The organism is Lysinibacillus sp. CTST325, assembly GCF_054665055.1.
This window is the reverse complement of the sequence record NZ_BAAFHO010000009.1, coordinates 1-56,357: the sequence shown is the minus strand read 5'-3', so window position 1 is coordinate 56,357 and position 56,357 is coordinate 1. Positions and strand designations below refer to the sequence as shown.

69 protein-coding genes, 1 pseudogene and 2 other annotated features (1 of these 72 running past the window's edge) are annotated in these 56,357 nt (G+C 39.2%); of the genes and pseudogenes, 67 read left to right on the top strand and 3 right to left on the bottom strand.

Going from position 1 to position 56,357, the window contains the following annotated elements; translation table 11 throughout:
* The 61 genes and pseudogenes from gltX to truA form a co-directional block, all read left to right on the top strand.
* Nucleotides 1-1,283, top strand: the 3' portion of a protein-coding gene (gene gltX / locus ACYQ73_RS18585) for a glutamate--tRNA ligase (RefSeq protein ID WP_460013817.1). It extends 178 nt beyond the left edge of the window; 1,283 of the gene's 1,461 nt are visible here — the last part of the coding sequence; its start codon lies off the left edge, out of view; its stop codon occupies nt 1,281-1,283.
* A gap of 50 nt (nt 1,284-1,333) precedes the next feature.
* Nucleotides 1,334-1,552: a binding site (T-box leader), on the top strand.
* A gap of 187 nt (nt 1,553-1,739) precedes the next feature.
* Nucleotides 1,740-2,390, top strand: coding sequence for a serine O-acetyltransferase EpsC (gene epsC, locus ACYQ73_RS18580; protein WP_460013816.1), 651 nt, complete (start codon nt 1,740-1,742; stop codon nt 2,388-2,390).
* The gene (gene cysS / locus ACYQ73_RS18575; protein ID WP_460013815.1) at nt 2,387-3,787 is read left to right on the top strand and encodes a cysteine--tRNA ligase; all 1,401 of its coding nucleotides are present in this window, start codon (nt 2,387-2,389) and stop codon (nt 3,785-3,787) included. Before epsC ends, cysS begins: the two co-directional genes overlap by 4 nt.
* A 5-nt stretch (nt 3,788-3,792) precedes the next feature.
* On the top strand, nt 3,793-4,212 hold the full coding sequence (locus ACYQ73_RS18570; RefSeq protein WP_053482829.1) for a Mini-ribonuclease 3: 420 nt from the start codon (nt 3,793-3,795) through the stop codon (nt 4,210-4,212).
* The gene (gene rlmB, locus ACYQ73_RS18565; RefSeq protein ID WP_460013814.1) at nt 4,212-4,964 is read left to right on the top strand and encodes a 23S rRNA (guanosine(2251)-2'-O)-methyltransferase RlmB; all 753 of its coding nucleotides are present in this window, start codon (nt 4,212-4,214) and stop codon (nt 4,962-4,964) included. Before ACYQ73_RS18570 ends, rlmB begins: the two co-directional genes overlap by 1 nt.
* A 2-nt stretch (nt 4,965-4,966) precedes the next feature.
* Nucleotides 4,967-5,479: an NYN domain-containing protein gene (locus tag ACYQ73_RS18560; protein WP_460013813.1), complete on the top strand. Its 513-nt coding sequence runs from the start codon at nt 4,967-4,969 to the stop codon at nt 5,477-5,479.
* A 68-nt stretch (nt 5,480-5,547) separates the two neighbouring features.
* Entirely contained in the window at nt 5,548-6,195 is a 648-nt protein-coding gene (gene sigH / locus ACYQ73_RS18555) for an RNA polymerase sporulation sigma factor SigH (protein ID WP_049662792.1), read from the top strand.
* A gap of 76 nt (nt 6,196-6,271) precedes the next feature.
* Entirely contained in the window at nt 6,272-6,418 is a 147-nt protein-coding gene (gene rpmG, locus ACYQ73_RS18550; protein ID WP_132362667.1) for a 50S ribosomal protein L33, read from the top strand.
* A gap of 48 nt (nt 6,419-6,466) precedes the next feature.
* Entirely contained in the window at nt 6,467-6,652 is a 186-nt protein-coding gene (secE, locus tag ACYQ73_RS18545; RefSeq protein WP_053596042.1) for a preprotein translocase subunit SecE, read from the top strand.
* A gap of 515 nt (nt 6,653-7,167) precedes the next feature.
* Nucleotides 7,168-7,701, top strand: a complete 534-nt coding sequence (nusG, locus tag ACYQ73_RS18540) for a transcription termination/antitermination protein NusG (RefSeq protein WP_049662801.1) — start codon at nt 7,168-7,170, stop codon at nt 7,699-7,701.
* 225 nt (nt 7,702-7,926) lie between these two features.
* Nucleotides 7,927-8,352: a 50S ribosomal protein L11 gene (gene rplK / locus ACYQ73_RS18535; protein WP_004233593.1), complete on the top strand. Its 426-nt coding sequence runs from the start codon at nt 7,927-7,929 to the stop codon at nt 8,350-8,352.
* 119 nt (nt 8,353-8,471) lie between these two features.
* On the top strand, nt 8,472-9,170 hold the full coding sequence (rplA, locus tag ACYQ73_RS18530) for a 50S ribosomal protein L1 (RefSeq protein WP_400726404.1): 699 nt from the start codon (nt 8,472-8,474) through the stop codon (nt 9,168-9,170).
* Between the two features lie 61 nt (nt 9,171-9,231).
* Nucleotides 9,232-9,378: a sequence feature (ribosomal protein L10 leader region), on the top strand.
* A 32-nt stretch (nt 9,379-9,410) separates the two neighbouring features.
* Nucleotides 9,411-9,911 carry a 50S ribosomal protein L10 gene (rplJ, locus tag ACYQ73_RS18525; protein ID WP_134022296.1) on the top strand — a complete coding sequence of 167 codons (501 nt, stop codon included), beginning with the start codon at nt 9,411-9,413 and terminating at the stop codon, nt 9,909-9,911.
* 68 nt (nt 9,912-9,979) lie between these two features.
* Complete coding sequence (rplL, locus tag ACYQ73_RS18520) at nt 9,980-10,339, top strand: 50S ribosomal protein L7/L12 (protein ID WP_132362671.1); 360 nt, start codon at nt 9,980-9,982, stop codon at nt 10,337-10,339.
* A 76-nt stretch (nt 10,340-10,415) separates the two neighbouring features.
* A complete protein-coding gene (locus ACYQ73_RS18515) occupies nt 10,416-11,018 on the top strand; it encodes a class I SAM-dependent methyltransferase (RefSeq protein WP_142509908.1) in 603 nt (200 codons plus the stop codon).
* Between the two features lie 242 nt (nt 11,019-11,260).
* Complete coding sequence (gene rpoB / locus ACYQ73_RS18510) at nt 11,261-14,836, top strand: DNA-directed RNA polymerase subunit beta (protein ID WP_460013812.1); 3,576 nt, start codon at nt 11,261-11,263, stop codon at nt 14,834-14,836.
* A 207-nt stretch (nt 14,837-15,043) separates the two neighbouring features.
* On the top strand, nt 15,044-18,730 hold the full coding sequence (gene rpoC / locus ACYQ73_RS18505; RefSeq protein ID WP_460013811.1) for a DNA-directed RNA polymerase subunit beta': 3,687 nt from the start codon (nt 15,044-15,046) through the stop codon (nt 18,728-18,730).
* A gap of 138 nt (nt 18,731-18,868) precedes the next feature.
* On the top strand, nt 18,869-19,117 hold the full coding sequence (locus ACYQ73_RS18500; protein WP_142509905.1) for a ribosomal L7Ae/L30e/S12e/Gadd45 family protein: 249 nt from the start codon (nt 18,869-18,871) through the stop codon (nt 19,115-19,117).
* Nucleotides 19,118-19,215: 98 nt separating this feature from the next.
* Nucleotides 19,216-19,635 carry a 30S ribosomal protein S12 gene (rpsL, locus tag ACYQ73_RS18495; protein WP_010860613.1) on the top strand — a complete coding sequence of 140 codons (420 nt, stop codon included), beginning with the start codon at nt 19,216-19,218 and terminating at the stop codon, nt 19,633-19,635.
* Nucleotides 19,636-19,783: 148 nt separating this feature from the next.
* Entirely contained in the window at nt 19,784-20,254 is a 471-nt protein-coding gene (gene rpsG / locus ACYQ73_RS18490) for a 30S ribosomal protein S7 (RefSeq protein ID WP_132362681.1), read from the top strand.
* Nucleotides 20,255-20,296: 42 nt separating this feature from the next.
* Nucleotides 20,297-22,375 carry an elongation factor G gene (gene fusA, locus ACYQ73_RS18485; RefSeq protein WP_460013810.1) on the top strand — a complete coding sequence of 693 codons (2,079 nt, stop codon included), beginning with the start codon at nt 20,297-20,299 and terminating at the stop codon, nt 22,373-22,375.
* 139 nt (nt 22,376-22,514) lie between these two features.
* Entirely contained in the window at nt 22,515-23,702 is a 1,188-nt protein-coding gene (gene tuf, locus ACYQ73_RS18480; protein WP_142509903.1) for an elongation factor Tu, read from the top strand.
* 648 nt (nt 23,703-24,350) lie between these two features.
* Nucleotides 24,351-25,034, top strand: a complete 684-nt coding sequence (locus ACYQ73_RS18475; RefSeq protein ID WP_460013929.1) for a response regulator — start codon at nt 24,351-24,353, stop codon at nt 25,032-25,034.
* 6 nt (nt 25,035-25,040) lie between these two features.
* Nucleotides 25,041-26,057 carry a sensor histidine kinase gene (locus ACYQ73_RS18470; RefSeq protein ID WP_460013928.1) on the top strand — a complete coding sequence of 339 codons (1,017 nt, stop codon included), beginning with the start codon at nt 25,041-25,043 and terminating at the stop codon, nt 26,055-26,057.
* Nucleotides 26,058-26,153: 96 nt separating this feature from the next.
* Nucleotides 26,154-26,915 (top strand): ABC transporter ATP-binding protein, encoded by a 762-nt coding sequence (locus ACYQ73_RS18465; RefSeq protein WP_460013809.1) that lies wholly within the window; start codon nt 26,154-26,156, stop codon nt 26,913-26,915.
* Nucleotides 26,905-28,863: an FtsX-like permease family protein gene (locus ACYQ73_RS18460; RefSeq protein WP_460013808.1), complete on the top strand. Its 1,959-nt coding sequence runs from the start codon at nt 26,905-26,907 to the stop codon at nt 28,861-28,863. Before ACYQ73_RS18465 ends, ACYQ73_RS18460 begins: the two co-directional genes overlap by 11 nt.
* A gap of 165 nt (nt 28,864-29,028) precedes the next feature.
* The gene (locus tag ACYQ73_RS18455) at nt 29,029-30,345 is read left to right on the top strand and encodes a Na+/H+ antiporter family protein (RefSeq protein ID WP_460013807.1); all 1,317 of its coding nucleotides are present in this window, start codon (nt 29,029-29,031) and stop codon (nt 30,343-30,345) included.
* Between the two features lie 369 nt (nt 30,346-30,714).
* On the top strand, nt 30,715-31,023 hold the full coding sequence (rpsJ, locus tag ACYQ73_RS18450) for a 30S ribosomal protein S10 (protein WP_004233624.1): 309 nt from the start codon (nt 30,715-30,717) through the stop codon (nt 31,021-31,023).
* Between the two features lie 45 nt (nt 31,024-31,068).
* Nucleotides 31,069-31,698: a 50S ribosomal protein L3 gene (rplC, locus tag ACYQ73_RS18445; protein ID WP_286925569.1), complete on the top strand. Its 630-nt coding sequence runs from the start codon at nt 31,069-31,071 to the stop codon at nt 31,696-31,698.
* A 26-nt stretch (nt 31,699-31,724) separates the two neighbouring features.
* Nucleotides 31,725-32,348, top strand: coding sequence for a 50S ribosomal protein L4 (gene rplD, locus ACYQ73_RS18440; protein WP_012296062.1), 624 nt, complete (start codon nt 31,725-31,727; stop codon nt 32,346-32,348).
* Nucleotides 32,348-32,632 carry a 50S ribosomal protein L23 gene (rplW, locus tag ACYQ73_RS18435; protein ID WP_053482811.1) on the top strand — a complete coding sequence of 95 codons (285 nt, stop codon included), beginning with the start codon at nt 32,348-32,350 and terminating at the stop codon, nt 32,630-32,632. Before rplD ends, rplW begins: the two co-directional genes overlap by 1 nt.
* A 47-nt stretch (nt 32,633-32,679) precedes the next feature.
* A complete protein-coding gene (gene rplB / locus ACYQ73_RS18430; RefSeq protein WP_036124661.1) occupies nt 32,680-33,510 on the top strand; it encodes a 50S ribosomal protein L2 in 831 nt (276 codons plus the stop codon).
* A gap of 60 nt (nt 33,511-33,570) precedes the next feature.
* Nucleotides 33,571-33,849: a 30S ribosomal protein S19 gene (gene rpsS, locus ACYQ73_RS18425; RefSeq protein ID WP_036151954.1), complete on the top strand. Its 279-nt coding sequence runs from the start codon at nt 33,571-33,573 to the stop codon at nt 33,847-33,849.
* A 22-nt stretch (nt 33,850-33,871) separates the two neighbouring features.
* Nucleotides 33,872-34,216, top strand: coding sequence for a 50S ribosomal protein L22 (gene rplV, locus ACYQ73_RS18420; RefSeq protein WP_004233639.1), 345 nt, complete (start codon nt 33,872-33,874; stop codon nt 34,214-34,216).
* Between the two features lie 3 nt (nt 34,217-34,219).
* Nucleotides 34,220-34,873 (top strand): 30S ribosomal protein S3, encoded by a 654-nt coding sequence (gene rpsC / locus ACYQ73_RS18415; RefSeq protein WP_049662850.1) that lies wholly within the window; start codon nt 34,220-34,222, stop codon nt 34,871-34,873.
* Nucleotide 34,874: 1 nt separating this feature from the next.
* Nucleotides 34,875-35,309 (top strand): 50S ribosomal protein L16, encoded by a 435-nt coding sequence (gene rplP / locus ACYQ73_RS18410; RefSeq protein ID WP_054767906.1) that lies wholly within the window; start codon nt 34,875-34,877, stop codon nt 35,307-35,309.
* Nucleotides 35,299-35,499, top strand: a complete 201-nt coding sequence (gene rpmC, locus ACYQ73_RS18405; RefSeq protein WP_049662852.1) for a 50S ribosomal protein L29 — start codon at nt 35,299-35,301, stop codon at nt 35,497-35,499. The genes rplP and rpmC overlap by 11 nt, the downstream gene beginning before the upstream one ends.
* Before the next feature lie 18 nt (nt 35,500-35,517).
* Nucleotides 35,518-35,781, top strand: coding sequence for a 30S ribosomal protein S17 (rpsQ, locus tag ACYQ73_RS18400; protein ID WP_053482810.1), 264 nt, complete (start codon nt 35,518-35,520; stop codon nt 35,779-35,781).
* A gap of 43 nt (nt 35,782-35,824) precedes the next feature.
* Nucleotides 35,825-36,193, top strand: a complete 369-nt coding sequence (gene rplN / locus ACYQ73_RS18395) for a 50S ribosomal protein L14 (protein ID WP_004233650.1) — start codon at nt 35,825-35,827, stop codon at nt 36,191-36,193.
* 35 nt (nt 36,194-36,228) lie between these two features.
* On the top strand, nt 36,229-36,537 hold the full coding sequence (gene rplX / locus ACYQ73_RS18390; RefSeq protein WP_053482809.1) for a 50S ribosomal protein L24: 309 nt from the start codon (nt 36,229-36,231) through the stop codon (nt 36,535-36,537).
* A 27-nt stretch (nt 36,538-36,564) separates the two neighbouring features.
* Complete coding sequence (rplE, locus tag ACYQ73_RS18385) at nt 36,565-37,104, top strand: 50S ribosomal protein L5 (protein ID WP_004233654.1); 540 nt, start codon at nt 36,565-36,567, stop codon at nt 37,102-37,104.
* Nucleotides 37,105-37,126: 22 nt separating this feature from the next.
* Nucleotides 37,127-37,312, top strand: a complete 186-nt coding sequence (locus tag ACYQ73_RS18380) for a type Z 30S ribosomal protein S14 (protein ID WP_004233656.1) — start codon at nt 37,127-37,129, stop codon at nt 37,310-37,312.
* A 29-nt stretch (nt 37,313-37,341) separates the two neighbouring features.
* Nucleotides 37,342-37,740: a 30S ribosomal protein S8 gene (gene rpsH, locus ACYQ73_RS18375; protein WP_008181717.1), complete on the top strand. Its 399-nt coding sequence runs from the start codon at nt 37,342-37,344 to the stop codon at nt 37,738-37,740.
* A 30-nt stretch (nt 37,741-37,770) separates the two neighbouring features.
* Nucleotides 37,771-38,310: a 50S ribosomal protein L6 gene (gene rplF / locus ACYQ73_RS18370; RefSeq protein ID WP_402931239.1), complete on the top strand. Its 540-nt coding sequence runs from the start codon at nt 37,771-37,773 to the stop codon at nt 38,308-38,310.
* A gap of 32 nt (nt 38,311-38,342) precedes the next feature.
* Nucleotides 38,343-38,702 (top strand): 50S ribosomal protein L18, encoded by a 360-nt coding sequence (gene rplR / locus ACYQ73_RS18365; RefSeq protein ID WP_460013806.1) that lies wholly within the window; start codon nt 38,343-38,345, stop codon nt 38,700-38,702.
* 21 nt (nt 38,703-38,723) lie between these two features.
* Entirely contained in the window at nt 38,724-39,227 is a 504-nt protein-coding gene (gene rpsE / locus ACYQ73_RS18360; RefSeq protein ID WP_053482806.1) for a 30S ribosomal protein S5, read from the top strand.
* Nucleotides 39,228-39,240: 13 nt separating this feature from the next.
* Nucleotides 39,241-39,423 carry a 50S ribosomal protein L30 gene (gene rpmD / locus ACYQ73_RS18355; protein ID WP_323654726.1) on the top strand — a complete coding sequence of 61 codons (183 nt, stop codon included), beginning with the start codon at nt 39,241-39,243 and terminating at the stop codon, nt 39,421-39,423.
* Nucleotides 39,424-39,457: 34 nt separating this feature from the next.
* Complete coding sequence (gene rplO, locus ACYQ73_RS18350; RefSeq protein ID WP_427425614.1) at nt 39,458-39,898, top strand: 50S ribosomal protein L15; 441 nt, start codon at nt 39,458-39,460, stop codon at nt 39,896-39,898.
* Nucleotides 39,898-41,193 (top strand): preprotein translocase subunit SecY, encoded by a 1,296-nt coding sequence (secY, locus tag ACYQ73_RS18345; protein ID WP_460013805.1) that lies wholly within the window; start codon nt 39,898-39,900, stop codon nt 41,191-41,193. Before rplO ends, secY begins: the two co-directional genes overlap by 1 nt.
* 70 nt (nt 41,194-41,263) lie before the next feature.
* Nucleotides 41,264-41,917: an adenylate kinase gene (locus ACYQ73_RS18340; protein WP_460013804.1), complete on the top strand. Its 654-nt coding sequence runs from the start codon at nt 41,264-41,266 to the stop codon at nt 41,915-41,917.
* A 248-nt stretch (nt 41,918-42,165) separates the two neighbouring features.
* A pseudogene (locus tag ACYQ73_RS18335) lies at nt 42,166-42,243 on the top strand (type I methionyl aminopeptidase); the annotation flags it as partial.
* An 86-nt stretch (nt 42,244-42,329) separates the two neighbouring features.
* A complete protein-coding gene (infA, locus tag ACYQ73_RS18330) occupies nt 42,330-42,548 on the top strand; it encodes a translation initiation factor IF-1 (protein WP_004233690.1) in 219 nt (72 codons plus the stop codon).
* Nucleotides 42,549-42,586: 38 nt separating this feature from the next.
* Entirely contained in the window at nt 42,587-42,700 is a 114-nt protein-coding gene (gene rpmJ, locus ACYQ73_RS18325; protein WP_000868344.1) for a 50S ribosomal protein L36, read from the top strand.
* Nucleotides 42,701-42,724: 24 nt separating this feature from the next.
* Complete coding sequence (gene rpsM, locus ACYQ73_RS18320; protein WP_053482802.1) at nt 42,725-43,090, top strand: 30S ribosomal protein S13; 366 nt, start codon at nt 42,725-42,727, stop codon at nt 43,088-43,090.
* A 25-nt stretch (nt 43,091-43,115) separates the two neighbouring features.
* The gene (gene rpsK / locus ACYQ73_RS18315) at nt 43,116-43,505 is read left to right on the top strand and encodes a 30S ribosomal protein S11 (protein WP_053482801.1); all 390 of its coding nucleotides are present in this window, start codon (nt 43,116-43,118) and stop codon (nt 43,503-43,505) included.
* Between the two features lie 139 nt (nt 43,506-43,644).
* Nucleotides 43,645-44,589 (top strand): DNA-directed RNA polymerase subunit alpha, encoded by a 945-nt coding sequence (locus tag ACYQ73_RS18310; protein WP_004233733.1) that lies wholly within the window; start codon nt 43,645-43,647, stop codon nt 44,587-44,589.
* A gap of 56 nt (nt 44,590-44,645) precedes the next feature.
* The gene (gene rplQ, locus ACYQ73_RS18305) at nt 44,646-45,026 is read left to right on the top strand and encodes a 50S ribosomal protein L17 (protein WP_012296051.1); all 381 of its coding nucleotides are present in this window, start codon (nt 44,646-44,648) and stop codon (nt 45,024-45,026) included.
* 486 nt (nt 45,027-45,512) lie between these two features.
* Nucleotides 45,513-46,358 carry an energy-coupling factor ABC transporter ATP-binding protein gene (locus tag ACYQ73_RS18300; RefSeq protein WP_460013803.1) on the top strand — a complete coding sequence of 282 codons (846 nt, stop codon included), beginning with the start codon at nt 45,513-45,515 and terminating at the stop codon, nt 46,356-46,358.
* A complete protein-coding gene (locus ACYQ73_RS18295) occupies nt 46,334-47,206 on the top strand; it encodes an energy-coupling factor ABC transporter ATP-binding protein (RefSeq protein ID WP_460013802.1) in 873 nt (290 codons plus the stop codon). The genes ACYQ73_RS18300 and ACYQ73_RS18295 overlap by 25 nt, the downstream gene beginning before the upstream one ends.
* Nucleotides 47,203-48,000 carry an energy-coupling factor transporter transmembrane component T family protein gene (locus tag ACYQ73_RS18290; protein WP_460013801.1) on the top strand — a complete coding sequence of 266 codons (798 nt, stop codon included), beginning with the start codon at nt 47,203-47,205 and terminating at the stop codon, nt 47,998-48,000. Before ACYQ73_RS18295 ends, ACYQ73_RS18290 begins: the two co-directional genes overlap by 4 nt.
* Before the next feature lie 14 nt (nt 48,001-48,014).
* Nucleotides 48,015-48,755: a tRNA pseudouridine(38-40) synthase TruA gene (truA, locus tag ACYQ73_RS18285; protein WP_460013800.1), complete on the top strand. Its 741-nt coding sequence runs from the start codon at nt 48,015-48,017 to the stop codon at nt 48,753-48,755.
* A gap of 9 nt (nt 48,756-48,764) precedes the next feature.
* Here the strand turns inward: truA and ACYQ73_RS18280 are convergent, their stop codons facing one another.
* A complete protein-coding gene (locus ACYQ73_RS18280) occupies nt 48,765-49,037 on the bottom strand; it encodes a hypothetical protein (RefSeq protein WP_460013799.1) in 273 nt (90 codons plus the stop codon).
* A 331-nt stretch (nt 49,038-49,368) separates the two neighbouring features.
* Here ACYQ73_RS18280 and rplM point away from each other — a divergent pair, with 331 nt between their 5' ends.
* The 5 genes from rplM to ACYQ73_RS18255 all read left to right on the top strand — a co-directional run bounded on the left by rplM (nt 49,369) and on the right by ACYQ73_RS18255 (nt 53,394).
* Entirely contained in the window at nt 49,369-49,806 is a 438-nt protein-coding gene (rplM, locus tag ACYQ73_RS18275; protein ID WP_004233742.1) for a 50S ribosomal protein L13, read from the top strand.
* Nucleotides 49,807-49,831: 25 nt separating this feature from the next.
* Entirely contained in the window at nt 49,832-50,224 is a 393-nt protein-coding gene (rpsI, locus tag ACYQ73_RS18270; RefSeq protein WP_004233744.1) for a 30S ribosomal protein S9, read from the top strand.
* 200 nt (nt 50,225-50,424) lie between these two features.
* On the top strand, nt 50,425-51,375 hold the full coding sequence (locus tag ACYQ73_RS18265) for a DUF4822 domain-containing protein (RefSeq protein ID WP_460013798.1): 951 nt from the start codon (nt 50,425-50,427) through the stop codon (nt 51,373-51,375).
* Between the two features lie 178 nt (nt 51,376-51,553).
* Nucleotides 51,554-52,267, top strand: coding sequence for an N-acetylmuramoyl-L-alanine amidase (locus ACYQ73_RS18260; protein WP_460013797.1), 714 nt, complete (start codon nt 51,554-51,556; stop codon nt 52,265-52,267).
* 71 nt (nt 52,268-52,338) lie between these two features.
* Nucleotides 52,339-53,394, top strand: coding sequence for a P-loop NTPase (locus ACYQ73_RS18255; protein ID WP_460013796.1), 1,056 nt, complete (start codon nt 52,339-52,341; stop codon nt 53,392-53,394).
* A gap of 61 nt (nt 53,395-53,455) precedes the next feature.
* On the opposite strand, the gene gerD is transcribed toward ACYQ73_RS18255, so the two are convergent.
* The gene (gene gerD / locus ACYQ73_RS18250) at nt 53,456-54,055 is read right to left on the bottom strand and encodes a spore germination lipoprotein GerD (RefSeq protein WP_460013795.1); all 600 of its coding nucleotides are present in this window, start codon (nt 54,053-54,055) and stop codon (nt 53,456-53,458) included.
* A 153-nt stretch (nt 54,056-54,208) separates the two neighbouring features.
* Here gerD and ACYQ73_RS18245 point away from each other — a divergent pair, with 153 nt between their 5' ends.
* Nucleotides 54,209-54,883 carry a KinB-signaling pathway activation protein gene (locus ACYQ73_RS18245; RefSeq protein WP_460013794.1) on the top strand — a complete coding sequence of 225 codons (675 nt, stop codon included), beginning with the start codon at nt 54,209-54,211 and terminating at the stop codon, nt 54,881-54,883.
* A gap of 366 nt (nt 54,884-55,249) precedes the next feature.
* Here ACYQ73_RS18245 and ACYQ73_RS18240 read toward each other — a convergent pair whose 3' ends face one another.
* Nucleotides 55,250-55,909 (bottom strand): hypothetical protein, encoded by a 660-nt coding sequence (locus ACYQ73_RS18240; RefSeq protein WP_460013793.1) that lies wholly within the window; start codon nt 55,907-55,909, stop codon nt 55,250-55,252.
* Nucleotides 55,910-56,357 lie beyond the last annotated feature (448 nt).

The window sequence follows — 56,357 nt, the reverse complement described above, 5'->3', positions numbered from 1 at the left end:
TAGATAATTTAAAATGGTTAGGTATTGAGTATGATGAGTCGATCGATATCGGTGGACCATATGCACCTTATCGCCAAATGGAGCGTCTTGATATTTATAAAGAGCACGCTGAAAAGCTATTAGAGAAAGGTTTAGCTTACAAATGCTTCTGTTCTTCTGAGAAATTAGAAGCATCTCGTGAAGAACAAAAAGCACGAGGTGTTGCAGCTCCAACTTATGATGGCACTTGTCGTCATTTATCAGCAGAGGAAGTTGCTGCTAAAGAAGCTGCTGGTGAACCATATACAATTCGTATGCGCGTACCTGAAAATGTAACATATGAATTTGAAGATTTAGTACGTGGACAAGTAGCATTTGAGTCAAAAGATATTGGTGACTGGGTTCTTGTTAAAGCAAACGGTATCCCAACATATAACTACGCGGTAGTGCTAGATGATCACTTTATGGAAATTTCACATGTATTCCGTGGTGAAGAGCATTTATCGAATACACCAAAACAAATGATGATTTTTGATGCATTCGGCTGGGAATATCCGCGCTTTGGTCATATGACATTAATCATCAATGAAAACCGCAAAAAATTATCAAAACGTGATGAATCTATTATTCAATTCGTCACACAATATAAAGATTTAGGCTACCTACCTGAAGCGATGTTCAACTTCTTCGCATTACTTGGCTGGTCTCCTGAAGGGGAAGAAGAGATTTTCTCAAAAGAAGAATTTATTAAAATCTTTGATGAAAAACGTCTTTCGAAATCACCATCTATGTTTGATAAACAAAAGCTTACTTGGATGAATAACCAATACATTAAAAAATTATCTTTAGAAAAAGTAGTGGCATTATCTTTACCGCACTTACAAAAAGCTGGTTTATTACCAGAAGAGTTAACAGAAGAAGAATGTGCATGGGCTACAGATTTAATCGCACTTTATCATGATCAAATGAGCTTTGGTGCTGAAATTGTAGAGCTATCTCGCCTATTCTTTAATGATCATATTGAATATGATGAAGAAGCAAAAGCAGTTTTAGCAGGTGAGCAAGTACCTGAGGTAATGGCTGCATTTAAAGCACAGCTTGAAGGTTTAGAAGAATTTACTCCAGATGCTGTTAAAGCGGCTATTAAAGCTGTTCAAAAAGAAACAGGTCACAAAGGTAAAAATCTATTTATGCCAATTCGCGTCGTGACGACGGGTGAAACGCATGGTCCAGAACTTCCTAACGCGATTTGCTTAATTGGCAAACAGAAAACAATTGACCGTGTAGAAAAATTTGCACAATAAGTAGAAATTGATTGACAATTTATTAGTTCGTTGTAAAATGTATTTACATTGAGAAAGCGTTGATAAGGAGAAGTAAGTGGCGCATGCTCCAAAGAGAGGACCATCACCGGCTGAAAGTGGTCTGAGTCTAGGCAAAACTGAAATGCACCTTTGAGCATAAAGCTGAACAACTAGTAGGCTTTATCGATTCGTTCCCGTTACAGAACGTCCAGAGTGGAAGGCATACGCCTTCAATCAGAGTGGAACCGCGCAAATTTAGCGTCTCTGTCATTCCTTTTTGGGATGATAGGGGCGCTTTTTTATTTTCTGAACATGTAACCTGAAGTGATGGATGCGCCGGATTCTACTTCATTAACTCTGCGGTGAAATCAACGTCAGCTATAGTATTTCAATGGCCAGGGATGCAAGTAGGTTGTGTGAAATTAAAGCAGAACAAAATGAAAAGGGGGAGCTTTTGTGTTTAAAAGAATGAAGGAAGATGTAGAAACAATTTTTGAGAATGATCCAGCGGCGCGTAGTGTATTCGAAGTTATACTAACATACTCAGGTTTGCACGCTACTTGGTCACATCGAGTTGCCCATTGGTTCTTTAAAAAGCGTTTTTATTTTATAGCCCGTGCCATTTCACAAATTAGTCGCTTCTTTACTGGAATTGAAATTCATCCTGGAGCGAAAATCGGTCGACGTTTCTTTATTGACCATGGGATGGGCGTTGTAATTGGTGAAACATGTGAGATTGGTGATAATGTAACGTTGTATCAAGGTGTAACTTTAGGTGGTACAGGAAAAGAAAAAGGGAAACGCCATCCGACATTAGAGGATAATGTACTAGTTGCGACAGGTGCAAAGGTTTTAGGTTCTATTACAATTGGCGAAAATAGTAAAATTGGTGCAGGCTCAGTTGTCTTAAAAGAAGTTCCGCCAAATGCTACAGTTGTCGGTATTCCTGGTAAAATAGTGATTAAGGATGGAGTTCGTCTAGAGAAAAAACTAGACCACCAAAATATACCTGACCCTGTAGAAGAACGTTGTCAAGCTTTCGAGAAGCAGATTGCAACATTGAATCAGGAAATCGAACGCTTACAAAAGGAGAGAGAAACACAATGAGTATTCAAATTTTCAACTCATTAACACGACAAAAGGAAACTTTCGTGCCGTTGGAAGAAGGCAAAGTAAAAATGTACGTTTGCGGTCCGACAGTTTATAACTACATTCATATTGGGAATTCACGTCCTGTAATTGTCTACGATACAGTGCGTCGTTATTTCCAATACAAAGGCTATGATGTGAAATTTGTTTCAAATTTCACAGATGTGGACGACAAAATTATTAAGGCTGCAAATGAACTTGGAGAAGAAGTTCATGAATTAACGGAGCGCTTTATTGCTGCATATTTTGAAGATGTTTCAGCGCTAGGTTGCAAGAAAGCAGATGTACATCCGCGTGTAACAGAGCATATGGATGATATCATTCAATTCATTCAAGTTTTAGTCGATAAGGGCTATGCTTATGAGTCAGCTGGTGATGTCTATTACCGAACTCGTAAATTTAATGGTTACGGTAAATTATCTCACCAATCGGTGGATGATTTAAAAATTGGTGCTCGTATAGAAGCAGGAGAGAAAAAAGATGATGCGTTAGATTTCGCTCTATGGAAAGCTGTAAAGCCAGGTGAAATTTACTGGGAAAGTCCTTGGGGCAAAGGACGTCCGGGTTGGCATATTGAGTGCTCCGTAATGGCACGTGAGCATTTAGGAGATACTATTGATATTCATGCTGGTGGGCAAGATTTAACATTCCCGCATCATGAAAATGAAATTGCACAATCTGAAGCTCATAATGATAAAACATTTGCGCGTTATTGGATGCACAATGGGTATATTAATATTGATAATGAAAAAATGTCCAAATCCCTTGGTAATTTTATACTCGTTAATGATATTCGTAAACAAATCGACCCACAAGTTTTACGCTTCTTTATGCTTTCTGTGCATTATCGTCATCCGATTAACTTTGCGAAGGATTTAGTAGATGCAGCCGCAAATGGGTTAGAACGAATTCGTACTGCCTACAACAATGTGAAGCACCGTTTAACAGCAACAGCGAGCCTAGGTGATCACTCAGCAGAATGGCTTGGAAAAATTGCTGAACAAAAAGCTCACTTTGAAGAAGCGATGAATGATGACTTTAATACAGCCAATGCTATTTCTGTATTATTCGAATTAGCGCGTATCGCAAATATTTATCTAAATGAAACGAATACTGATGAAAAAGTATTAGTAAGTTTTACTGAAACTTTTGAGGTGTTAGGTGACGTCTTAGGTATTGAATTTGCAAAAGAAGAAGAGCTATTAGACGAAGAAATTGAAGCACTGTTACAGGAACGTGTAGATGCACGTAAAAATCGTGATTTTGCTCGTTCGGATGAAATTCGTGACCATTTGCAAGCGCAAGGTATCATTTTAGAAGATACGCGACAAGGAACTAGATGGAAACGAGGGTAAGTAACTTGGATAAACTCCGCAACGAAGATGTTAAGCAATTGAATGCATTAGCGTTAGCCTATATGGGAGACGCAGTTTTAGAACAAAAGATACGAGAGCATTTACTACGTGCTGGCCGTGTCAAACCTAATACACTTCATAGAGAAGCAACACGTTACGTATCAGCGAAAGCACAATCTATGATTGTACATCGAATGATGGATGAAGGCTTTTTAACAGAGGAGGAGTTGGCTGTGTTCCGTCGTGGACGCAATGCCAAATCCGGCTCTGTGCCCAAAAATACAGATGTTCAAACATACCGTAATAGCTCAGGCTTTGAGGCTGTGCTTGGTAGTTTGTATTTATTAAATGAATTAGAACGCGTTTATGCAATCATTGCATACGCTATTCAAATTATCGAGGAATCAAAAGGAGTGTCGAATTAATGGTAGAGCAAAATGGTGAAATTATTGCCGGTAAAAACCCAGTGTTAGAAGCACTTCGTTCAGGCCGCGATATGAATAAAGTATGGATTGCAGAAGGTGTGAAAAAATCAGGGGTTAATGAACTTCTAGATTTAGCACGAGAACGTGGCATCATCGTTCAATTTGTCCCGAAAAAAAAGGTGGATCAATTATCAGATGCCAATCACCAAGGAATAGTTGCCTCTGTTGCAGCATATAGATATGCAGAGCTAGAGGATTTATTTGCTGCAGCGGCAAAAAAACAAGAAGATCCATTCTTCTTAATTTTAGATGAGCTAGAGGACCCGCATAATCTAGGCTCTATTATGCGAACTGCTGATGCGATAGGTGCGCATGGTATTATTATTCCAAAGCGCCGTTCTGTGAGTTTGACAGCTGTAGTGGCAAAGGCATCAACGGGAGCAATTGAGCATGTACCTGTCGTGCGTGTTAATAACCTAGCGCAAACGGTAGATGAGCTGAAAGAGCGAGGGGTATGGATTGCGGGTACAGATGCAAAAGGTTCTGCAGATTATCGTAAAATGGATGCAACATTGCCACTTGCGATTATAATTGGTAGTGAAGGTAAAGGGATGGGCCGCTTATTAAAAGAGAAGTGTGACTTTTTATATCATTTACCGATGATTGGGCATGTCACATCACTAAATGCATCAGTAGCTGCTGCACTTTTAATGTACGAAGTGTATCGTAAACGTCAAGAAGCGAATGATTGACGATGAACAACATTTTGCTTGTTGACGGCTATAATATGATAGGAGCTTGGAAAGAGCTACGACCATTACGTGATACTAATTTTGAAGATGCCCGTAGGAGATTAATTGAGCTAATGGCTGAGTATAAGGCAGCTATAGGGTGGCGCGTAATTATAGTTTTTGACGCACATCTTGTATTGGGTGTGGAGCAAACTTATTTAGAAAATGATGTCGAAGTCATTTATACACGGAAAAACGAAACAGCAGATGAACGTATTGAAAAAATGACACACGAACTAAAAGCTAGAAATGTACAAATTCACGTAGCAACTTCTGATATGGCAGAGCAAAATGTTATTTTTGGTAATGGTGCTCTCCGAAAATCGGCAAGAGAGCTAGAAATTGAGATGGGTATTATCCAGCATAAAATTTCTCATGATGTGAAACAAAAACAGGATAGCAAGCCGCCTTCTCGCATAGCGCTAAAGCCTGATGTTGCTTTGGCCTTCGAAAAATGGCGACGTGGTTTGAAATGATTGATTGACTCATATTTTCCAATTCCGTTATACTGTTCCTAATTATCTGTTGTGGCTGAGGTGATACCATGTTTAAAAATAGTATTGTACAAGTGACACAAGATTTTGAACGATTCAATGATGAAGAACTTATTGAAATGGTGCATCAAGGTAATACAGATGCGTTGGATTATTTAATTACGAAATACCGCTTGTTAGTGAGAGCGAAGGCTAGATCTTATTTTTTAATTGGTGCAGACAAAGAAGACATTGTGCAAGAGGGCATGATTGGTTTATATAAAGCCATTCGTGATTTTAAAGGAGATAAGCTGGCTTCTTTTCGAGCTTTTGCTGAATTATGTATTACAAGACAAATTATTACGGCTATTAAAACAGCTACAAGACAAAAGCATATACCACTAAATTCTTATGTTTCTTTGGACAAGCCTATTTTTGATGAAGAGTCAGACCGTACATTAATGGATGTGTTAACCGGTGCTATTATGGATGATCCGGAAGAATTAATGATTCATAGAGAAGAGTTTGGCTACTTAGAAGAAAAGATGGGTGAGATTTTAAGTGAATTAGAGCTACAAGTGTTAGCGCTTTACTTAGATGGACAATCTTATCATGAAATTTCTGAGAAATTAAATCGTCATGTGAAGTCTATTGACAATGCTTTGCAACGTGTAAAGCGTAAATTAGAGCGACATTTAGTTCTTGAAGAAATGTCTTAGCGGTTATATGCCTTTGTTGACATTGACAAATATAGGTGTTAGTCTTGAAAAGACAAAGTGCCGAAAAGGTGATTATATGGCAAAAAAAGTCGTTCTAAATTGCGAAAAATGCGGATCGAGAAATTATACGTTTCCAGCTAAGGAAGATACAACTGTACGCCTCGAATTAAAGAAATTTTGCTCGCATTGCAATGAACATACAGTGCATAAACAAACGCTATAAAATAATTTGTAAATAGACAGATATGATTGATTCGGAGGTTAGGCTAGAATGGGCAAGATTAAAGGCTTTTTCAGCAATGTAATGTCGGAAATGCGCAAAACAAGCTGGCCAAAAAGTAAAGAACTGACGAAATATACAGTCGTTGTAATTTCAACTGTTGTAATTATGGCTTTATTTTTTGTGTTAGTAGACTTAGGTATTTCATCATTATTCCGCTGGTACTTAGAGTTATAATTTAGTAAATAGCATGTTAATACTTCTGAAATAGCCCGTCATTACAATAAACGGGTTTTTTCGTTTGTTTTATCTTCGTTGAAGATAAAACTCCGGCGGATGTCACGGATTTTTAAAGGAATGAATATAAGGATGTTAGCCTAAAGTCTTCGCGTCTTACGAAACGGCTAACTGACCTGCATCCTGTAGGCCTGTGCACAATTCAAAATCCGGACGCATTGTTTATCCGCGCGAAAGCGAAGCGTCAGCTACATTTACGCCAAGGCGAAATTGAAGAAGTGAACAGCAATAAAATATTCTCAATTTGATAAGTATGCTACTAGGGATAGTATGAGGGTAGCAATAGATGACTATGCTAGATTTGGTATATATCATCAGGCTTTCGCTAGCTGTTAGCGAAAGCTATGTTTTTCTAATGAACAGTTTGTGAAAAGAGTAAAGAATGCACTTAGCATATCGTGAATCATTTTCACTCTTATTTGTAAGGGAGGGACGGACGAGGAGTCCTAGTAGTTATGGAGAAAAATTGGTATGTTGTTCATACGTATTCAGGGTATGAAAACCGCGTAAAAGCAAACCTAGAGAAACGTGTAGAAACAATGGGTATGCAGGATAAGATTTTCCGTGTTATTGTACCTGAACATGAAGAAACAGAAATGAAGGATGGGAAAAAGCGTACTATGATGCGTAAAGTTTTCCCTGGTTATGTTTTAGTAGAGCTAATTATGACAGATGATTCATGGTATGTTGTACGTAATACGCCAGGTGTAACTGGCTTTATCGGTTCATCTGGTGGTGGTGCAAAACCGACACCTTTATTACCTGAAGAAGCGGATCGTCTACTTCAACAAATGGGAATGACTGACAAAATTGTCGAGATTGATATTTCTGTTGGAGAAGCAGTAGAAGTATTAGAAGGGCCTTTTGCTCACTTCCAAGGACGTGTTGAAGAAATTGACACTGAAAAAGGAAAAGTGAAAGTTTCTGTCGATATGTTTGGTCGCGAAACGATTATGGAACTAGATTTTGAGCAAATACAAAAAATGTAGTTCTAGTAACTAAAGTACATATGTCTAAGACGTATGTCGCAGATTTTGTTAATTACTACTTGCTTAAAAAAATTAAAAGTGGTATCATTTCTAGGTCAGATTGTCATACTTTGGTTTGACGTCTACAATGATAATTTTAATGTTATCGGCAATTAGCTGACAGACAGATATTGAGTGGGAGGGGCAACCCAATTACCACATCACGGACTTAAGGAGGTGTGTCTCGTGGCTAAAAAAGTTATTAAAGTTGTTAAACTTCAAATCCCTGCTGGTAAAGCAAACCCAGCTCCACCGGTTGGTCCTGCATTAGGTCAAGCAGGTGTGAACATCATGGGATTCTGTAAAGAATTCAACGCGCGTACTGCAGATCAAGCTGGTCTTATCATTCCAGTTGAAATTTCAGTATTCGAAGACCGTTCATTCACTTTCATTACAAAAACTCCACCTGCAGCAGTACTACTTAAAGTAGCAGCTGGTATCCAATCTGGATCTGGTGAACCAAATCGTAAAAAAGTGGCAACGGTTAAACGTGATAAAGTTCGCGAAATCGCTGAAACTAAAATGCCAGACCTTAACGCTGCTTCAGTAGAAGCTGCAATGTTAATGGTTGAAGGTACTGCACGAAGCATGGGTATTGTTATCGAAGACTAATCCCATTACTTGATGATGTATTTGTTTTTTGGAAGGTTGCGGAGTTTCTTTGTGAACGCGCAACCTTTATTCGTGGGAGGTAAAATCCGCTATAACCACAATCAAGGAGGAATTATATAATGGCTAAAAAAGGTAAAAAACTGCAAGATGCAGCAAAATTAATCGACCGTAACGCATTATACGGCGCTCAAGAAGCAATCGAACTTGCTCAAAAAACTAGCACAGTGAACTTCGACGCTACTGTAGAAGTTGCTTTCCGTTTAGGAATCGATACTCGTAAAAACGACCAACAAATCCGTGGTGCAGTAGTGTTACCAAACGGTACTGGTAAAACTCAACGCGTATTAGTATTCGCTAAAGGTGAAAAACTTAAAGAAGCTGAAGCTGCTGGTGCTGACTATGTAGGCGATGCAGAATACATCCAAAAAATCCAACAAGGTTGGTTTGATTTCGATGTAATCGTTGCAACTCCTGACATGATGGGTGAAGTTGGTAAACTTGGTCGCGTATTAGGACCTAAAGGTTTAATGCCAAACCCTAAAACTGGTACAGTTACTTTCGATGTAACAAAAGCTATCGCAGAAATTAAAGCTGGTAAAGTAGAATACCGTGCTGATAAAGCTGGTATCATCCACGCTCCTATCGGTAAAGTTTCTTTCTCTACAGAAAAATTAGTAGAAAACTTCTTAACTGTATTTGATGTAGTGCAAAAAGCAAAACCTGCTGCAGCTAAAGGTACTTACATGAAATCTGTAAACGTTACAACTACAATGGGTCCAGCTCTTAAAGTTGACGCTTCAAGCGTAGTAGTAAAATAATTTAAGTTTTTATGTAAATTTGTTGACGGCGCTGTCTATCTATGATAAGATGGTTGCTGTTGTGAATCATCCATTTGTACCGTAGACAGTAGGAGTGACTTGTCACTTAATGATCCTACCGAGGACAGCGGAATTCGGAATCTTATTTTAAAGATGATGACTTTCAGCCTCTGTGTCTATTTGACCCAGAGGCTTTTCTTTTGTCGGTATAAATGACCCATTCTAATAGGAGGTGTCATCATGAGCAAAGTTATCGAAAACAAACAAGCACAAGTTCAAGAGATTACTGAGAAATTCCAAAATGCTGCTTCTGTAGTAGTTGTGGATTACCGTGGTCTTAACGTTGCGCAAGTAACTGAACTTCGTAAACAACTTCGTGAAGCTGGCGTTGAGTTCAAAGTTTACAAAAACACTTTAACACGTCGTGCTACTGAAGCTGTTGGTCTTGAAGGAATCAATGACGTATTAGTTGGTCCTAACGCAATTGCGTTCTCAAATGAAGATGTTGTAGCTCCTGCTAAAATCATCAACGAGTTCGCTAAGAAAAACGAAGCTTTAGAAATTAAAGCGGGTATTATTGAAGGTACAATCTCATCTGTTGAAGATGTTAAAGCACTTGCAGAACTTCCATCACGCGAAGGTCTTCTTTCTATGCTTTTATCTGTACTTCAAGCTCCAGTGCGCAACTTCGCACTTGCAACAAAAGCTGTTGCAGAACAAAAAGAAGAACAAGGCGCGTAATATACGCACTATAACTTCCGCGGCCTGACCGCAACAATAAAACATTATCCAATTAGGAGGAAATTATAATGAATAAAGAGCAAATCTTAGAAGCTATCAAAGCTATGACAGTTCTTGAATTAAACGATTTAGTAAAAGCTATCGAAGAAGAATTCGGTGTAACAGCTGCTGCTCCTGTAGCAGTAGTAGGTGCTGCTGCTGGCGCTGCTGAAGAAAAAACTGAGTTTGACGTAGTATTAGCATCTGCTGGTGCTGAAAAAATCAAAGTAATCAAAGTGGTTCGTGAAATCACTGGTTTAGGTCTTAAAGAAGCTAAAGAAGTAGTAGATAACGCTCCTAAAGCTCTTAAAGAAGGCGTTTCTAAAGATGAAGCTGAACAAATCAAAGCTAAACTTGAAGAAGTTGGCGCATCTGTAGAAGTTAAGTAATCTCGTATTACTTTTAAACAAAAGGAAAGCTCGTCATTGTGGCGAGCTTTTTTCTTCATTCTGAGGAGGCGTGGAAATGTCAGATCACTATTATACGAGTAAGCCTCAAACCGAGAGTAAACCTCGTCACTGGACATTTAAGTTGTTAGGGCATACGTTTTCCTTTGAAACGGATGCAGGTGTATTTAGTAAAAGCGAAGTAGATTTTGGATCCCGTGTTTTAATAGATGCTTTTCAAATGCCTGATATTGATGGTGCGATTTTTGATGTGGGGTGTGGGTACGGACCAATCGGATTATCGATTGCCAAAACAAACCCAGACCGTACCGTTCTTATGATGGATATCAATGAACGTGCTGTTGCACTCTCGCAAAAAAATGCGCAAGTAAACGGTGTTCAAAATGTACGGATATTTGTGAGTGACGGACTATCGATGGTTGACAATAATGTAAACGCCGCAGCTATTTTAACCAATCCTCCAATTCGCGCAGGAAAGGAAACAATTTTCCGCTTTTACGATGGAGCTTATGATAAGTTAGTGTCATCTGGTGAGCTGTGGGTAGTAATACAGAAGAAGCAGGGTGCGCCATCAACCGTAAGTTACTTAGAAGAAAAATTTTCTGAAGTCGATGTTGTAGAGAAGAAAAAAGGGTACTGGATAGTACGCGCGAAAAAATAAGTGAAATATGCATAAATTATTGACTTGACAAATCGGCTATGATAACATGATACAATGCAAAAATATTATTTTGAGGTCGTATGCCCTTTTTGAATATGATTGTTATAATGTGGGTATACTTGCCAAGATAAGTTTAGTTAACCGAAAATGAGATCTTTTTGAAGACTCGTTTTCTTTTTGTCTTTCGAAATCATACACTATTTGTATGATTTTGCAAAGACCTAATATCGCTTTATTGAGGGGTGAATGAGTTGACAGGTCAACTAGTTCAGTATGGACAACACCGCCAGCGTAGAAGCTTTGCGCGTATTAACGAGGTGCTTGAGCTTCCAAATCTGATTGAGATTCAAACGGCGTCTTACGAGTGGTTCCTTGAAGAAGGTTTACGTGAAATGTTCCGTGACATTTCGCCGATCGAGGACTTTACAGGCAATCTTTCATTAGAATTCATCGATTATTCATTAGGAGATCCTAAGTATGATGTTGATGAGTGTAAAGAGCGAGATGTTACTTACGCAGCTCCATTACGTGTGAAAGTACGTCTTTACAACAAAGAAACAGACGAAGTGAAAGAACAGGATGTCTTCATGGGTGACTTCCCATTAATGACAGAGACAGGTACGTTCATTATCAATGGTGCTGAACGTGTTATCGTTTCACAATTAGTTCGTTCACCAAGTGTGTATTTCCATGATAAAACTGATAAAAACGGTAAGAAAGGTTTCGGAGCGACAGTTATTCCGAACCGTGGTGCATGGTTAGAATATGAAACTGACGCGAAAGATGTAGTATACGTGCGTATTGATCGTACTCGTAAGCTACCAGTAACAGTGTTACTTCGTGCATTAGGCTTCGGTTCAGACCAAGAAATTATCGATATTATCGGTGATAACGAATTTTTACGTAATACGTTAGAAAAGGATAACTCTGAAAGTACTGAAAAAGCACTTTTAGAAATCTATGAACGTTTACGTCCAGGTGAGCCACCAACAGTTGAAAGTGCGAAGAGTTTATTATACTCTCGTTTCTTCGATGCAAAACGCTATGATTTAGCGAATGTTGGTCGCTACAAAATGAATAAAAAGCTTCATATCAAAAATCGTTTATTTAACCAAACGATTGCTGAAACGCTTGTAGACCCAGAAACAGGCGAAATTTTAGTAGAGAAGGGTACAGTTCTTGATCGTCGTACTTTAGATAAAATCTTACCGTATTTAGAAGATTCATCAAAAGGAATCGGTTACCGCACTTTATCACAAGTTGGCGGGGTACTTGAAGACGATGTAACAATCCAGTCTATTAAAGTTTATGCACCAAAAGATGAAGCGCAAAAAGAAATCAATATTATTGGTAATGCGTACATCGATGAAGAAGTAAAGAATATTACGCCGGCTGACGTATTATCTTCAGTAGGTTATTTCTTCAACTTACTTTACCAAGTAGGGGCAACAGATGATATCGACCACTTAGGTAACCGTCGTCTACGCTCTGTTGGTGAGCTTTTACAAAACCAATTCCGTATCGGTTTATCCCGTATGGAACGTGTAGTGCGTGAGCGTATGTCTATTAACGACACAGCTGCGATCGTACCACAGCAATTAATTAATATTCGTCCGGTGATTGCGTCAATTAAAGAGTTCTTTGGTAGCTCTCAATTATCACAATTCATGGACCAAACAAACCCATTGGCAGAGTTAACGCATAAGCGTCGTCTATCTGCATTAGGACCTGGTGGTTTAACACGTGAGCGTGCTGGTTTCGAAGTACGTGACGTTCACTATTCTCACTATGGTCGTATGTGTCCAATCGAGACACCAGAGGGTCCAAACATTGGTTTAATCAACTCTTTATCTTCATTTGCCAAAGTAAATAAATTTGGATTCATTGAAACGCCTTATCGTCGTATTGACCATGAAACAGGTCAAGTAACGGATCAAATTGATTACTTAACAGCAGATGAAGAAGATAACTACTATGTAGCACAAGCGAACTCACTATTAAATCCTGATGGTACATTTGCTAAAGACGAAGTAGTAGGTCGTTTCCGTGGGGACAATACAGTATTTAACAAATCGCAAATGGACTACATGGATGTATCTCCCAAACAAGTAGTGTCAGCTGCGACTGCATGTATCCCGTTCTTAGAGAATGATGACTCGAACCGTGCACTTATGGGTGCCAACATGCAACGTCAAGCAGTTCCACTTCTTAACCCAGAAGCACCATTCGTTGGTACTGGTATGGAACATGTTGATGCGCGTGACTCAGGTGCGGCTGTAGTAGCGAAATATGATGGTATTGTTGAGCACGTTGAAGCTCGCTCTATCCATGTTCGCCGCATTGAAGTCGTTGACGGTAAAGAGGTAAAAGGCGATTTAACAAAATATAAATTACAAAAATTCATTCGTTCTAACCAAGGTACTTCATACAACCAACGTCCACTTGTAAAAGTTGGCGAACGTGTGAAACCTCGTGACATTTTAGCAGATGGTCCATCTATGGAAAATGGTGAACTTGCTCTTGGTCGTAACGTACTTGTTGCGTTCATGACTTGGAACGGCTTTAACTATGAGGATGCTGTTATCATGAGCGAACGCCTTGTAAAAGACGATGTTTATACATCTGTTCATATTGAAGAATATGAATCAGAGTCTCGTGATACAAAATTAGGACCTGAAGAAATCACTCGTGATATTCCAAACGTTGGGGAAGATGCGCTTCGTAACTTAGATGAACGCGGTATTATCCGCATCGGTGCAGAAGTACGTGATGGTGACATTCTTGTAGGTAAAGTAACACCTAAAGGGGTTACAGAATTAACAGCTGAAGAACGCTTATTACATGCTATCTTCGGTGAAAAAGCTCGTGAAGTTCGTGATACTTCATTACGTGTACCACATGGTGCTGGCGGTATTATTCTTGACGTTAAAGTATTTAACCGTGAAGATGGCGATGAATTACCACCGGGTGTTAACCAATTAGTTCGTGCTTACATTGTTCAAAAACGTAAAATTCGCGTAGGGGACAAAATGGCCGGACGTCACGGTAACAAAGGGGTTATCTCTCGTATCTTACCGGAAGAGGATATGCCATTCATGCCAGACGGTACTCCTGTCGATATCATGTTAAACCCACTTGGCGTACCTTCTCGTATGAACATCGGACAAGTTTTAGAGCTACACTTAGGTATGGCTTCTCGTTACTTAGGCGTTCATATGGCAACTCCAGTATTTGATGGTGCCAACGAGGAAGATGTTTGGGAAACAATGGAAGAAGCAGGCATGAACCGTGATGGTAAAACAATCCTGTATGATGGACGTTCAGGTGAACCATTCGATAACCGTGTATCAGTTGGTGTCATGTACATGATCAAACTTGCTCACATGGTCGATGATAAACTTCACGCACGTTCAACTGGTCCTTATTCACTTGTTACTCAACAGCCACTTGGTGGTAAAGCACAGTTCGGTGGACAACGCTTTGGTGAGATGGAAGTATGGGCACTTGAAGCATACGGTGCTGCTTACACACTTCAAGAAATCTTAACAGTTAAATCCGATGACGTTGTTGGTCGTGTGAAAACATACGAAGCAATCGTTAAAGGTGAAAGTGTACCAGAGCCAGGCGTTCCTGAATCATTCAAAGTATTGATTAAAGAACTTCAATCTCTTGGTATGGATGTGAAAATGTTAACAGTTAATGATGAAGAGGTAGAGCTTCGCGACTTAGACGAAGAAGAAGATCTTCAACCAGCTGACGCACTTAACATTGCACCACAGCAAGAAAAAGAAGAAGAGCCAGTAGAGTCTTTTGAATAATGGAAAACGTTAGTTCACACCTTTGTGAATACGGTCAAAGTTATTTTTCAAATTAGTCGGGCAGGATTTAACGCCCTGTCCGACTTTTTCTTTCAATAAATCATTCTATTTTTAATCTTTTGCCAAAGAGACATGATTCTTGCAAACGATTATCGAGCTGCGTAAAAGAGTCTTTATAAAGACCTATACTAGAGGGAGGTAGGCTCCTTGATAGACGTTAATGAATTTGAATATATGAAAATCGGTTTAGCTTCTCCTGACAAGATTCGTTCTTGGTCATACGGTGAAGTCAAAAAACCTGAAACAATCAACTATCGTACTTTAAAACCAGAAAAAGATGGTTTATTCTGTGAGCGTATTTTCGGTCCAACTAAGGACTGGGAGTGTCATTGTGGTAAATATAAACGTGTACGCTATAAAGGCGTAGTTTGTGATCGTTGTGGAGTTGAAGTAACACGCGCTAAAGTTCGTCGTGAACGTATGGGTCACATCGAATTAGCAGCACCAGTATCTCATATCTGGTACTTCAAAGGTATTCCTAGCCGTATGGGACTTATTTTAGATATGTCCCCACGTGCACTAGAAGAAGTAATTTACTTTGCTTCTTACGTTGTCATCGAGCCAGGTGCTACAAATTTAGAAAGTAAGCAACTGCTTTCTGAAAAAGAGTACCGTGCATATCGTGAAAAATTCGGCAACACATTCGAAGCATCTATGGGTGCGGAAGCAATTAAGAAATTGCTAGGCAAAATTGATCTTGAAGATGAAACTCATTCTTTAAAAGAAGAGTTGAAATCAGCACAAGGTCAACGTCGTACACGTGCAATCAAACGTCTTGAAGTTGTTGAATCATTCCGTAACTCAGGTAACTCTCCTGAATGGATGATTTTAGATGTACTACCGGTTATTCCGCCAGAGCTACGTCCAATGGTGCAATTAGATGGTGGTCGTTTTGCAACTTCTGACTTAAATGATTTATATCGTCGTGTAATCAACCGTAATAACCGTTTAAAACGTTTACTAGACCTTGGTGCTCCAAGTATCATCGTACAAAACGAAAAACGTATGTTACAAGAAGCTGTTGATGCATTAATCGATAACGGTCGTCGTGGTCGTCCTGTTACAGGTCCTGGTAACCGTCCATTAAAATCACTTTCACATATGCTGAAAGGTAAACAAGGTCGTTTCCGTCAAAACTTACTTGGTAAACGTGTTGACTACTCTGGTCGTTCGGTTATCGTAGTAGGTCCAAACTTAAAAATGTATCAATGCGGTCTACCGAAAGAAATGGCAATTGAGCTATTTAAGCCTTTCGTAATGAAAGAGTTAGTAGAACGTGGTCTTGCTCATAATATTAAATCTGCTAAACGTAAAATCGAGCGTTTAAACAACGATGTATGGGACGTTTTAGAAGATGTAATTCGTGAGCACCCGGTATTACTAAACCGTGCACCTACGCTTCACCGTCTTGGTATTCAAGCGTTTGAACCAACACTAGTTGAGGGTCGTGCTATTCGTCTTCACCCATTAGTATGTACAGCTTATAACGCTGACTTCGATGGTGACCAAATGGCGGTTCACGTACCATTATCAGCAGAAGCACAAGCAGAAGCTCGTCTTCTAATGCTTGCTGCACAAAATATCCTGAACCCGAAAGACGGGAAACCGGTTGTAACACCATCTCAAGATATGGTATTAGGTAACTACTACTTAACACTTGAGCGTGAAACAGCTCGCGGCGAAGGAACAACTTTCTATGGACCAAACGAAGTATTAATTGCATATGATACAGGTCATGTTCATTTGCATACTCGTATTGCGATTAAAGCAAGTTCGTTAAATAACCCAACATTTACTGAGGAACAAAATAATATGTTCCTATTAACGACTGTTGGTAAAGTAATCTTTAACGAAATCTTGCCTAAATCATTCCCATACATTAATGAGCCAACTGCATTCAACTTAGAACAAGAAACACCAGACAAATACTTTGTTAATTTAACAATTGATGAAGAAACGTTAAAAGAACTTGAAGCAGATGCTACTTATAATGGGCTTGATGAAAAAGGTAAAGTTGATGCACAACGCACAGCTGTACTGCGTAAATACTTTGCGTCAGTACCAGTTGTAAACCCATTCCGCAAAAAATTCTTAGGTAATATCATTGCTGAAGTATTTAAACGTTTCCACATCACTGAAACATCTAAAATGCTTGACCGTATGAAGAACTTAGGATTCAAATATTCAACACGTGCTGGTATCACTGTAGGTGTATCTGACATCGTCGTATTACCAGACAAAGGTGAAATTTTAGCGGTAGCTCAAGAAAAAGTAGATAAAGTTCAAGCGCAATTCCGTCGTGGTTTCATCACGGAAGAGGAGCGTTATGATCGCGTTATCTCAAGCTGGAGTGCTGCGAAAGATGAAATTCAATCAAAGCTGATGAAGTCGCTTGAGAAAACAAACCCAATCTTTATGATGTCTGACTCAGGTGCCCGTGGTAACGCATCTAACTTTACACAGTTAGCTGGTATGCGTGGTCTGATGGCCAACCCGGCTGGTCGTATCATCGAACTTCCAATTAAATCTTCATTCCGTGAAGGTTTAACGGTATTAGAGTACTTCATCTCAACTCACGGTGCTCGTAAAGGTCTAGCCGATACAGCCCTAAAAACTGCCGATTCAGGTTACTTAACACGTCGTCTTGTTGACGTTGCACAAGATGTAATCGTTCGTGAGGATGACTGTGGAACTGACCGCGGTTTAACAATTGGTGCGTTAATGGAAGGCACAGAGTTAATTGAAGCGTTAGATGAACGTATTATCGGTCGTCATACGAAGAAAACAATTATGCATCCAGAAACAGCTGAAGTTATCTTAGAAAAAGATGGCTTAATCGATCAAGATATCGCTCGTGCGGTGATCGAGGCTGGTATCGAGGAAGTAACAATCCGTTCAGCATTCACATGTAATACAAAACATGGTGTATGTAAAAAATGTTACGGCATGAACTTAGCAACAGGTGAAGAGGTTGAAGTTGGAGAAGCAGTTGGTATTATCGCGGCTCAATCAATCGGTGAACCAGGTACACAATTAACAATGCGTACATTCCATACAGGTGGGGTTGCTGGGGATGATATTACACAAGGTCTTCCACGTATCCAAGAGATTTTTGAAGCACGTAATCCTAAAGGTCAATCAGTTATTTCTGATATCGCAGGTACTGTTTCAGACATCACTGAAATCCGTGAAGGTCTAAAAGAGATTACAATTGAAGGTGAAGTAGAAACACGTAAATACGCAGCACCTTACAATGCTCGTCTAAAAGTACAAGAAGGCGACTTTGTCGAACGTGGTCAAGTATTAACAGAAGGTTCTATTGATCCAAAACAATTATTAAAAGTTAAAGACGTTTCAACAGTTCAAGAATACCTGTTAAAAGAAGTACAAAAAGTATACCGTATGCAAGGGGTAGAAATTGGAGACAAACATATCGAGGTAATGGTTCGCCAAATGCTTCGTAAAGTTCGTGTAATCGAAGCTGGTGATACAGAATTATTACCAGGCTCATTACTAGATATTCACCAATTCTCAGAAGCAAATGCAGATGCTGTGCTAAATGGCAAAAACCCTGCAACTTGTCGTCCTGTTATCCTAGGTATTACAAAAGCGTCTCTTGAAACAGAATCATTCTTATCCGCTGCATCATTCCAAGAAACAACTCGTGTGTTAACGGATGCTGCTATTAAAGGAAAACGTGATGAACTTCTTGGTCTGAAGGAAAACGTAATTATCGGTAAACTTGTTCCTGCAGGTACTGGTATGCAACGTTACCGTCAAATCCGTATTGAAAAAGATGAGCTTGACACAGAAGACCTAATTTCTGCTGAATAATCATTAAAATAAGTGCCGAAGAGATGTATTTTAAACATCTCTTCGGGCTTTTTAAAGATATTAGTTGACAGCCGAAATTGGTAATGATAATATATTGAAGGTTGATAGTTAACTATCTGTACTTCGGAGGATATGAAAATGTCTTATGATAGAGTAAGGGATAGTCAAACAATCATAGGTACAAAGCAAGCAGTAAAAGCAATGCAAGCTGGTTCAGTGAAAGAACTTTTCGTGGCACTTGATGCAGACAATTGGGTAACCGATTCGGCCATATCTTTCGCGAGAGAAATCGGTATACCAGTTATTCTTGTTGAGTCCAAAAAGGAACTGGGCAAGGCCTGTGGAATCCATGTTGGAGCTGCGGTAGTTGCGATTACTGTAGAGTAGTTTTTGTGTATTAAACACAAAGACTTTGTTTTTACCCAAAAAATGAACCACCTGGATGTGTGGTATTAACAAGGAATAAATGAAGGGAGGAAAAATCGATGCCTACAATTAACCAATTAGTACGTAAGCCTCGTCAATCTAAAATCACGAAATCAAAATCACCAGCGTTAAACAAAGGATATAACTCATTTAAAAAATCTTTAACTGATGTTAAATCTCCACAAAAACGCGGAGTTTGTACTCGTGTGGGTACAATGACACCTCGTAAACCAAACTCAGCGTTACGTAAATACGCTCGTGTACGTTTAACTAACCAAATCGAGGTTACAGCTTATATCCCAGGTGAAGGCCACAACTTACAAGAGCACAGTGTTGTTCTTATCCGTGGCGGACGCGTAAAAGACTTAGCGGGTGTTCGTTACCATATCGTACGTGGAGCTCTTGATACAGCTGGTGTAAACGGTCGTTTACAATCACGTTCTAAATACGGAACAAAACGCCCTAAAGAAAAAAAATAATTTAACATTATTAAGCGTTGCTTAATAATAAACATAAATAGTTGCCGCAAATTTCTAATCTTGCTAGCAGATTGGAATTTTTTGCGGCAACTATGGCAAGACAATTCTTATAAAATAAATCGATAACTATTCGAAAGGAGGAAAACACATGCCTCGTAAAGGTCCTGTTTCCAAACGTGACGTGTTACCAGATCCAATTTATAGTTCAAAACTAGTAACTCGTTTAATTAATAAAATGATGGTTGATGGTAAAAGAGGTACTTCTCAAAAGATTTTATACGGTGCGTTCGATCTAGTTAAAGAACGTTCTGGTCAAAATCCAATTGAAGTATTCGAAGCTGCTCTAAATAACGTAATGCCAGTTCTTGAAGTACGCGCTCGCCGTGTTGGTGGTTCTAACTACCAAGTGCCAGTAGAAGTACGTCCAGAACGTCGTACAACTTTAGGTCTTCGTTACCTAGTTAACTATGCTCGTCTTCGTGGTGAAAAAACTATGGAAGAGCGTTTAGCTAACGAAATCCTTGATGCTTCTAACAACACTGGTGCATCAGTTAAAAAACGTGAAGATATGCACAAAATGGCAGAAGCGAACAAAGCATTCGCTCACTACCGTTGGTAATCTAAACATCGCATAAGCCCAATATGGAAGGAGAAATACCTTATGAAACGCGAATTCTCTCTAGAGAATACTCGTAATATTGGGATCATGGCTCACATTGATGCTGGTAAAACAACAACTACTGAGCGTATCCTTTATTACACAGGTAAGATTCACAAAATCGGTGAAACTCACGAAGGCGCTTCTCAAATGGACTGGATGGAACAAGAGCAAGAACGTGGTATCACAATCACTTCTGCTGCGACAACAGCTCAATGGAACGGCAACCGTGTAAACATCATCGATACTCCTGGACACGTAGACTTCACTGTAGAAGTTGAACGTTCACTACGCGTACTTGATGGTGCTGTAACAGTTCTTGATGCTCAATCTGGTGTTGAGCCTCAAACTGAAACAGTATGGCGTCAAGCTACAACTTACGGCGTTCCACGTATCGTGTTCATTAACAAAATGGATAAAACAGGTGCAGATTTCCTATATTCTGTAGGAACTCTACACGAGCGTTTACAAGCTAACGCTCACCCTATCCAATTACCTATCGGAGCTGAAGATCAGTTCTCAGCAATCATTGACTTAGTTGAAATGAAAGCTACTTTCTACGGCGACGAAAAAGGTACTGCAGTAACTGAAGGTGAAATTCCTGAAGAACACCGCGCACAAGCTGAAGAATACCGTGAAAAATTAATCGATGCTGTTGCAAGTGTTGATGAAGAAATCATGGAAAAATATTTAGAAGGCGAAGAAATTTCTGTTGCTGAACTTAAAGCGGCTATCCGTCGTGCTACGATCGCAGTAGAATTTTACCCAGTAATCTGTGGTACAGCATTCAAACATAAAGGCGTACGCCCAATGTTAAATGCAGTAGTTGATTACTTACCATCTCCATTAGATGTACCAGCAATCAAAGGTACTGATGTTGATGGTGACGAGGAATTAGAACGTCATTCTTCAGATGAAGAGCCATTCTCAGCTCTTGCATTCAAAGTTATGACTGACCCATTCGTAGGTAAATTAACTTTCTTCCGTGTGTATTCTGGAACTTTAGAATCAGGTTCATACGTACAAAACTCTTCTAAAGGTAAACGTGAACGCGTAGGCCGTATCCTACAAATGCACGCAAACTCTCGTGAAGAGATTTCTAAAGTATTTGCTGGGGACATCGCGGCAGCAGTAGGTCTTAAAGATACTACTACTGGTGATACTCTATGTGACGAGAAAAACCTAGTTATTCTTGAATCAATGGAATTCCCTGAGCCAGTAATTTCTCTTTCTGTAGAACCAAAGTCAAAAGCTGACCAAGATAAAATGGGTCAAGCTTTACAAAAACTTCAAGAAGAGGATCCAACTTTCCGTGCTCACACTGACACAGAAACTGGGCAAACAATCATCTCAGGTATGGGTGAGCTTCACCTTGATATCTTAGTTGACCGTATGCGCCGTGAATTTAAAGTAGAAGCTAACGTAGGTGCTCCAATGGTATCTTACCGTGAAACATTCCGTAGCTCTGCAAAAGTTCAAGGTAAATTCACTCGCCAATCTGGTGGTCGTGGACAATACGGAGACGTAACGATTGAGTTCTCTCCAAATGAAGAAGGTAAAGGCTTTGAATTCGAAAACGCTATCGTTGGTGGTGTAGTACCTCGTGAATACATTCCTGCAGTAGAAGCTGGTCTTCGTGACTCTCTTGACCGCGGTGTAGTAGCTGGTTACCCACTAATCGACATTAAAGCGAAATTAGTATTCGGTTCTTACCATGACGTTGACTCGAATGAGATGGCGTTCAAAATTGCTGCATCTATGGCTCTTAAAGAAGCTGCTAAACAATGTGATGCAGTTATCTTAGAACCAATGATGAAAGTAGAAGTTGTAATTCCAGAAGAATACCTTGGTGATATCATGGGTAACATTACTTCTCGTCGCGGACGCGTTGAGGGTATGGAAGCTCGCGGTAACTCTCAAGTTGTTCGCGCAATGGTTCCTTTATCGGAAATGTTTGGTTATGCAACAACTCTTCGTTCAGCAACGCAAGGACGTGGTGTATTCTCAATGACATTCGATCATTATGAAGAAGTACCAAAATCAATCGCTGCTGAAATCGTTAAAAAAAATAAAGGTGAATAATTGAATTTTCATCTTGCATAAAGTATAACTAATTTGTAAGCTATGATTGTGGGATGGTGGATGGGCCCGTTCGCCATCAGCAATCATTCTATAAATTTTTAAAAAATATAAACATATAATTTTGAGGAGGCAATCTCTAATGGCTAAAGAAAAATTCGACCGTTCAAAAACGCATGCTAACATTGGTACAATCGGACACGTTGACCATGGTAAAACAACTTTAACTGCTGCTATCGCAACAGTTCTTTCTAAAAAAATGGGTGGAGAAGCTAAATCATACGCTGATATCGATAACGCTCCAGAAGAAAAAGAACGTGGTATCACAATCAATACTTCTCACGTAGAATATGAAACTGATACTCGTCACTATGCACACGTTGACTGCCCAGGACACGCTGACTATGTTAAAAACATGATCACTGGTGCTGCACAAATGGACGGCGGTATCTTAGTAGTATCTGCTGCTGACGGCCCAATGCCACAAACTCGTGAACACATCCTTTTATCTCGTCAAGTAGGTGTTCCATACTTAGTAGTATTCATGAACAAATGTGATATGGTTGACGACGAAGAATTATTAGAATTAGTAGAAATGGAAATCCGTGACCTACTTTCTGAATATGACTTCCCAGGTGATGATCTTCCTGTAATCAAAGGTTCTGCTCTTAAAGCTCTTGAAGGTGAAGCAGAATGGGAAGAAAAAATCATTGAATTAATGGACGCTGTAGATTCTTACATCCCAACTCCAGAACGTCAAACTGACAAACCATTCATGATGCCAGTAGAGGACGTATTCTCTATCACTGGTCGTGGTACAGTTGCAACTGGCCGTGTTGAACGTGGTCAAGTTAAAGTTGGTGACGTTATTGAAATCATCGGTATCACTGAAGAAGCTAAATCTACAACTGTAACTGGTGTAGAAATGTTCCGTAAATTATTAGACTACGCTGAAGCTGGTGACAACATCGGTGCTTTACTTCGTGGTGTAGCTCGTGAAGAAATCCAACGTGGTCAAGTATTAGCTAAACCAGGCTCAATCACTCCACACACTAACTTCAAAGCTGAAGTTTATGTTTTATCAAAAGAAGAGGGTGGCCGTCATACTCCATTCTTCTCTAACTACCGTCCTCAGTTCTACTTCCGTACAACTGACGTAACAGGTATCTGTAACTTACCAGAAGGCGTTGAAATGGTAATGCCTGGCGATAACATCGAAATGACAGTAGAACTTATCGCTCCAATCGCTCTTGAAGAAGGTACTAAATTCTCTATCCGTGAGGGTGGCCGTACTGTAGGCGCTGGCGTAGTTGCTTCTATCCAAAAATAATTTTAGCGCAAGCTAATTTTTCAAACCAATCTGTAGGGACGCTTACAGATTGGTTTTTTTGTGTTAAAATATGTAAAGAATATTTAGTAATCTTAGTTGAATTAGATTATTTTATGTATACATAATGGGTGAAATACCAAAAAGCGGTAATATCGATTTTTTACGAAAACGCTAGAGGTGAAAACTAGTACCAGAGACATCCGCCGGAAGTTTTAACTTCTTTCAACAAATGTTTGGACAGCTGCTTAAAGAAGTTGAAACTAAAAGGCAGTGTAGCATGTAGAGTATAGAATCGCACCCCTTTTAGTTACTATTAACCGTTTAATAATTCATCTTTAAAAAGTTAGGATAATATTTGTTAAAAACGTATGATCTATATAAGTTGGTTGGAGTGAAGGCTGGGCGACTCCTCGGGGATCAGCAATAGAGGAACGAAAGGCTAAAACCATCACATCCTGCGATATCGCCTTCGTGGCCAACATCGTGCTGCTGACGCTGCGTTAGCACTACGCTTTCGCGCAAAAAACATCCGTTGGCCCAAGCGGCTCATCGGACGCCCCCAGTCGGAGGGAAATCAACCTCATGTTATGACGATTAGCCTATTTAATACATAAGAACACTTCATGGAAGGAGAATTTACATATGGAGATGAAAATATTGCTGATTGAAGACGATCCATCGATTTTCGAAATGATTCAGACACGCTTTGCACAGTGGTCGCTTCAGGTTGTAGGTCCTAAAGATTTTCAAAAGGTAATGGATGATTTTATTGAACAGAAGCCACAGCTTGTATTGATTGACATTCAGCTTCCAGCCTATGATGGTTTTCATTGGTGTCGCGAAATACGTCATATCTCAAAAGTGCCAATTCTCTTTCTATCTTCACGAGACCACCCAATGGATATGGTAATGGCAATGCAAATGGGTGCCGATGACTTTGTACAAAAGCCTTTCCATATGGAGGTATTACTTGCAAAGGTACAAGCCATTTTACGTCGTACATATGATTATATAGAAGAATCTATGGATGTCACACGTTTTAATGGTGCAGTCATTGACTATGCACGCAGTGAAATTATGTATGAGGGTAACCTTGCTTCATTAACTAAAAATGAACTCTTTATTTTACGCATTTTAGTGGAGAAGGCCGATCAAATAGTTTCTAGAGATGATTTAATGAGAAAGTTATGGGATGATGAGCGCTTTGTTAATGATAATACGTTGTCGGTAAATGTTAATCGATTACGTACTAAACTTGAGGATATAGGTTTACAAGAACCGATTTTAACTAAAAAAGGACTTGGTTATATGGCTGTAACACAGGGGACGTGAGTGACAATGCTAATTTTATTTTTAAGAGAACGCCTCGCTTGGATAAGCTTTTTCGTTTTTATCATCGTTATGATCAATGTTTTAATTTCTTTAGACGCTGGATTAGAGGGAATATCGATTTGGTATATGAATACTAGTGCGCTTATTAGTTTTATGATCTTTCTTATTTGGCGATATATACTAGAAGTAAGGCAGCTTAAGGATTTCCTGGGAAATGTGGAAAGTCAACTCGATGAGGTGCATAGCAAAAGTTTGGCGTTATCACCTTTTCAAACAGCATACCTGACGAAAATTGAAGATGTTTTTTATGATAAGAACACAGAGTTAAATCAAGCAAAGGTACAGCTGCAGGAATATTCGGATGAACTCCTAGCGTGGGTTCATGAAGTAAAGGCACCTTTAACTTCAATTAATTTAATGCTGGATCACGTAGAAGATTTGACACTACGTCGTAAATTAGAGACTGAGTGGTTAAGACTACATTTATTAGTTGATCAGCAGCTGCATCAAACGCGTTTAGCTTCTATTGAAAAAGATAATTATATGACAGAGATCGAGTTAAGAACTGTGGTCTATAAGGAAATAAGAGCTATGCAGGCATGGTGTATTGAAAAAGGTATCGGTTTCGATGTAGCAGAGTTAACAGAGGCGGTGATGACGGATGGTAAATGGTTAGCCTTTATAATCCGACAAATTCTGTCCAACGCTATTAAATATAGTCCTGCAAATTCAGAAGTATTGATTTTTACGGAAGTAGATGTAACAGGAGCAATACTATTACATATAAAAGATGCAGGTATTGGCATTCGTAAGGAGGATTTACCTCGAATCTTTCATAAGTCGTATACTGGGACAGCCGGCAGAGAATCTGCACAATCAACAGGTATGGGTCTATACTTAGCCCATAATGTTGCGCAGAAAATCGGCGTTCGTATTACTGTCCAATCTAGTGTTGGTGAAGGCTCGATATTTACATTACGTTTTCCATTGCAAAATGAATATGTCAAACTAACAGGTAGATGACGAAATTGTCACCTACCTTTTTATATTGTCATGTAAAACGCACGAATCAGGGAAGAAGACAGGGTACACTTGAACTATAGAAAGGGGCGTTTACAAGTGGCAGTTTTAATTGGTCGTAAAGTAAAAAAAGTATATGGCAAAAAATCAACAGCCCAAGAGGTTTTAAAGGGCATTGACTTAGAAGTTAATCAAGGTGAATTTGTTGGTATTATGGGACCTTCAGGCTCTGGGAAGACAACACTTTTAAATGTTTTGTGTTCAATTGACTTTGCAACAGAAGGTGTTATTGAAATAAATGGTCAAAATTTACGTGGTATGAAGGAGAAGGCATTAGCTAATTTCCGCCGCGAACAATTAGGATTCATATTTCAAGATTATAATTTGTTAGATACGCTAACGGTAAAAGAAAATATACTACTACCATTAGCTATAGGTAGGCTACCAAAGGCTGTTGCAGAGAGTCGTGTAAAAGAGCTTACTCATTTATTAGGTATTAATGAAATTTTAAATAAATATCCAAATGAAATATCAGGTGGTCAAAAGCAACGTACATCAGCAGCTCGTGCACTGATTACAAATCCGTCGCTTGTATTCGCTGATGAACCTACAGGGGCACTTGACTCAAAATCAGCCACTGCACTTTTGAAAAATCTACAAAGTATTAATGAATCAAAAAAAGCAACGATTATGATGGTTACGCATGATGCGGTAGCAGCGAGTTTTTGTACCCGTGTTTTATTTTTGAAGGACGGACTTATTTATAGTGAGCTATATAAAGGGGATAAAACGAGACAGGCATTTTTCCAAGAAATCATGCATACGCAAAGTGTGCTAGGCGGTGACGGCTATGAGTCTTAGTAAACTCGTACTACGCAGTATGAAGAAAAATATGAAGCATTATTATTTATATTTTTTCGCACTTATTTTTAGTGTTACTTTATATTTTTCTTTTGTGACATTGCAAAATAATGCTGAAGTGTTGGCTACAGTAGACAAGAGCGGTACGGCCAAAGCGGGGTTTGCTGCGGCAACATATATGCTGTACTTTATTGTCTTGTTTTTTGTCCTATATGCCAACCATCTATTTATGAAGCGTCGTAGTAAGGAAATAGGTTTATATCAGTTAATAGGGATGACAAAGGGGCTTATCGTACGCTTATTAGCGGTAGAAAGTATTCTATTATTTGTAGGAGCAATCGTTTTAGGTATGCTTGCAGGGTTCTTTAGTTCGCGCTTATTTGCAATGATATTACTGCGGGTACTCGAAAAAGAGGCACTTGTGACGATGACATTTAGTACAGAGGCATTGCAGCAGTCTATCGTAGTATTTGCCATTTTACTAATCATTGTACTTGTGCAAATGGCTTGGATGATTTACCGCGTATCATTACTATCATTATTCAGTGCTTCCAAGCAAGCAGATGAGCGTGTAAAGCGTTTCAACCCATTACAAATGGTTATTGGTTTTTTTGGACTTGTGCTAATTGCATATGGTTACTATGCATCAACTAAGCTTTTCGATATTAACTCTCAGGGTAATTTAATGCTTAATATGATTATTATTTTAGCAACTACCATTGGCGGAACGTTCCTTGTTTTCCGTTTCTCTGTAGCATTTATTATGAATTCAATTCGTCTTAAGAAAAATGGACATCTAACTGTCCGTGATGTATTAGCGTTAACACCGATTATGCATCGTATGAAAGGTAATGCGAAATCATTAACGCTTATAACGGTCCTAACGGGTGTTTCACTTGGGGTTACAACTTTAGCTTATATTTCGTATTATTCATCAGAATCGTCGGCATATAGTCAAGTACCTGGAGATTATGTATTACTTGAAGATAAGGGCCAGGAATTTTTAAAGAAGCTAGAAGAAAATAATATTGCTTTTGATAAAAGAGATTACCGATTACAGAGCGTTTCAGCTTCGTTTACACAATTATTATCTGAAAGTCAGCAAAATGAGGATAATCCCCTTTTTGGTTTAGAAGGAATCATTTATACAATTCCGCTTTCTGATTATCAACAATTAGTTCCTGAAGCTTCCGTTTCGGATAATGATGTTATATTAACAAACTATGGTGGTTATATGGCAGAGATGTTTCCACTTGAAAAGGATCGTGATGTAGTTGTCACACCAAGAGGTCCAGAGGGGACTAACGAAGATACGCTTCATGTTAAAGAAGTTCGACATGAAAGTATTATAAGTGGTACTGTGACTTCTGGGCCGGGGGGGCCAATTTTTGTAGTTCCAGATGCACTATTTGAAAAGTTAGCTGCTCATGATGTACCTGATATGTGGCAAAATCAAACTACTATAAATCTAAAGAATAAAAGTGATTTAGCTCTAGCAGAGAATTTATATATGCAATCAAATGGCGAAAACTTTATACACTCTTATGAAGAAGAGCGTAAGGAGAATATTGAAACATTAGGAATAACGATATTTACAGCAGCATTTTTAGGCTTAGCATTTTTAATGACAACAGGTAGTATTTTATACTTTAAGCAAATGTCTGAGGCTGAAGAGGAGCGAGGTTCTTATACGATATTAAGAAAGATTGGCTTCGCTGAAAAAGATATTATGAAAGGTATATATATGAAACAAGCCTTTAATTTTGGTGTTCCATTAATAATAGGGCTACTTCATAGTTACTTTGCTGTTAAGTCAGGTTGGTTTTTATTCGGCTCAGAGTTAACTGCACCATTATGGATTGCTATGAGCTGCTATATAGCGTTATACGCTATTTTCGCTATACTTTCCGTCGGCTATTATAAAAAAGTCATTCGTGGATCATTATAATAGGAAGAAATCTAAAACAGTATGATTATGTAAGATCATACTGTTTTTTGTGTCGTTTAAATTTGGAAGATTATTATAGGGGTATAAAAATATCTTGACTTTCAATTATTAGACGGTTAAAGTTTAACGTATTAGTAATCTAGTGTACGAAAGTGAAGTGTTGAAATGAACGCAGTAATTGTGGCAGTAGCTGTCATGTTAATATTAAGCTTGCTCCGTATAAATGTTGTTCTTTCTCTTGTGTTGGGTGCCTTTGCGGGGGGGCTAACAAGCGGCATGGGTATTGAAGCAACTGTAAAATCATTTACAGAAGGATTAGGAGCAGGCGCAACGATTGCTTTAAGCTATGGGTTGCTTGGTGGTTTTGCTATCGCCATTTCAAAAACAGGAATTCCTGAATTAATGATTGCAGGGATTTTAAAGATATTAAATAAAAACGGGACAAGTAATCGAAAAGGTTTAGTAAAGGTTTTAATCTTCTTACTGATCTTTATGATGTCTATTTTCTCACAAAATTTAATTCCAATTCATATAGCCTTTATCCCATTATTAATACCGCCACTCTTAAAGGTTTTAAATATGCTAGAAGTTGATCGACGAATTATCGCAACACTAATTGCTGTTGGTTTAATAGGGACATATAGTTTCGTTCCTGCTGGCTTCGGAGCTATATTCCAAGACATCGTTTCTACGCAAGTATCTAAGGCTGGTATGGAGGTATCTTCACGTGATGTACCAGTAGCAATGGCTATACCTGTTCTAGGGATGCTAATTGGGTTATGTGTAGCCTTTTTCGTTTACCGAAAGCCTCGACAATACCAAAATAATGATGTGGAGATAGAGTCTTTAAATGTTAATGTTAGTAAGTTTGTTATTGTTTCTACGACTGTGGCTTTAATTATCTCTCTATGTGCACAAATTTATACGGACTCGATGATTGTAGGTGCTTTTGCAGGCATAATGATTATGTATTTCACTGGTGCACTTAAATGGAAAGAAGCAGATGAGATTCTTTCTGAGGGAATGAAGATGATGGCCTTTATTGGTTTCGTTATGATCGCAGCAAATGGCTTTGCATCTGTTATTAACGCCACAGGTCATATAGATAGCTTAATTAATGGTTCGATAAACATTCTTCAAGGGAATACGAGTCTAGCTATATTTATTATGTTGGTCGTTGGTTTAATTGTGACGATGGGAATCGGATCTTCCTTTGCGACGGTACCAATCATCGCGACCTTATTCGTTCCACTTGCACAAGGGTTAGGATTGAGTCCTTTGGCGATTATTTGTCTAATAGGTACAGCAGGTGCTTTAGGTGATGCGGGTTCTCCTGCTTCAGATTCTACTCTTGGACCTACTGCAGGTTTAAATGTAGATGGACAGCATAATCACATTTGGGATACATGTGTGCCAACGTTTATTTTTATTAACATCCCACTTATTATATTTGGCTGGATTGCATGTGTGTTCTTTTTATAAAGTAATAGTAAGAGCGGTTTCTAAATAGTAGAGACTGCTTTTTTTACATATTGGCATCGCTTAATTGTTAGAAATGTCCGAAAACGTTAGTATAATAGCCTTATGTGTTGCAAAGTACATTGAAATTTTATATACTAGTAAACGGCTTAGATAAGCGAGAAATATTAGTAGTAAGAATATCTGCAACATTTAAAAGAATTTAGCGAAAAGCCTTGCTTATTCTTTTTTTATTGTGTATAATGTTGAATGTTGGTCTTTGACTGCGATGAAACGAGAGGTTGCCGACACACCCGGCCGCTTTGCCATGGCGGTGTGTGGGAAAATTTTCGTGGAGAATGTCTAGAAAATAGGCGAGAAGGAGGGAAAATAATGGCAAAACAAAAGATTCGTATTCGTTTAAAAGCGTATGATCACCGTATTTTAGATCAGTCTGCTGAGAAAATTGTGGAAACTGCAAAACGTTCAGGTGCAAGTGTATCAGGTCCGATTCCACTTCCAACTGAGAAGTCTGTGTACACAATTCTTCGTGCTGTTCACAAGTATAAAGATTCTCGTGAACAATTCGAAATGCGTACGCATAAACGTCTGATCGATATCGTTAACCCAACACCACAAACTGTTGATGCGTTAATGAAACTTGATTTACCATCTGGCGTTGATATTGAAATCAAACTTTAATGGTAAAAAATATAACTTTTTTAAAACTTACAGGAGGTGTGACAAATGGCTAAAGGAATCTTAGGTAGAAAAATTGGTATGACACAAGTTTTCGCTGAAAACGGCGATTTAATCCCGGTAACAGTTATCGAAGCTACTCCAAACGTAGTACTTCAAAAGAAAACTGTTGAAACAGACGGCTACGAAGCAATCCAAGTTGGTTTCGAAGACAAGCGTGTTAAGCTTTCTAACAAACCAGAACAAGGTCACGTAGCAAAAGCGAACACTGCTCCTAAGCGCTTCATCCGTGAATTCCGCAACGTAAACGTTGGAGAATACGAAGTTGGTCAAGAAGTCAAAGTAGAAATTTTCGCAGAAGGCGATGTAATTGATGTAACAGGTGTTACTAAAGGTAAAGGTTTCCAAGGTGTAATTAAACGCCATGGTCAATCTCGTGGTCCTATGGCCCACGGTTCTCGTTACCACCGTCGTCCTGGTTCAATGGGTCCAGTTGCTCCGAACCGCGTATTCAAACAAAAGAAATTACCTGGTCAAATGGGTGGCACTGTAGTTACAATCCAAAACTTAGAAATCGTGAAAGTTGATGCGGAACGTAACTTACTACTTGTTAAAGGTAATGTTCCTGGTTCTAAAAAAGCTCTAGTTACAGTTAAAACTGCAATTAAAGCTAAGTAATCACCTAAGGAAAGGAGGAAACAGGAATGACAAAAGTATCTGTACTTAGTCAAACAGGTGCTTCAGTTGGTGAAATCGAATTAAACGATGCGATTTTTGGAATCGAGCCAAATGAAGCAGTATTATTCGACGCTGTAGTTGCACAACGCGCTTCTCTTCGTCAAGGTAATCACAAGGTTAAAAACCGTTCTGAAGTTGCTGGTGGTGGTCGTAAACCATGGCGTCAAAAAGGAACTGGTCGTGCTCGTCAAGGTTCTATCCGTTCTCCACAATGGCGCGGTGGTGGTATCGTATTCGGTCCAACTCCACGTAGCTACTCTTATAAATTACCAAAAAAAGTTCGCCGCTTAGCTCTTAAATCAGCTTTATCAGCTAAAGTCGTAGAACAAAACTTCTTAGTTCTTGATGCTCTTACATTAGCAGCACCAAAAACAAAAGAATTCACAAAAATCCTTAAAGATCTTTCTTTAGAGAAAAAATCTTTATTCGTAACTGCTGACCTAGATGAAAACGTAGCATTATCTGCTCGTAACATCCCTGGTGTAACAGTTTTAACTGCAAATGGAATCAACGTTCTTGATCTATTAGGTCATGAAAAAGTTGTATTCACAAAATCTGCAGTAGAAAAAGTTGAGGAGGTGCTTGGATAATGGAAGCACGTGATATTTTAAAACGTCCGGTCATTACTGAGCGTTCTTCAGAACTTATGGCAGAGAAAAAGTATACTTTCGAAGTAGACACTCGCGCTAACAAAACTCAAGTAAAAGACGCTGTAGAAGAAATCTTTGGTGTAACAGTTGAGAAAGTAAACGTTCTTAACTACAAAGGTAAATTCAAACGCGTAGGCCGTTACGGTGGTTACACTAACAAACGTCGTAAAGCGATTGTTAAACTAACTGCTGATAGCAAAGAAATCGAATTATTCGAAATGTAATCCTTTATGGATTTATGATTTGAACAATCAAGAAGGAGGGAAACACAATGGCGATTAAAAAGTATAAACCTACCTCTAATGGTCGTCGTAATATGACGTCTTTAGACTTTGCGGAAATTACAACTAACAAGCCTGAGAAATCATTGCTTGAACCAACTAAACGCAAAGCTGGTCGTAACAACCAAGGTAAAATCACTGTTCGTCATCATGGCGGTGGACATAAGAAGCAATACCGTGTTATCGATTTCAAACGTGTAAAAGATGGCATTCCGGCTAAAGTTGCTACTATTGAATATGATCCAAACCGTTCTGCGAATATCGCATTAATCAACTACGCTGATGGAGCAAAAGCTTACATCTTAGCACCAAAAGGTCTAGAGGTTGGTCAAACAATCGTATCTGGTCCAGATGCTGATATTAAAGTAGGTAACGCATTACCATTAGCAAACATTCCAATGGGTACTACAATCCATAACATCGAGTTAAAACCTGGTAAAGGTGGACAATTAGTACGTTCTGCAGGTACTTCTGCTCAAGTACTTGGTCGTGAAGACAAATACGTAATCGTTCGTCTACAATCTGGTGAAGTACGTTTAGTGTTAGCTACTTGCCGCGCTACAATCGGTCAAGTTGGTAACGAACAACACGAACTAGTACACATCGGTAAAGCAGGTCGTAGCCGTTGGTTAGGTAAACGCCCAGAAGTTCGTGGTTCTGTAATGAACCCTAACGATCACCCACACGGCGGTGGTGAAGGACGTTCTCCAATCGGACGTAAATCACCAATGACTCCTTGGGGTAAACCAGCACTTGGTTACAAAACTCGCAAGAAGAAAAACAAATCGGATAAATTCATCATCCGTAGTCGTAAAAAATAAAGTGGTTAAACTACGGTTCTATGTGAGAGCCGTGGTGGAATCACGGAGGGAGGTTCCTACATGGGTCGCAGCTTGAAAAAAGGACCTTTTGTCGATGACCACTTAATGAAAAAAGTGGAAGCGCAAGAGGCTTCTGAGAAAAAACAAGTTATTAAAACTTGGTCTCGCCGTTCTACAATCTTCCCGAACTTCATCGGTTTAACGATTGCTGTTTATGATGGACGTAAACACGTTCCTGTATACGTAACAGAAGATATGGTTGGCCATAAACTTGGTGAGTTCGCACCGACACGTGCTTACAAAGGTCACGGTGCAGACGACAAGAAAACAAGACGCTAATTTTGAGAGGAGGTAAATCCTAATGACACAAGCTAAAGCTATCGCTCGTACTGTTCGCATTGCTCCTCGTAAAGTCCGTCTAGTTGTAGACTTAATTCGAGGTAAGCAAGTTGGTGAGGCAGTTGCAATTTTACGTCATACTCCAAAAGCGGCGTCTCCAGTCGTTGAAAAAGTATTAAAATCTGCAGTTGCTAACGCTGAACACAACTACGATCTTGACATCAACTCTTTAGTAGTTTCTGAAGTTTTCGTTGATGAAGGTCCAACATTAAAACGTTTCCGTCCACGTGCACAAGGACGTGCAAGCGCAATTAACAAACGCACAAGCCACATCACACTAGTGGTATCTGAGAAGAAGGAGGGTTAATCCGTGGGTCAAAAAGTACATCCAATAGGACTACGCGTTGGTATTATTCGTGACTGGGAGTCAAAATGGTACGCTGAAAAAGACTATGCAACTCTACTTCACGAAGACATCAAAGTGCGTAAATATATTGAAACGGCTCTTAAAGACGCTTCTGTTTCTAAAGTAGAAATCGAACGCGCTGCAAACCGTGTAAACATTACAATTCACACTGCGAAACCAGGTATGGTAATCGGTAAAGGTGGTTCTGAAGTTGAAAACCTTCGTAAATACCTTAGCGATTTAACTGGTAAACGTGTACACATCAACATTATCGAAATCAAACGTGCTGATCTTGACGCTCGTCTAGTAGCTGAAAATATCGCTCGTCAATTAGAAAACCGTGTATCATTCCGTCGTGCGCAAAAGCAAGCGATCCAACGCACAATTCGTGCTGGTGCAAAAGGAATTAAAACACAAGTATCTGGTCGTTTAGGTGGCGCTGATATCGCGCGTGCTGAACACTATAGTGAAGGAACTGTTCCACTTCATACTCTACGTGCTGACATCGACTATGCACACGCAGAAGCTGACACTACTTACGGTAAATTAGGCGTTAAAGTATGGATCTACCGTGGTGAAGTTCTTCCTACGAAGAAATCTGTGGAAGGAGGCAAATAATATGTTATTGCCTAAACGCGTAAAATACCGTCGTGAACACCGCGGAAACATGCGTGGCGAAGCGAAAGGCGGTAAAGAAGTATCTTTCGGCGAATGGGGCTTACAAGCTCAAACAGCTAGCTGGATCACTAACCGTCAAATCGAATCTGCACGTATCGCGATGACTCGTTACATGAAACGTGGCGGTAAAGTTTGGATTAAAATCTTCCCACACAAACCTTACACTAAAAAACCTCTAGAAGTCCGCATGGGTTCTGGTAAAGGTTCTCCTGAAGGTTGGGTTGCAGTAGTAAAACCAGGAAAAGTAATGTTCGAAATCGCTGGTGTATCTGAAGAGGTTGCACGTGAAGCACTTCGTTTAGCATCACATAAGCTTCCTGTTAAATGTAAGATCGTAAAACGTCAAGAAACTGGTGGTGAATCTAATGAAAGCTAATGAAATCCGTGACCTTGCCACTTCTGAATTAGAGTTAAAAGTGAAATCACTGAAAGAAGAGCTTTTCAACCTTCGCTTCCAATTGGCGACTGGTCAATTAGAAAACACAGCTCGTATTCGTGAAGTGCGTAAAGCAATCGCGCGTATGAAAACTGTTATTCGTGAAAGAGAAATCAGTGCAAATAACTGATAAAGGAGGTTTTCAAGTATGACTGAGCGTAATCAACGCAAAGTTTACACGGGCCGCGTTGTTTCAGATAAAATGGATAAAACAATTTCTGTTTTAGTTGAAACTCACAAAAAGCACAAGCTTTATGGCAAACGTGTAAAATACTCTAAAAAGTTTAAGGCTCATGATGAGTTAAACACAGCGAAAATCGGTGATATCGTACGTATCATGGAAACTCGCCCGCTATCAGCTACTAAACGTTTCCGTCTAGTTGAAGTTGTAGAAAAAGCGGTTATTATTTAATAACTATTTCGGAACAACCAATTTCCGAAGGGAGGTAACCTAAGTGATCCAACAAGAAAGTCGTATGAAAGTTGCTGACAACTCAGGTGCACGTGAAGTTCTTACAATTAAAGTCCTTGGTGGCTCTGGCCGTAAAACTGCTAACATCGGTGATATCGTTGTTTGTACAGTTAAGAAAGCAACACCAGGTGGCGTTGTTAAGAAGGGTGACGTTGTTAAAGCTGTTATCGTTCGTACTAAATCAGGCGTACGTCGTAAAGATGGTACGTACATCAAATTTGATGAAAATGCTTGTGTAATTATTCGTGATGATAAATCACCACGCGGAACTCGTATTTTCGGACCTGTTGCACGTGAATTACGTGACAGCAACTTCATGAAAATCGTTTCTCTAGCTCCAGAAGTTCTTTAATTTCATGATAGTGCCAATCAAGGAGGTGCGACAGCATGCATGTAAAAAAAGGTGACAAGGTTAAGGTTATCACTGGTAAGGATAAAGGCAAAGAAGGCGTTATTCTTGCTGCTTACCCTAAACAAGATCGCGTTCTTGTTGAAGGTGTGAACATCGTGAAAAAACACGTAAAACCTAACCAATTGAATCCACAAGGTGGAATTGTTAGCCAAGAGGCTGCAATTCACGTTTCGAACGTAATGCTAATCGATCCTAAATCTGGCGAGCCGACTCGTGTAGGTTATAAAATCGAAAACGGTAAAAAAGTTCGTGTTGCAAAAAAATCAGGTGCAGTAATCGACTAATTTCTATAGAAGAAGGGAGGTACACAAATGAGCCGCCTAAAAGAAAAATATTTAAATGAAGTTTCTCCTGCTCTTATGAGCAAGTTTGGATATAAATCAGTTATGCAATTGCCGAAAGTTGAGAAAATCGTTATCAACATGGGTGTTGGTGATGCAGTTCAAAACTCAAAAGCATTAGATGCAGCTGTAGAAGAATTAACAATTATCACTGGTCAAAAACCAGTTGTAACTAAGGCGAAAAAATCGATCGCAGGTTTCCGTCTACGTGAAGGTATGCCTATCGGTGCTAAAGTTACATTACGCGGTGAGCGTATGTATGAATTCTTGGACAAATTAATCTCAATTTCACTACCTCGTGTACGTGACTTCCGTGGTGTTTCTAAAAAAGCATTCGATGGTCGCGGTAACTACACTTTAGGTGTTAAAGAGCAATTAATTTTCCCAGAAATCGATTACGATAAAGTTTCAAAAGTACGCGGTATGGACATCGTGATCGTAACGACAGCGAATTCTGATGAAGAAGCTCGCGAGTTATTGACACAATTCGGTATGCCGTTCCAAAAGTAATTTAAACAAGGAGGGCGAAAACGTGGCTAAAAAATCTATGATCGTTAAACAACAACGTAAGCAAAAGTTTAAAGTGCAAGAATATACACGTTGTGAACGCTGTGGTCGTCCACACTCTGTATATCGCAAATTTAAACTTTGCCGTATTTGTTTCCGAGAACTTGCATATAAGGGACAAATTCCTGGCGTGAAAAAAGCCAGCTGGTAATCCCCTAATTTGGGAAGGAGGTAAATGTAATGACAATGACTGATCCGATTGCAGATATGCTTACTCGCATTCGTAATGCGAACATGGTTCGTCACGAGAAGTTAGAAGTACCAGCTTCCAACGTGAAAAAAGAAATCGCTGAAATTTTAAAGCGTGAAGGTTTCGTACGTGACGTAGAATACGTGGAAGACAACAAACAAGGTATCATCCGTATCTTCTTAAAATACGGTAAAGATAACGAGCGCGTTATCACTGGTTTAAAACGTATTTCTAAACCTGGTCTACGAGTATATGCAAAAACAAATGAAGTGCCTAAAGTACTGAACGGTCTTGGTATCGCTTTAGTGTCAACTTCACAAGGTTTATTAACAGATAAAGAAGCTCGCGCTAAACAAGTTGGCGGCGAAGTTCTAGCATACGTTTGGTAATTAGCAATAAATGAATGGAGGTGCAACTAAATGTCTCGTGTAGGTAAAAAAATTATCGAGGTACCAGCTAACGTAACTGTTACTGTTGCAGCTGACAACTCAGTTACCGTTAAAGGTCCTAAAGGCGAACTTGTTCGTTCTTTCCACCAAGATATGAAAATTGAGCAAGAAGGTAACGTAATCACTGTATCTCGTCCTTCTGATTCAAAAGAACACCGCACAAACCACGGTACAACTCGTGCGCTATTAGCGAACATGATTACTGGTGTTTCTGCAGGTTTCGAAAAATCATTAGAACTTATCGGTGTTGGTTACCGTGCGCAATTACAAGGTAAAAAACTTGTTCTTAACGTAGGTTATTCACATCCAGTTGAGTTCACACCTGAAGATGGTCTAGAAGTTGAAGTTCCTTCAAACACTAAGATCATCGTTAAAGGTATCAGCAAAGAACGTGTTGGTGCTCTTGCATCTAACATCCGTGACGTGCGTCCACCAGAGCCTTACAAAGGTAAAGGTATCCGTTATGAAGGCGAATACGTTCGTCGTAAAGAAGGTAAAACAGGTAAATAATGCTGCTTAAGCATTAGAAAGGAGTGACCCTTGTGATTACGAAACAAGATAAAAATCAGGTTCGTAAAAAACGTCATGCACGCGTACGTTCTAAAATTTCGGGTACTGCTGAGCGTCCACGCTTAAACGTATTCCGTTCTAACAAGAACATCTACGCTCAACTTATCGATGACGTAGCAGGCGTAACAATCGTTAGCGCATCTTCTCAAGAAAATGGTTTTGAAGGTGCTGGTAGCAATGTTGATGCTGCAACTAAAGTCGGTGAATCAATCGCAAAACGCGCTACGGAAAAAAATATTACTGCTGTAGTATTTGACCGTGGTGGTTACTTATATCATGGACGTGTAAAAGCTTTAGCTGAAGCTGCACGTGAGAACGGTTTACAATTTTAATAAAAAGGAGGGACACATTTCATGAGTCGAATTGACGCAAACAAACTTGGAGAACTTGAAGAACGCGTAGTTACTATTAACCGTGTTGCTAAAGTTGTTAAAGGTGGACGTCGCTTCCGCTTCACAGCATTAGTTGTAGTTGGCGATAAAAACGGTCACGTTGGTTTCGGTACTGGTAAAGCTCAAGAGGTGCCAGATGCTATCCGTAAAGCTGTTGAAGATGCGAAGAAAAACTTAATCGAAGTGCCACGCGTAGGTGGAACAACTCCACACTTAGTGCAAGGTCGCTTTGGTGCAGGAGAAATCCTAATTAAACCTGCTGCTCCTGGTACAGGAGTTATCGCTGGTGGTCCAGTACGTGCCGTACTAGAACTTGCTGGTATTACTGATATTCTTTCAAAATCACTTGGAACTAACACACCAATCAATATGGTGCGTGCAACTATTCAAGGTTTAACTGAATTAAAACGCGTAGAGGACGTAGCTAAATTACGTGGTAAATCAGTGGAAGAAATATTAGGATAAGGGGGGAAAGATAATGGCTAACAAATTAGAAATCACCCTTACAAAATCTGTGATTGGTTCTAAACCAGCACAACGTAAAACTGTTGAAGCTCTAGGTTTACGTAAATTAAACCAAACTGTTGAGAAAGCTGACAATGCAGCAACTCGCGGTATGATTGATGTAGTAGCTCACTTAGTTACTGTAAAAGAAAACTAATTTTTAATTAACGAACAAGGAGGTGCCATCCAATATGAAACTTCATGAGTTAAAACCAGCAGAAGGATCCCGTAAAGTACGTAACCGCGTAGGTCGCGGTATCGGTTCTGGTAACGGTAAAACTGCAGGTAGAGGTCATAAAGGTCAAAACTCTCGTTCTGGCGGCGGTGTACGCCCAGGATTCGAAGGTGGTCAAAACCCTTTATTCCGTCGTTTACCGAAACGCGGCTTTACTAACATTAACCGTAAAGAGTACGCGATCGTTAATCTTGACACATTAAATCGTTTTGAAGATGGTGCAGAGGTAACAGCTGCATTATTACTTGAAACAGGTTTAGTGAGCAATGAAAAAGCTGGAATTAAAGTTCTTGGAAACGGAACTCTTGATAAAAAGCTTACAGTAAAAGCTCATAAATTCTCAGCTTCAGCTAAAGAAGCAATCGAGAATGCCGGCGGAACTACTGAGGTGATTTAATGTTTCAGACGATCTCTAACTTTATGCGTGTTCGAGATATACGAAATAAAATCATTTTCACTCTTTTAATGTTAATCGTTTTCCGTATTGGTACGTTTGTACCGGTACCAAACGTTGACGCTAATGTATTAAAGGCAACTGATGAGTTCAATCTCGTTGGTTTCCTAAATACTTTTGGCGGTGGTGCTTTGAAAAACTTCTCTATCTTTGCGATGGGAATTATGCCTTACATCACTGCTTCAATCATTGTTCAGTTATTGCAAATGGACGTAGTACCGAAATTTGCTGAGTGGGCAAAGCAAGGTGAAGTCGGAAGACGTAAACTTGCTCAATTTACTCGTTACTTTACAATTGTTCTTGCTTTTATCCAATCATTCGCAATGTCATTTGGTTTTAACAGAATGTACGGCGGATCATTGATTAAAGAAGAAGGAATTTTAACATATGTTACGATTTCTATTGTATTAACAGCGGGTACAGCATTCCTAGTATGGCTTGCTGAACAAATTACTGCGCATGGTGTTGGGAATGGTATTTCTGTTGTAATTTTCGCAGGTATCGTTGCGGCATTACCGAATGGCATTAACCAAATCTATGCACAGCAAATCGAGGGTGCTGGAGATAAACTATTTATCAATCTAGTGATTCTTGGTTTACTTGTTTTAGTCTTGCTTGCAGTTGTTGTTGGCGTTATTTACGTGCAACAAGCGTTACGTAAAATTCCAATTCAATATGCAAAACGAGTTACTGGACGCAATCAACAAACTGGTGCTCAACAAACGCATTTGCCGTTAAAAGTAAATGCTGCAGGGGTTATTCCGGTAATCTTTGCATCAGCGTTTATGATGGCACCACGTACGATCGCTCCATTATTTGGTGATGGTGCTATATCAACATTCATTCAACACACGTTTGATTATACAAAACCTGTTGGGATGGTTGTTTACATCGCATTGATCATCGCGTTCACATATTTCTATGCATTCGTACAAGTGAATCCAGAAAATGTGGCAGATAACTTGAAAAAGCAAGGTGCTTACATCCCGGGTATTCGTCCTGGTGAAAGTACGCAAACGTATTTAACAAGCGTGTTATATCGTCTGACATTTGTCGGTGCGATTTTCTTAACTGTTATTTCAGCAATGCCGATTATAATCATAAACTTTATGAATCTACCTGCCACAGTGCAAATCGGTGGTACTAGTATTATTATCGTAGTCGGCGTAGCGCTGGAAACGATGAAACAGCTAGAATCTCAACTTGTTAAACGTCACTACAAAGGCTTTATGAAGTAATGTTGGTTTTTAGGGAACGTTCCATCGTTTCCTGAAATCAGCAAACCTTTTGTGGGAGGAATATTTCCGTATGAATATCGTTTTAATGGGTCTGCCAGGTGCTGGTAAAGGTACTCAGGCAGATAAAATTGTTGAGAAGTACGCGATTCCTCATATTTCTACAGGCGATATGTTCCGTGCCGCTATTAAAGATGGTACAGAACTAGGCTTGCAAGCTAAATCGTTTATGGATCAAGGTGCTCTTGTACCGGATGAAGTAACGATTGGTATTGTTCGTGAACGACTTGCTAAACATGATTGTGAAAAGGGCTTCTTATTAGATGGATTCCCACGTACTGTTCCTCAAGCTGAAGCTTTAGACAGCATCCTTGCTGATCTTGGTAAAGCTATTGAACATACAATTAACATCCAAGTTGAAAAAGATGAGTTAGTTGCTCGTCTATCAGGTCGTCGTATTTGTAAAACTTGTGGCACATCTTATCATCTGATTTTCAATCCTCCAGCTGAGGAAGGAAAATGTGATAAAGATGGTGGCGAGCTTTATACACGTGCGGATGATAATCCTGAAACGGTTGCAAACCGTCTGGAAGTAAATATGAAACAAGCACAACCTTTACTTGACTACTATGAAGGTAAAGATGTGTTAACAAATATAGATGGACAGCAAGATATTAACAAAGTGTTTGCTGATCTTGATGCTCTATTACAGGGCAGCCGCAGCTGATACCCGGCTCCGGGCGCAGAATACTGCTTCCGCGGGAGGCATGCGGGAGCAACAACGAAACATAATTTTTTGAGAGTTGCAAAAGCATATTGTGCCCGGTATATATTTCTTTTAAAAAGTGCAACATTACTTTTGAAAGAGTATAATGGGTTTCGTGGAAGCATCTGTGTAACGGGTATGAATATCTCATCAAAGACATTCCGGTATTCGTGTAAACATGGGAGGTTCAGTGCCCTTAATGGTTCTGTATGTTCCGTGGATTGTGTGAAGCGAAACCAGACGAGCGTCTTTCAAACATCTCTCATACAATCCAAACATATGTTGAAACGAGGTTGCTTCTATAGTTGCAGCAGATATCCGTTTGATGTAACGATGAGAACTTTAATTTGCATATAGAGAGGAGACAGAGTAGATGGCGAAAGATGATGTAATTGAAGTCGAAGGGACAGTTGTTGAGACTTTGCCAAACGCGATGTTTAAGGTAGAATTAGAAAATGGACATGTGATTCTAGCACACGTTTCTGGTAAGATTCGTATGCACTTTATCCGTATTCTACCTGGAGATAAGGTTACTATCGAGTTATCTCCTTATGATTTAACTCGCGGTCGTATCACATACCGTTTTAAATAATCTTTTGCGCTCCGGACTACTAAGGAGGTTAGGTTGAGATGAAAGTAAGACCATCTGTAAAACCGATCTGCGAAAAATGTAAAGTAATTCGCCGACGCGGTAAAGTAATGGTAATTTGTGAAAATCCTAAACACAAACAAAAACAAGGTTAATTCTAAAGGAGGTGCACAACGTACATGGCACGTATTGCTGGTGTTGACATTCCTCGCGACAAACGCGTGGTAATTTCATTAACTTACATTTACGGTATTGGTAAAACTACAGCTCAGAAAGTATTAGCTGACGCAGGTATTTCAGAAGATACACGCGTACGCGACTTAACTGAAGATGAGTTAAACAAAATCCGTGAACAATTAGACACATACAAACTTGAAGGTGACTTACGTCGCGAAACTTCATTAAATATCAAACGTCTGATGGAAATCGGTTCATTCCGTGGTATCCGTCACCGTCGTGGTTTACCTGTTCGTGGTCAAAATACGAAGAACAATGCGCGTACGCGTAAAGGTCCTCGTAAAACAGTAGCGAACAAGAAAAAATAATCAGTAAAGGAGGTTCCTTCTTAACATGGCTCGTAAACAACAAACTCGTAAACGTCGTGTGAAAAAGAATATCGAATCTGGTATTGCACACATTCGTTCTACATTCAACAATACAATCGTAACGATTACAGATATGCAAGGTAACGCTGTATCTTGGTCAAGTGCTGGTGCTCTTGGTTTCCGTGGTTCACGTAAATCTACACCATTCGCTGCTCAAATGGCTGCAGAAACTGCTGCTAAAGCATCCCTTGAACATGGTCTGAAAACGTTGGAAGTAACTGTTAAAGGTCCTGGTGCAGGTCGTGAAGCTGCAATTCGTGCACTTCAAGCTGCTGGTTTAGATGTAACTGCTATTAAAGACGTTACTCCAGTTCCTCATAATGGTTGCCGCCCGCCAAAACGTCGTCGCGTGTAATGGGTGCGTCTCATATTGTATGAGAACATCATTTTTTGTACAGACTGTCTTGTGCAGATAATAAACGATACGTCATTGACGATCGAATCTATGATGGAAAGAACCTATACATTCGATGTTTTGAAGGAGGGTAAATAAAATGATCGAAATTGAAAAACCAAAGATTGAAACGGTGGAGATCAGCGAAGATTCCAAATATGGAAAGTTTGTTGTAGAACCGCTTGAACGCGGATATGGAAACACTTTGGGTAATTCTTTACGTCGTATCCTTCTGTCTTCATTACCAGGAGCTGCTGTCACTTCAATTCAAATTGACGGTGTTCTTCACGAATTCTCAACTGTAGAAGGCGTTGTAGAGGATGTAGCTTCAATTATTTTGAACGTGAAAAAACTAGCTCTTAAAATCTACTCTGACGAAGAAAAAGTTATTGAGATTGATGTAAAAGGCGATGGTACAGTTACAGCTGCTGACATTACACATGACAGTGATGTAGAAATTTTAAACCCGGATCTATATATTGCAACAATCGCTAAAAACGGTCATTTACGTATGCGTATGTATGCACAACGCGGCCGTGGTTACACTCCTGCTGATCAAAACAAACGTGAGGATCTTCCTATCGGCGTGATCCCGATCGACTCTATTTACACTCCAGTATCACGCGTCAATTTCCAAGTGGAAAATACTCGTGTAGGTCAGTCTTCTGACTACGATAAACTTTCTCTTGATGTGTGGACAGATGGTAGCATCGGTCCGAAAGAGGCGATTTCGCTCGGAGCAAAAATTTTAACCGAGCATCTAAACATCTTCGTTGGCATGACAGACGAGGCACAAACTGCTGAAATCATGGTCGAAAAAGAAGAAGATCAAAAAGAAAAAGTTTTAGAGATGACTATCGAAGAACTTGATCTTTCTGTTCGTTCTTACAACTGCTTAAAACGAGCTGGTATTAACACAGTACTAGAACTTGCGAATAAGTCAGAAGACGATATGATGAAAGTTCGTAACCTTGGACGTAAGTCACTTGAAGAGGTAAAAGCGAAGTTAGAAGAGCTTGGTTTAGGGTTACGCAAAGAAGACTAAGCGATTTAAACAAAACTTACAAGATCAGATATTTTTTATAAAGGAGGGAAACATCCATGGGTTACAGAAAACTTGGTCGTACAAGTTCTCAACGTAAAGCGATGTTACGTGACTTAGCTACTGATTTAATCATCAACGAGCGTATCGAAACTACTGAGGCTCGCGCTAAAGAAGTACGTAAAGCTGTTGAAAAAATGATTACTTTAGGTAAACGCGGTGATTTACATGCACGCCGTCAAGCTGCTGCATTCATCCGTCGTGAACTAGTAACAACTACTGATGCAGAAGGTAACGAAACAACTTCATTTGCACTTCAAAAGTTATTTGATGATGTTGCACCACGTTATGCAGAGCGTCAAGGTGGTTACACTCGTATTCTTAAAGTAGGTCCTCGTCGTGGTGACGGTGCACCTGTTGTAGTGATTGAATTAGTTTAATCATAATAGAAGACAAGTGGTGAAGAGGGTGGAATCACCACCCTCTTTCTTTTATAAACGATTTATACGACAAATAATTAAGCTGAGCGTTATGATGAGCGGACACTGTTGTGTGGCGTCTCGTTTAGCTCTCCGCACCTCATTCAGACGGAACAAGGGCTTGAGCACCCGTGTTTCTTGAAAATGTAACGACTAGCGCATTTCTATTGAATGAGGTGCGCGCTTTTTTATTTTTTAGGGAAGTATGATAGCGCCAATTTAGTGGTGCTTTTTTTTATAGGCTGATTTATAGAATGGCAGTCACCGGGATGTTTGGGGTGCTTCACTCCAAAATTCGATGTATCCTATAAATTATATTTAGTCCTCTTTGAATGAAAAGTGATTTTAGCACTTTTCTTTTATCGACATAATGATTGTAGTAGAATTCATACATAAAAAAGTGTAAGTTAGTTAGTAGAGCTGAGCATGTAGAGAGGAGTTCTAGAAATGCCAGAAATTTTATCATTAAATAATGTGACATTTTCATATACACCAGAAGAAAAAGAAAGTCGCAATGCTGTTGAAAATGTAAGCTTTGCGGTTCAGGAAGGGGAATGGATTGCCATAGTGGGCCATAACGGTTCTGGTAAATCCACCATTGCAAAGCTTATGAATGGTTTGTTATACCCACAGCAGGGAGACGTACGTATATTACGTGAACCATTAAGTGAAGAAAACCTATGGGAAAGCCGTTCACAGATCGGCATGGTTTTCCAAAATCCAGACAATCAATTTGTTGGAGCGACAGTGCAGGATGATGTTGCTTTTGCTCTTGAAAATAACGGAGTACCGTTTGAAGAGATGGTAGAACGTGTACATGCAGCACTTGAGCAAGTAAAAATGAGCGGTTTTTTAGACCATGAACCACATCACTTATCAGGTGGTCAAAAGCAGCGTGTTGCCATTGCAGGCGCACTTGCGATGAAACCAAAGCTCCTTATTTTAGATGAAGCTACTTCTATGCTAGATCCACAAGGGCGTGCTGAGGTATTACACACAGTGCAAACTTTACGTGCTGAAACAGGGTTAACGGTAATATCTATTACGCATGATTTAGAGGAGGCCATGCTTGCAGATCGTGTTCTCTTTATGAATGATGGAAAGAAATTTGCTGAGGGTACACCTGGTGAAATTTTTGCACTTGGGGACAAGCTAGTTGAGTTTGGACTAGACTTACCGTTCGCCATGAAGTTATCAAAGTTATTGCAAAAGGAAGGTGTTCCATTAATGGGACAACATATGACAGAAGAAGAGTTGGTGAATGATTTATGGACATCAAACTTCAACAAGTAAGCTATGCCTATTCACAGGGCACACCTTTTGAAAAACGTGCATTATTCGATGTAGATTTTGAAATTCCTTCACATACGTATCAGGCAATTATCGGACATACGGGTTCCGGTAAATCGACAATTCTTCAGCATTTTAATGCACTTCTAAGACCAACCTCTGGGGAAGTACATATTGGAGATCGCATTGTTGTAGCTGGAAAAAAGGCGAAGGATTTAAAGGCTGTACGTCAAAAGGTTGGTATTGTGTTTCAATTCCCGGAGCATCAGCTGTTTGAAGAAACCGTATTAAAGGATATTATGTTTGGTCCTATGAACTTTGGTGTGTCAGAGCAAGAGGCAGAAACACGAGCAAAAGAACTTATAGGCTTAGTAGGCTTACCAGACGACGTACTTGAAAAATCACCTTTTGATTTATCAGGGGGACAAATGCGCAGGGTAGCAATTGCTGGTGTTTTAGCGATGGAACCTGAAGTTATTGTTTTAGATGAACCAACTGCAGGGCTTGATCCACGCGGTCAGAAAGAGATTATGGATATGTTTTATAAGCTACACAAGGAACGTGGCCTAACAACGATTCTTGTAACGCACAGTATGGAGGACGCAGCTCGTTATGCAGACAATATTGTCATTATGCATGAAGGGAAAAATGTACTAAGTGGCACACCGCAAGAAATTTTCAAAGATGGAGAGACATTAAAAAATTTCCGCTTAGAACCACCTCGTATCGTACGCTTTCAACAAAAAATCGAAACAATGATAAACAAATCCTTCTCAAAGATCTGCTTAACCGAAGAAGAGCTAGCAACTGAAATTGCTCGGGTACTAAGAGAGGAGCGTGGACAGTCATGATGGAGAAAATGATATTTGGTCGCTTCCTTCCCGGAAATTCTCCAGTTCATAAGCTCGATCCACGATCAAAGCTTATATTTGTGTTTGCATTCATTATTATTGTTTTTTTAGCAAACAACACAGTGACATATGCCTTGCTATTAGCTTTTACCTTACTCATTGTGCTAATATCAAATATTCGTCTGTATTTTTTAATTAATGGTCTAAAACCAGTAATTTTTTTAATGGCATTTACCTTCTTAATTCATATATTTATGACGAAAGAAGGTGCCCTAGTATTTGAGTGGAAGTTTATTACCATTTACGAAGGAGGTATTCGACAAGGGATCTTTATTTCGATACGTTTCCTAGTTCTAGTGTTTATGACATCTATCTTAACGCTTACAACATCACCGATTTCCATTACGGATGGCATTGAAGTACTGTTAAATCCATTAAAAGCGGTGAAAGTGCCAGTACATGAGTTAGCTTTGATGATGTCTATTTCATTGCGCTTTATTCCAACATTAATGGATGAAACAGATAAAATTATGAAAGCACAAATGGCACGTGGTTCGGATTTATCTTCTGGACCAATAAAGGATCGTATTAAAGCGGTTGTGCCATTACTGGTACCTCTCTTTGTCAGTGCTTTTAAACGAGCCGAGGATTTAGCAACAGCTATGGAAGTAAGAGGCTACCGTGGAGGCGAAGGGCGTACGAGATATCGCAAGCTAAAATGGGATATGAGTGATACATTTTCACTTGTGTTATTAGTAGCAATGGCCGTTTTACTATTCTTCTATAGAAGTTAAAAGGAGTAAGCTTGATGCGACGATTAAAAGCAATTATAAGTTATGATGGAACGCAATTTTCTGGGTATCAAGTACAGCCTGGAGAGCGCACAGTACAGGCTGAGATTGAGCGTGTTCTAGCCATTATGCATAAAGGGGAAAAGATAAAGGTAACAGCTAGTGGACGTACAGATGCAAGAGTGCATGCAACAGGCCAAACATTGCATTTTGATTCACCACTTGCGATTCCAGTTGATAAATACATGAAGGCATTAAATGTTCAACTGCCAAGAGATATTCGGGTAATGTCGATGGAAGAAGTAGCTGCTGATTTTCATGCGCGCTACAGTGTAACAGGAAAGCGGTACCGATATATATGGTCATGTGAGCCTGTACAGAGTCCATTCCGCAGACAATACACTGTAGAGACAAATGGTGTGAAACCAAATATTGAGGCAATGCAGGAAGCTGCAAAGGCTATTATCGGTACACATGACTTTTCTTGCTTTTGTGCAGCCAATACAAGTGTCAAAGATAAGGTCCGTACAGTGACTACACTACAATTTGAATGGTACGGTGAAGAGCTTCATATGGTGATTGAAGGAAATGGCTTCTTATATAATATGGTACGTATTATTGCAGGCACACTGTGGGAAGTGGGTATAGGACGTCGTGACATTGAGAACGTGGAGTTGGTCGTTAATTCTATGAATCGTGATAAGGCGGGCAAGACTGCACCTCCTCAAGGTCTGTATCTTGAGAAAGTCTTCTATTAAAAAGGTTCATCACCAAAAGTTAAGATGCCGCTTGTTGGAACGCATGCCATTTATCTTAGAAAACTTCCACCTCTTAAGGTGGTGTGATGAATGTGGATGTGGTTCTCTTTCAATGGATGTAATCCGGACGCATTTATGCCAAGGAGAAATTGATAAGAGAGTTGATTGGAGTGGAGGCTGGGCGACTCCTTGGGGATTAGCAATAGAGGAACGAAGGCTAAAACCATCACGTCCTGTGATAACGCCTTCGTGACCAACATCGTGTTGGCCCAAGCGGCTCATCGGACGCCCCCAGGAAGCTTTGCTCTGTGCGAAAGCGAAGCGTCAGCAACAAAGCGCCCAGCCGGAACGGAAATCAACCCCATGTTATGGGATGAGTCATTAAGAAGAACAACTGGGGAATTTTTTGTGTTTTACAAAATAAAGCCTAATTTTAACAATCAGTGAATCTGAACAACTTCTCCAGGTGTTTATTGAAATTGCTTGACTTTAAAAGTCATTCATTATATGATAACAGATGGTATTTTCATTACCACCACAAATAAGCCCCGAAAACTTATAGTGTAGTTTAATGAAAAATAACGGTAATCGAATCGATTAGGAGGATATATACATGCGTACAACATTCATGGCTAAAGGTCACGAAGTAGACCGTAAATGGCTAGTAGTTGATGCAGAAGGCCAAACTCTTGGACGTTTAGCTTCTGAAGTAGCTGCTATCTTACGTGGTAAACATAAACCAACATTCACACCAAACGTTGACACAGGTGATCACGTAATCATCATCAACGCTGACAAAATCCATTTAACTGGTAACAAATTAGAGGGTAAACTTTACCGTCACCATACTCAATTTGCGGGTGGTTTAAAAACTCGTACTGCTGGTGAAATGCTAGATAAGTACCCAACAAGAATGATCGAATTAGCAGTTAAAGGGATGCTTCCTAAAAACTCTTTAGGTCGCAAAATGTTCACTAAACTTAACGTTTACACTGGAACAGAACATCCACATGCTGCACAAAAACCAGAAGCTTACGAGCTTCGCGGATAATATAAATTAAGAGGAGGATATTACTTTGGCACAAGTTCAATACATCGGCACTGGTCGCCGTAAAAGCTCTGTAGCTCGTGTACGTTTAGTACCAGGTACAGGTAAAATTGTTATCAACAAACGTGAAATCGAAGAATACGTACCATTCGCTGCTTTACGTGAAGTAATTAAACAACCATTAGTAGCTACTGAAACTACAGGAAGCTATGATATCCACGTAAACGTTAACGGTGGTGGATACACTGGTCAAGCTGGTGCAGTTCGTCACGGTATCGCTCGTGCTCTACTTCAAGTAGACCCAGATTTCCGTGCTGCATTAAAATCTGCTGGATTACTTACTCGTGATTCACGCATGAAAGAACGTAAAAAACCAGGTCTACGCGGCGCTCGTCGTGCACCTCAGTTCTCAAAACGTTAATATCGTTGTTATATCAACGTTTCAAGCCCTTTCTCGAATTTTCGAGAAGGGGTTTTTTTATTTGGCAATACTTCAAGTGCAAGTGTTTCAAGATATCCTGTGGCACTGTTGTTGTATAAATAGCAATTGCGATGTGTATTTTATATAGAAATGGCTGATACTATTTTCAGGTTGTTTATTCTGAAAATGGAGGTCAATAGATGAAAAAGTTATTAATATTATCAATTGCGGCACTGGCGCTTCTTGGTGCATGTGGTAATAAGACTGATGTAAAAAAAACTGAAGAAGTAAGAACAGGAAATAATGCAAATCAAAGACAGGTAGAAATAACAGACGGTCAGGCGAAGGCTAAAATTCTTAGTAGTTCAGATTGGCAAGCCACAAAAGTTTACGATAAAAATAATAAAGACTTAACAGCAGAAAATTCAAATTTAATGGGCCTTGCGAAATATGACGCTGATTCAGGACGCTATGAATTCTTCGATCCGAATACAGCTGGAAGCATTGACGATAAAGGAATTTTCTTTTTTACGAATGATGGAAAGCATAGAATATTGATCTCAGAAACGAAAAAATACCAAGAAATTGTGGATATAACTAAGCTAACAAATGCAATGTTTACTTATAAACGAATGGGGAAAGATGCAAATGGTAGCGATGTAGAGGTATTCGTTGAGCATGTCCCTTATAAGGAAAAACACTTAACGTTTACCGCACCAGATAAGAAATTAAATAATTCTACAGGCTCTATTGTTCAGGACGTAGATGGAGATAAAATTTTAGCTGGTACGCTTTGGCAAGGAACAGTTGTATTAGATACAAACAAAAATGATGTAACGCAATATAATACAAATTTTATTAGCATTGCGAAATATGATGCTAATACGAATAAATATGAATTTTTTAATCCTGAAACAGGTAAAAGTCGTGGCGACTATGGATACTTTAATGTGATCGATGGGAATAAATTAAGAGCTCATGTTTCAATTGGTGACAATAAATATGGGGCTGTGCTCGAAATTACTGAGCTAAATAATAAGAAATTCACATATATGAGAACTGGTAAAGATAAAGACGGTAAGGATATAACAGTATTTGTTGAGCATGAACCTTATGCAGGTAAGTTTAAACCAGAATTTACACTAAAATAAAATTTAACGGCTTTAGTCCATGTATCATTAATGGATTAATGCCGTTTAAGCATTACTAAAAAAGTATCTTCCATTACAAGTTAAACTCTCAACTTGAATACTTGAGAGTTTTTTTTACTTTCTGGCATAGTTCAATCACTAACTTCGTACACTATCTGTAAAAGGGTGGTGGATATGGGTGAAGCGCTGGCTTGCACTAGGAGTAATTATGCTAATGAGTATAGTGGTCGTGGCATATGAAACGAATGCTTCGAACCGTAACTTCTTCTTACCGGACCCACTTGGTGGCGTAAAAATTGTCATTGATGCGGGACACGGAGGTCAGGATGGAGGTGCTTCGAAGGGCGAAGTAATTGAGAAGGATATTACACTTGCAATTGCGCAGCATGTGGAGAAGCAATTAAAGAAAAAAGGCGCAACAGTCGTAATGACACGAACAAAAGGTGGCGATGTTATTGATGAGCACGCGTCATCAGAAAAGTATGGAACATTGAGAGAACGAAAAAAGCAGGATATCTTTTTAAGAAAAGACATAGTAGAAAATGAAAAACCGGATATTTTTATTACAATTCATGCAAATGCCATTCCAGAAACAAAATGGCGTGGAGCACAAGTGTTTTATCATAAAGAAGGACATGCTGAAAGTGAATTATTAGCAAAGAGCATTCAAGATTCCATTCGCACTAATTTGAAAAATACAGACCGAGAAGCAATGTCTATACAACAAATATATTTACTGAAAAAAGCTGAGGTACCTGCTGCACTAGTAGAAACAGGATTTATAAGTAATGATGAGGAACGTGCACTATTAACTGATAAGAAATACCAAGAAAAAATGGGAGATGCTATTGTTGAAGGTATAGAAGAGTATTTATTAGCAAAAATTGAATAGAGCAACTACACAACGTAAATCAAGTCATTATGATATACTAACATTGAGATAATATAAGGGGAGTGTTCGTCGTGATAACTGAACAACAAGTACGAGAAATATTAGGACAACTACAAGATCCATTTTTACATAAATCATTTGCAGAAACAGGCGGTATTACAAATATAGCAATAAAAGAAGAGAAGAATCACGTTAGTGTAAAAATTGCGATTGCTAAAACAAATACACCTGAACAATTACAGCTACAAATGAAAGTTGTTGAAGTTTTGAAAGAAGCGGGTGCAAATACAGTCGGTATTCGTTTCGAAGAGCTGTCAGCAGAGAAACTACAAAGCTTCCGTGGTGTAGCAACTGAGGCTGAGGCACAAGATATTTTATCTCCACTTAGCACAGTACAAGTTATTTCAATTGCCTCTGGTAAAGGCGGTGTAGGGAAATCTACAGTATCAGTTAACTTAGCTGTTGCATTAGCTCGTTTAGGTAAAAAGGTTGGCTTAATTGATGCTGATATTTATGGATTCAGTGTGCCTGATATGATGGGTGTTACAGATATGCCTAAAGTGGTAGACAATCGAATTTTCCCTGTTGATCGTTTAGGTGTGAAAATGATTTCAATGGGCTTCTTTGTTGAAAATAATGCACCGATTGTATGGCGTGGACCAATGTTAGGTAAAGTGTTAGATCAGTTCTTCCGTGATGTAGAATGGGGTGAGCTAGACTATCTACTATTGGATTTACCACCAGGTACAGGTGACGTTGCATTAGATATTCATCAAATGCTTCCTTCTTCAAAAGAAATTGTCGTAACAACACCGCATCCAACTGCAGCGTTCGTTGCAGCTCGTGCAGGTGCAATGGCTTTACAAACAGATCATGAAATTTTAGGTGTTATTGAAAACATGGCATGGTATGAATCGAAATCAGGTGACCGTGAATTCGTATTCGGTCAAGGTGGAGGTCCTAAGTTAGCAGAAGAACTACGTACAGAGCTACTTGGTCAAATTCCTCTTGGTCAGCCTGACTGGTCAGAGGAAGATTTTGCACCTTCAGTTTATGCTGAAAAACACACAACAGGACAAATTTATTTAGATATCGCGACGAACATCATTAATAAATTAAATAAATAAAGAATAATGAAAACGGATTTCCTCTAACAATGGAGGAAATCCGTTTTTCATATGTGAGAGGTTACTCAGAGCCTTTTTGCTCATTACCTCCACCACTGCCGCCAGCCTCTTTTTTACCGCCGCCAGCTTTACCTGTCTCGCCAGCGCTCTTCCTAATAAGCTCCTGCCATTTCGTTTGCATAAGCGGACTTTCAATCGTCTCCTTGACGATTTCCTCCGTTTGTTTTCTCATATTGGAGGATTTTAAAATAGTCTCTAACTGCTTTTGCATATCTGGCTGGCCAAAGAAAGCCTCCATATCTTTTTGGAAAGAGGGGTCTTTTATTAATTCCTTCATAATATCCTGTTGTTGCTTTTGCATACTTTTAGCTACAGTTTCCTTGAATTTTGGATCTTCGAATGTTTTTTTCCAAAAGTCTTCTGCTTCTTTGGAAAGTAGGGTAGCTTCGGTAGCTTTTTTCACTTCATCATGCTCTAAAACCAATAATTCACGGAAACTTGGTTCCTCTAAAAGCTTTCGCAACGCCTTTTTACCATCCTCGGTTTGTAAAGAGTCGATCATTATTTTTTTTATTTCATCATAGGACATGGTAGAGGCTTTATCTTGTGAACAGGCAGAAAGAAAAAGCATTAGGATTAGTAGTAAGAAGAATTTTCGCATTAATCATCAGTCCTTTCTATAAATAGACTCTTTCAATTATTGTTCACATTTATGATGACTTTATGTATTGGTTACGATGAGAAATAGCTTTTTTAACAATGCATTGTTAAAATAAGTACAGATATATATTGAGAAATTGGGGGACTTTTAGTTGTGACGATACGAAATTGGGCAAAGTTTTTCTTCTTTGCAATGCTCGTTGGTGGCGCAGTCAACGGAATTTGCAGTTTATTTATTCGATGGGACTTCTTTCAACCATACATAACAAACGGTCACTGGGGTGAATTTTTGGCCGGGCTTTTATGGATGGTTTTCTTAGGATTTACGATGAGTGTTATTGCACAAGCGGGCTTTTTTGCTTATTTAACGCTCCATCAAGTGGGAGTAAATATTTTTAGAACACTTACATTATGGAATTGGGTACAGCTATTATTGATTGTTATTACTATTTTTGATATTATATTCTTCCGCTTTATACCAGGTGTAAAAGATGGACAAAGCTGGTTATTCTATGTTGGTTTGTTAATTGTATTAATAGTAGGTGCTTTAGCAACAGCTATTCAAAAAGTAAAATTAACAAGAAAAAAACATGTGTTCATTTCGGCATTATTTTTTATGATTGTCGTTACAACACTGGAATGGACAATTGCATTAATGGGTCGCGATGAAAATATTAACGAGTATGTTGCACTTTTACTATTCCCACTACTCGCTGTAAATGCTTATCAATTATTAGTATTACCAAAATATAATGCAAAATCTGAAGAAGATCGTCAAAAATTAGAAGCACGCCGCAAAGCGCGTCGTGAGCAAGCTAAAAACGCATAATTTAACATCTTTCAGCAAGTGTTTTCGTAGCGAAAGTGAAAGGTCAGTTACAAATGTCTTTTGTAGCGAAAGCGAAGCGTCAGGTACAGAAGCCGCCCATCTCTGTCGGTGGTGAGATGAATGCGGATTTAAGTTGTTTTTCAGCGGGTGTCTAAACACCTTCTGAAATAGAGGAACTCAGTCTAAGAACGCCACGTCCTGTGGCAGCGACTGAGTGACCAACTTCGGTGCTGTTGCCGCTGCCGCTACGCTTTCGCGCACAAAAAACATTTGCAGGCCTAAGCACAAAGCCGATTCCGGACGCAATTATGCCAAGGCATAATTAATAAAAGAAGTTGCCTCTATTAGTTGGAGGCAACTTCTTTTTTATGGTGATTTTTTAGTTTGAACTTTATAGCCGAATATATTTTCCTCAATCGACATAAATTTATTTTGTTGTAGAAATGTATTCAGCTCTTTAAACGAGATTTTATTATTTTGTTGTAAAGACATAAAAACAAAATCTCCCTTTTGTAATTTAGGTGTCTTTTCACCTTTCCAGATTAGAGAAGGAGAAAGTATATTCATCTGCTGTTGAAATAAGTTGTTTTGTAAATCTTGCGAATACTGGTGATTTCGTGTTGCAAACCAAAGTGGTGTTTCTTGAAAATGCTTTTCGTAAATTTTAATATCTTTTTGAACGATGGCAAGATCAATGGGCTTATCCACTGAATCCTCAGGTCCTAATAATCCTGTAGGTAGTTTTCGCTCTTGAATGATTTTTAGGTGCTCAGGTGAACGTTCAATCCATGCAGCATCTAACAATAGAAGCGGATAAGGTTCTTTTACAGTTTTAAGCCAGTCCAACAGGGTATCATCAGAGAAAGAAATTTCGACAATAAGTGATGTACCATAATGTCCTTTTGTTACAACTGCTGGAGCATCAGCAATGTTGAATACAGAAATCATAGTAGAATTTATCGGCTTTATAAAGAAAAACAGTATTACGATTAGAAATAGTGAAATCAATGTTTTACGAACCATCATAACGACCTCGTTTCTATATTTTTAACTTCTTTCAGAAGAAGTTTTCCACCTCTACAGGTGGTGAGATGAATGCGGATTTAAGCTACTTTTCAGCGGGTGTCCAAACACCTTAGAGGAACTCAGTCTAAGAACGCCACGTCCTGTGGCAACGACTGAGTGACCAACATCGTGTTGGCCTAAAGCCTCCGGACGCAATTATGCCGAGGCATAATTGATATGAAAAAATAAAGTTCTTAAAAAAACTTATGATTTAGTGTTGACTTTCATGAATAATCGATGTTATTATGTATAAGTCGCCAAGAGGTGACGCAGTAAGTGAAAAAATGAACCTTGAAAACTGAACAAGCAAAACGTAATCAATAAAGTTTTTAGTAACTAACCTTGAGTTAGTGAACGAAACAAAATTTTGGACATCAAACATGATGCCAGCAAAACAATTTGAGCTAAT

What these genes read in the sequence shown, in the direction of transcription:
- rlmB (WP_460013814.1), top strand. Translation starts at nt 4,212, where the DNA reads ATGGTAGAGCAAAATGGTGAAATTATTGCCGGTAAAAACCCAGTGTTA.
- ACYQ73_RS18500 (WP_142509905.1), top strand. Translation starts at nt 18,869, where the DNA reads ATGTCTTATGATAGAGTAAGGGATAGTCAAACAATCATAGGTACAAAG.
- ACYQ73_RS18265 (WP_460013798.1), top strand. Translation starts at nt 50,425, where the DNA reads ATGAAAAAGTTATTAATATTATCAATTGCGGCACTGGCGCTTCTTGGT.
- infA (WP_004233690.1), top strand. Translation starts at nt 42,330, where the DNA reads ATGGCGAAAGATGATGTAATTGAAGTCGAAGGGACAGTTGTTGAGACT.
- rpmG (WP_132362667.1), top strand. Translation starts at nt 6,272, where the DNA reads ATGGCAAAAAAAGTCGTTCTAAATTGCGAAAAATGCGGATCGAGAAAT.
- ACYQ73_RS18460 (WP_460013808.1), top strand. Translation starts at nt 26,905, where the DNA reads ATGAGTCTTAGTAAACTCGTACTACGCAGTATGAAGAAAAATATGAAG.
- ACYQ73_RS18280 (WP_460013799.1), bottom strand. Translation starts at nt 49,037, where the DNA reads ATGAGCCGCTTGGGCCAACACGATGTTGGTCACGAAGGCGTTATCACA.
- rplF (WP_402931239.1), top strand. Translation starts at nt 37,771, where the DNA reads ATGTCTCGTGTAGGTAAAAAAATTATCGAGGTACCAGCTAACGTAACT.
- tuf (WP_142509903.1), top strand. Translation starts at nt 22,515, where the DNA reads ATGGCTAAAGAAAAATTCGACCGTTCAAAAACGCATGCTAACATTGGT.
- ACYQ73_RS18240 (WP_460013793.1), bottom strand. Translation starts at nt 55,909, where the DNA reads ATGATGGTTCGTAAAACATTGATTTCACTATTTCTAATCGTAATACTG.
- ACYQ73_RS18300 (WP_460013803.1), top strand. Translation starts at nt 45,513, where the DNA reads ATGCCAGAAATTTTATCATTAAATAATGTGACATTTTCATATACACCA.
- rplO (WP_427425614.1), top strand. Translation starts at nt 39,458, where the DNA reads ATGAAACTTCATGAGTTAAAACCAGCAGAAGGATCCCGTAAAGTACGT.
- rplB (WP_036124661.1), top strand. Translation starts at nt 32,680, where the DNA reads ATGGCGATTAAAAAGTATAAACCTACCTCTAATGGTCGTCGTAATATG.
- rplV (WP_004233639.1), top strand. Translation starts at nt 33,872, where the DNA reads ATGACACAAGCTAAAGCTATCGCTCGTACTGTTCGCATTGCTCCTCGT.
- secE (WP_053596042.1), top strand. Translation starts at nt 6,467, where the DNA reads ATGGGCAAGATTAAAGGCTTTTTCAGCAATGTAATGTCGGAAATGCGC.
- nusG (WP_049662801.1), top strand. Translation starts at nt 7,168, where the DNA reads ATGGAGAAAAATTGGTATGTTGTTCATACGTATTCAGGGTATGAAAAC.
- ACYQ73_RS18340 (WP_460013804.1), top strand. Translation starts at nt 41,264, where the DNA reads ATGAATATCGTTTTAATGGGTCTGCCAGGTGCTGGTAAAGGTACTCAG.
- rplP (WP_054767906.1), top strand. Translation starts at nt 34,875, where the DNA reads ATGTTATTGCCTAAACGCGTAAAATACCGTCGTGAACACCGCGGAAAC.
- rpsK (WP_053482801.1), top strand. Translation starts at nt 43,116, where the DNA reads ATGGCTCGTAAACAACAAACTCGTAAACGTCGTGTGAAAAAGAATATC.
- rpmC (WP_049662852.1), top strand. Translation starts at nt 35,299, where the DNA reads ATGAAAGCTAATGAAATCCGTGACCTTGCCACTTCTGAATTAGAGTTA.
- rpmD (WP_323654726.1), top strand. Translation starts at nt 39,241, where the DNA reads ATGGCTAACAAATTAGAAATCACCCTTACAAAATCTGTGATTGGTTCT.
- rplE (WP_004233654.1), top strand. Translation starts at nt 36,565, where the DNA reads ATGAGCCGCCTAAAAGAAAAATATTTAAATGAAGTTTCTCCTGCTCTT.
- ACYQ73_RS18295 (WP_460013802.1), top strand. Translation starts at nt 46,334, where the DNA reads ATGGACATCAAACTTCAACAAGTAAGCTATGCCTATTCACAGGGCACA.
- ACYQ73_RS18515 (WP_142509908.1), top strand. Translation starts at nt 10,416, where the DNA reads ATGTCAGATCACTATTATACGAGTAAGCCTCAAACCGAGAGTAAACCT.
- rplC (WP_286925569.1), top strand. Translation starts at nt 31,069, where the DNA reads ATGGCTAAAGGAATCTTAGGTAGAAAAATTGGTATGACACAAGTTTTC.
- fusA (WP_460013810.1), top strand. Translation starts at nt 20,297, where the DNA reads ATGAAACGCGAATTCTCTCTAGAGAATACTCGTAATATTGGGATCATG.
- ACYQ73_RS18470 (WP_460013928.1), top strand. Translation starts at nt 25,041, where the DNA reads ATGCTAATTTTATTTTTAAGAGAACGCCTCGCTTGGATAAGCTTTTTC.
- ACYQ73_RS18560 (WP_460013813.1), top strand. Translation starts at nt 4,967, where the DNA reads ATGAACAACATTTTGCTTGTTGACGGCTATAATATGATAGGAGCTTGG.
- sigH (WP_049662792.1), top strand. Translation starts at nt 5,548, where the DNA reads ATGTTTAAAAATAGTATTGTACAAGTGACACAAGATTTTGAACGATTC.
- rpsE (WP_053482806.1), top strand. Translation starts at nt 38,724, where the DNA reads ATGAGTCGAATTGACGCAAACAAACTTGGAGAACTTGAAGAACGCGTA.
- rplQ (WP_012296051.1), top strand. Translation starts at nt 44,646, where the DNA reads ATGGGTTACAGAAAACTTGGTCGTACAAGTTCTCAACGTAAAGCGATG.
- ACYQ73_RS18475 (WP_460013929.1), top strand. Translation starts at nt 24,351, where the DNA reads ATGAAAATATTGCTGATTGAAGACGATCCATCGATTTTCGAAATGATT.
- rplX (WP_053482809.1), top strand. Translation starts at nt 36,229, where the DNA reads ATGCATGTAAAAAAAGGTGACAAGGTTAAGGTTATCACTGGTAAGGAT.
- ACYQ73_RS18310 (WP_004233733.1), top strand. Translation starts at nt 43,645, where the DNA reads ATGATCGAAATTGAAAAACCAAAGATTGAAACGGTGGAGATCAGCGAA.
- rplD (WP_012296062.1), top strand. Translation starts at nt 31,725, where the DNA reads ATGACAAAAGTATCTGTACTTAGTCAAACAGGTGCTTCAGTTGGTGAA.
- rpsM (WP_053482802.1), top strand. Translation starts at nt 42,725, where the DNA reads ATGGCACGTATTGCTGGTGTTGACATTCCTCGCGACAAACGCGTGGTA.
- rpsQ (WP_053482810.1), top strand. Translation starts at nt 35,518, where the DNA reads ATGACTGAGCGTAATCAACGCAAAGTTTACACGGGCCGCGTTGTTTCA.
- ACYQ73_RS18455 (WP_460013807.1), top strand. Translation starts at nt 29,029, where the DNA reads ATGAACGCAGTAATTGTGGCAGTAGCTGTCATGTTAATATTAAGCTTG.
- rplJ (WP_134022296.1), top strand. Translation starts at nt 9,411, where the DNA reads ATGAGCAAAGTTATCGAAAACAAACAAGCACAAGTTCAAGAGATTACT.
- rpsG (WP_132362681.1), top strand. Translation starts at nt 19,784, where the DNA reads ATGCCTCGTAAAGGTCCTGTTTCCAAACGTGACGTGTTACCAGATCCA.
- rpsS (WP_036151954.1), top strand. Translation starts at nt 33,571, where the DNA reads ATGGGTCGCAGCTTGAAAAAAGGACCTTTTGTCGATGACCACTTAATG.
- rplA (WP_400726404.1), top strand. Translation starts at nt 8,472, where the DNA reads ATGGCTAAAAAAGGTAAAAAACTGCAAGATGCAGCAAAATTAATCGAC.
- secY (WP_460013805.1), top strand. Translation starts at nt 39,898, where the DNA reads ATGTTTCAGACGATCTCTAACTTTATGCGTGTTCGAGATATACGAAAT.
- rplM (WP_004233742.1), top strand. Translation starts at nt 49,369, where the DNA reads ATGCGTACAACATTCATGGCTAAAGGTCACGAAGTAGACCGTAAATGG.
- gerD (WP_460013795.1), bottom strand. Translation starts at nt 54,055, where the DNA reads ATGCGAAAATTCTTCTTACTACTAATCCTAATGCTTTTTCTTTCTGCC.
- truA (WP_460013800.1), top strand. Translation starts at nt 48,015, where the DNA reads ATGCGACGATTAAAAGCAATTATAAGTTATGATGGAACGCAATTTTCT.
- rpsL (WP_010860613.1), top strand. Translation starts at nt 19,216, where the DNA reads ATGCCTACAATTAACCAATTAGTACGTAAGCCTCGTCAATCTAAAATC.
- rpsH (WP_008181717.1), top strand. Translation starts at nt 37,342, where the DNA reads ATGACAATGACTGATCCGATTGCAGATATGCTTACTCGCATTCGTAAT.
- cysS (WP_460013815.1), top strand. Translation starts at nt 2,387, where the DNA reads ATGAGTATTCAAATTTTCAACTCATTAACACGACAAAAGGAAACTTTC.
- rpsJ (WP_004233624.1), top strand. Translation starts at nt 30,715, where the DNA reads ATGGCAAAACAAAAGATTCGTATTCGTTTAAAAGCGTATGATCACCGT.
- rpmJ (WP_000868344.1), top strand. Translation starts at nt 42,587, where the DNA reads ATGAAAGTAAGACCATCTGTAAAACCGATCTGCGAAAAATGTAAAGTA.
- ACYQ73_RS18290 (WP_460013801.1), top strand. Translation starts at nt 47,203, where the DNA reads ATGATGGAGAAAATGATATTTGGTCGCTTCCTTCCCGGAAATTCTCCA.
- rplW (WP_053482811.1), top strand. Translation starts at nt 32,348, where the DNA reads ATGGAAGCACGTGATATTTTAAAACGTCCGGTCATTACTGAGCGTTCT.
- rplL (WP_132362671.1), top strand. Translation starts at nt 9,980, where the DNA reads ATGAATAAAGAGCAAATCTTAGAAGCTATCAAAGCTATGACAGTTCTT.